A 57,671-nucleotide genomic window follows, 5' to 3' on the forward strand; every position below is an offset into this window, starting at 1 on the left:
ATCGCTGAGGATCAGCTCGACCTTGGACCGTCCACGACCCGCCATCACCGCATCCTACAATTAGATAGCGGACTTCAGGCGCAGGACACTAGGCGCTGGCGCGCACCCGTTTCTCCAGTTCGTCGGCGAAGTCCTGCCAGGTGTCCGCGCAGCGCAGCGCGAGCCGCCGCACCGCTTCCATGCCGTGGTCGGGAACCGCGTCCGTCAGGCGGTTCAGTTCGTCCGACTGGATGGCCTGGAAACTGAGCCACCGCAACAGGGCCCGGCCGGTTTCGCTGAGCCGCAGCGACGGGTCCTTGGCCAGTTTCTGCCAGTGCAGCAACGCCTCCGGCTCGGCCGCGACGTCGACGGGTTTCCGCGCCGGCGATTCGTTCCGCTGCGCGGGAACCGACACGTTCGGCGTCTCGGCGGGCCGCAGCCCGGCCGGGATCGGGTTTTCGCCCCGGTTGAGCCGCAACCGCACGTCCCGCGCCGTGGCCACCGAGATCCCGGATTCCCTCGCGACCGCCCGCAGCGAAGCGTTCGGCTGCGCCGCGATCACTTCGCTCGCGCGCAGCCTGCCCGCGACGCTGTTGAGCGGTCGGACGCGGCCGTCGAGTCCGACCCGGGCGTTCGACTGCTCATGCCCGGCAGTTGAACTCGACCGGATCACGCTGACCGTCCGCGCCGAAAGCCCGGTCCGCGCCGCGATCGCCCGGTCCGACCACTGTGGATACGACGCGACGACCCGCGCGGCCGCGGCTTCCCGGTCGGCGAGCGAAAGCGGAAGGCCGCGGCCGATGTTCGACTCGACCGCGAGCAGAAACGCCTCCTCCGGCGTACCGTCGAAGAACTTCACCTCGATCGTGTCGAGGTTGCACCGCTTCGCCGCGCACACCCGGTGCATCCCGTCGATCACCCGCATCGTGGGGCGGTGCACCAGGATGGGCGGCAGGATCGCGTTGATCTCGGCGAGCGTGCGGGTGTGCGCGATGTCCTCTCCGGACAGCCGCGGCGAATCCGCGGGCAGCAACGCGTCGATCGGCACCAGCACCGTGCCGTTCCTTCGCCCGGCGTCGTCGCCGTCGTCCGGACCGGCGGCCCGAATCCTTCCCGGAGAAGGAAAATTCGACTGGTCAAGCACTGGAACCCAGCCCCTTTCCCCGCCGTCCGGCGGACCGGGCCCGCCCCGTCCCCGCAACTTCCTGTTTCTTCTGGACATCGAAAGATAAGGTCATTTCACCGCGCCCCCAGTGACTTCAGTGTGGTTCAACGCCCCAGGTCAACCCGTTATCAGCCGCTATTCGCGGACGCTCGGGCTCCATTGCCGGAAGCGCCGCATGCCGGGCCGCGCCGGGTACGAGTCCAAAGCTAGCAGCAGCCAATTACAGCCCACTAACAGCTCTGGACAGGCAGTTTGGCCGCCGAAGAAGCTCGGTCACGACAGTCTCCGGCCGCGATTCGGTCCATTTTTCCCTCGATCGCATCTAGATAACGGGCACGAAACAGGATATTTTCCGATACCTGCCGCACTGGCGCGGACGAACCGAATCCCTCGCGAAGAAGACGATTTCGCCCGCAGCCGGGCGGGCGAAGAGCGCAGATCCCAGGTGCGGTGCGCCGCATTACACGGCGACCCGGAAGACCGTGCCCCGTCACCGGGACATCGCGCCGAGCCTGCCGTTCACGCGACGGCTGCCGCACTCCCCCAGATCTCTCGCCGCCATGCGGGCGGCCTCGGTCACCCAGGCCAGCTCCGGATGCTTGTTCACGGCCAGATGGACGCGCACCCGTTCGACGAACTGCCAGAAGCCCAGCTGCGGCGGCGCGGACCCGGCCCACCGGACCGCCACCGCGACGAGCGTCGGCCGTTCGGTTTCCAGCCAGGCGAAGGCCGTCGTGCGATCGACCACCTCGGGCGTGGGCCCGGTCTCGGCCGGGGGCACTGCTCGCGGCAGCTCCGGGTACAGCAGTCCGGTCGCCCGGTCCGCGACCCGCGAGTACCAGTCGAACAGCCGCTGCCGGTCGCGGCGCAGTTCCCCTCCGCGCACCTGTGGAAGCAGCGCGACGTAGTCCGCGAGCAGGCGTTGCGCCCGGTACCGGTCGTGTCCCTGGCGCTGTACGAGGCTGACCCCGGCGAGTTCTTCCAGCGCGCGGCCGGCTTGGAACAGTTTCCAGCCCGTGGCCGCGGCGACCGCGGCCACGGTGACGTCCGACTCGGGGAGCAAGGCGAGCAGGTGGAGCACTCGCTTCGCCTCCGGGCCGAGGGGGCGGTAGCTGTGCTCGAAGGCGGTGTGCACGGCGGCCTTGTCGTCGTCGCCGACCGACAGCACGCGTACGCGGTTGCCTGCGCGCAGCTCGGCCGCGTACGCCTCGAGGTGCGACCGCGATTTGCCGACCAGGTTGCTCGCCGCGATCCGCAGCGCCAGCGGGAGACAGCCGCAGAGGTCGGCCAGCTCGCCGATGGTTTCCGCCGGATACCCGGGGTCGTCGCCGAGCGCCGCGCTCAGCAGGCCCGCCGCCTCGCCGGGCGAGGGCACGTCGACCCGGACCCGGACGCCGCCGTTCAGCACGGTGAGCCCGCGCAGTTCGTCCCGGCTCGTGACCACGACCGCGCAGCCGGAGCCGCCGGGAAGCAGCGGGGTGACCTGCTCGGTGTCGGCCGCGTTGTCCAGCACGACCAGCACCCGCCGCCCGGCCAGCGCCGACCGGTACGCGGCGACGAGTTCGTCCGGGTCCTCCGGGAGCCCGGCGGCCGGCACGGAGAGGCTGCGAAGGAACCCGGTCAGCACCGCGGTCGTGCTCAGCGGAGGTTTGCCGTCGTGACCGCGCAGGTCCACCCACAGCTGGCCGTCGGGGTAGTCCGCGCGCAGCTCGTGCGCGACCTGGGTGGCGAGCGCGGTCTTGCCCACGCCGGGCGGGCCGCACACGGTGACGATCGGCACCGAGATCCGGTCCGGCTCCGGTCGCAGCAGCTCGCGCAGCCGCCCCGCCTCGGCTTCCCGGCCGAAGAACGACGACGCCACGGGCGGAAGCTGGCACGGGACGGCCGGCGACGCCGGTTCCGCGATGCGCGGGCCGTCCCCGACCACCGCGCGGTAGACCGAGCGCAGCACCGGGCCGGGGTCGATCCCGACCTCGTCGGCCAGCCGGCGGCGCACCTCGCGGTACGCGACCAGCGCCTCGTCCCGCCGGTCCGAGAGGTGCAGGGCGAGCATGAGCTGGGCCCAGAACTGCTCGCGCAGCGGATACTCCCGCGTGAGCCGCCGGAGTTCCCCGATGACCTCGTGGTGGCGGCCGCGCTGCAGGTTGACGTCCACCCGCTCGGCGGCGGCGCGCAACCGGTCCTCGTGCAGCAGCGGAACCTCGGCCTGGTGCAGCGAATCGGACGGCACGTCGGACAGGGCGGGGCCGCGCCATTCGGCGAGCGCGCGGTCCAGCAGGTGCGCCGCCCGGTCCAGTTCGCCGGCGGTGCGCGCCGCCTTGGCGCGTTCGGTCAGCCCGCGAAAGCGCAGCAGGTCGAGGCCGTCGTTGTCCACGTCGATCACGTAGCCGCTCGAACTGGTCCGGATCAGGCCCGGCTCCCCGAACGAACGCCGGACCCGCATGATCAGCACGCGCAACGCCGCGACCGCGCTGCCCGAGGGCCGCTCGCCCCACACGTGCCGGATGAGGGTTTCGACCGAAACCTCACGGTTCGCATACAGCAGCAGCGACGCCAGCACCGCCCGGTGTTTCGCCGAGCGGACGTCCACCACCTCATCACCCACACGCACCTCAAGCGTCCCCAGGACGCCAAAGCGCAGCCGCGAAGTTCGCAAGATCCGGCCCCCAGCCAGGTCGTGACAGCCCCCCTCGCAAGATCACGCTACCCAAGACCGCGCGGGCCCAGCACCTCCATAAGCGTGGCCGCGGCGGGACGGGGGTGCACTCCCGGTGATCATCCGGCGGGCAGACCCGGGTTATTCGGAGCGCGCGGAGGTCGGGGTGCCGCGGACCCGGAGGCCGGCTTTCCGGTAAATCTCGTCGATCACGTGCATGACCGGGACGAAATGCTCCGGACCGGTTCGCAGGGGTTCGCCGCGCAGGACGGCGCCGGCGAATGCGTTCAGCTCGCAGGTGTAGGTGCCGGGCAGTTTGGAAACCTGCTCGCTGGTTTTTTTCCCGGCCGCTTCGAGCACGATCCGGTTGAACGCCTGCGGCGCGATCGGGTTGCGCACTGTCAGCTTTCCCCGGGTGCCCTCGACGCGGCCGTTGAACGAGAAGACCGGCCAGCCCCACATCACCGTCCGGACCCGTCCCGTCGCACCGCCGGGGAAGCGCAGCCGGGCATCGGTCCACCGGTCGACGCCCGGCACGCGGGTCTTCGCCGTGGCGCCGGTCACCTCCAACGGATCCGTTCCGGCCAGCGCACGCAGCACCGACACCGCGTACACCCCGAGGTCCATCAGCGCGCCGCCGCCGAGCTCGTACTGCCAGCGGATGTCCTTGCCGTTGGGGACCGGAAAGCACACTTGCGCCGATACGTGCCGAATCTCGCCGAGCACGCCTTCCGCCAGAATCTCCGCGATCCGGTCGAACAGCCCGTGGTAGAGCGGATGCATCGCCTCGCAGAGCACCCGGCCGGTCTTGGCGGCGACGGCGGCGAGCCGCCGGGCCTCCTCCTCGTTGCTGGCGATCGGTTTCTCGCACAGCACGTGCTTCCCGGCCTCCATCGCGCGGATGCTCCACTCCGCGTGCAGCGAGTTGGGAAGCGGGACGTAGACCGCGTCGAGGTCCGGATCCGCGAGCAACGCCTCGTAGCTCTCGTGCACGGTGGGGATGCCCAGCCGCGCGGCGCGTTCGCGCGCCCGCGCCGGATCCCTGGCCGCGATCGCCGCGACCGTGATCTCCGGCGCGCTCTCGGCCGGATCGGTCAGCGCCTGTTTGACGACCCTGGCCGCGCCAAGAACCCCGATTCGCACCCGATCGGTCACGTGCGTTCCTTTCGTCTCCGGCTACAGCGAACCGTGCACTGCCTGCGCGACCCGGAGCCCGTTGGCGGCGATGGTGAGGCTGGGGTTGATTCCCGAACTGGACGGCAGCATCGAAGCGTCGACCACGTACAGGTTGTCCAGCCCCCACGCCCGGTTGTCCGGGTTGAGCACGCTGGTTTTGGGGTCGTCGCCGAAGCGGCAGGTGCCGCATTGGTGGCCGAGCGCGCTGGTGTCGCGCGCGCCCGACAGGTGGACCGGGAAGATCCGCGAACCCGGGTACTTTCCCAGCGTCGTCTTGAGGGTACGCATGAATCGCTGATACCGCTTCACGTCCGCCTCGCCGGGACGGTACCGCAGTTCGGCCAGCGGACCGGGGCCTTCCGGGTTGTTGGCTGTCGGAAGGACCCGGTTGCGGTGGTAGGGCAGGTCTTCGGCGATCGAGGCCATGACGACGATGCGGTCCTGCAGCGAGTTCTTCCAGCGTTCCTCCGCCAGCCCGCGGAAGGCGCCGAAGAACTTCCGTCCTTGGCGGGTGGTGTTCATCAGCGTTTCATAGGAGAACACCTTGCCCAGCGACTGCAGCGCGCCGAACTTCTCGCCGTTGTGCAGGTAGAAATCGTTGACCCCGATCTCCTTGACCTGCCCGGCGACCGGTTCCTCGGTGCGGACCCGGAAGAGATGCATGTCGAGGAAATGCCGCATCAGGTTGCGGCCGACGAGATCGTTGTCGTTGGCGAGACCGTTCGGCCATTCCTTGGAGCTGGAGTTCAGCAGGAGCACCGGCGTCGCGAGCGCGCTGGCCGCGACGATGACGGTCTTGGCCCGGAAACGGAGCGTCTCGCCGTACCGCCGCGCGACGACGCGGTTCACCTTCGTCCGGCTCGCCTCCAGGCGCACGACCCGGGTCCGGTCGAGGAGCACGGCGCCGTGGTCTCGCACCGCGGGGACGACACAGACGTTGCCGGCGTGGTTCTTGCATTCCGAGGCGCAGAGAAACGCTTGGCAGGCTTGGCATTTCGTCCGGTATTCGCAGGCGACGTGCACGTTGTAGGGATGCAGGCCGCGCTCGCTGAAGAACCCGGAAAGCTCCGCGTTGGCGGCGGTCATCGGGCCCGGCGCGAGCAGCGAATCGGTTACGTCGTCCGGCCGGAGCGGATCGGCGGCGCCGCGCACCCGGTAGAGCTGCTCCGCTTTCGCGTACCAGGGAGCCATTTCGTCGTACTTCACCGGCCAGTACTCCGGCACCGTGGAGTCGCCGACCTCGGCGAAGTTGCCGCGCGGCTGGAAATCCTCGCGGAAGAACCGTTCGGTGACCATGCCGTAGAGCGCCGAGGACCCGCCGACGCCGGAGCCGACGTACGGGCGGAACGTCTTCGGTTTGTCCGGGCGCGTGGCGTCGAGGTACCAGTCGGTGTTGCGCCCGCTGTGGGCGAGCCGGTCCTCGTACTCGGCGTCGGTCAATTCGGCGAGGTCGAAGGTTTCTTCGGGATAGCTGCCGGAAATCATCCGCGACGAATCGGCGATTCCCTTTTCGAGGAAAAGCACGCGCCTGCCGAGCCGGGCCAGCTCGTAACCGATCGTGCCGCCGCCCATGCCCGTCCCGACGACGATGACGTCCCACAAGACCGTCTCTTCTTCGGTCGGACTGCTCATGCGGACCCCCGTCGATCTGATTCTTCCCGGCTGCCCGGACGATATCCTCGCCGGGATCCGCTGTCCACGAGGTTCGCCGCCGGTGCCCGAACATGCTAATAAGTCAGGGTATCCGCCGCGCGCGTCCGCGCGTCCGGAGAAGGGAATCCGAAATGGACGAGATGGACAGCTGGCTGGGCGCCACCGAGCGGGAAACCGGAGAAGGGAAAATCGGCGAGCTGGACGGCTGCAGCGTCCGGATCCGGCGGCGTTTTCCCGCGCCGGTCAAGGAAGTCTGGGCCGCGTGCACCACGAAACCCCGGATCGACACGTGGTTCCTCCCGGTCACCGGCGAACTGCGGGTCGGCGGGAGGTATCAGCTGGAGAGTTACGCCGAGGGCGAGATCACTCGGTGCGAGGCGCCTGAATTTCTTTCGGTGACGATGGCGATTCAGGGTGCGCCCGGTGAGGCGCGGCTGCGTCTTCGGGAGAGTTCAGCGGAGGAAACTGTTCTCGAGTTCGAGCACACGATGGTCGCGGACGCCGCGATGTGGAGCGCTATCGCGCCGGAGATCGGATCTGCTTGGGAGGTGGGGTTGCGGTATCTGGAACGGCATTTGCGGGGCGAGGAGATCGACAAGTCCACCTTTCCCACTCCGGAGGACGATGAGCTGGGGAGCCGCTGCAAGAAGGAGTGGACGGCTGTCGTCTCCGCTTAAGTCGCGGAGCCAAGGTCCGTGAGGGGAACCCTGAGGGAATCAGATTCCCTCAGGGTTCCCCTCACGTACTTCTGCCTCGCGCGGCGATCAACTGCGGGCTGGGCGGCAGTCGAACACCCCGCGGTCAGGCTTCCGGAGTGAGCAGCAGCGGAAGTTTCTGCGCACCGGTCAGGTTCGGGATCGTCAGGTACGTCGGCGCCTCGTCCGGGTCGCAGCGCAGGTCCGGGAAGCGGTCCAGCAGCAGGTTCATCGCGATCCGTCCCTCCAGCCGCGCCAGCGGTGCGCCGATGCAGAAGTGGATGCCCCGGCCGAAGGCGAGGTGCGGGTTCGGGTCGCGGCGGATGTCGTAGGCGTGCGGGTCCGCGAACTGGCGTTCGTCGCGGTTGGCGGCGCCCAGGACGAGCGCGACCAGCTGGTCGGCCGGGATCTTCGTGCCCGCCACGTCCGCCTCGGTCTGGGTGACCCGGGAGATCGACGCGAACGGGCTGTACATCCGCAGCGCCTCCTCGATCGCCGACGGCACGAGCGAGCGGTCGTCCCGCACCTCTTTCCGCTGCTCCGGATACTGGTCGAGGCACAGGATCATGTTGCCGAGCAGTGCCGACGTGGTGACGTGCCCGGCGAGCAGGAACAGCGCGGCGAAGTTCGTGACCTCCTGATCAGTCAGCCGTTCGCCGTCCACCTCCGCTTCGACGAGGCGGGTCAGCAGGTCGTCGCGCGGCGCGGTCCGGCGGGACTTCGCGTGTTCGGCGATGAAGGAATTGAGGTTCTGGATGTTCTCGATCGCCCGCGCGAACTCCTTGTCGTATTCCTCGCTGCGCTCGTTCAGCGACATGTCCATGGTGCCGCTGAGCATCGCGTCGACCCAGCCGCGGAAGGTGTCCCGTTCGTCGGCGGGGATTCCGAGCAGGTCCGCGATCACGATGACCGGAAGCGGATAGGCGAAATCGGCGACCAGGTCCATCCGGCCGCCCTCGACCTGGTCCAGCAATTCCTCGGAGATCCGCTGAATCGCCGATTCCATGTCGCTGACCACGCGCGGCGTGAAGGCCTTGCTGACGATCTTCCGCAGTTTGGTGTGCCGCGGCGGGTCGAGCGTGGTGAGGCCGCCTTCGGTGAACTCCGCCAGTTCCGGCACGACCCGCGAGATCCCGGAGGAGAAGGTGTCCGTGTCGGCCATGATCCGCAGCGTCTCTTCGTAGCCGTAGACGCTCCAGATGCCGGTCCGCTCGTCGAAGGCGACCCGCTCCTCGGGGGCTTCGCCACGCATCCAAAAGTGTCGCAGAGGCGTGGTTCCGTATTCAGCTTCAGTGCTCACGCAGGACTCCTCTCAACGTTTTTCAAAACCTTACGCCGCGTCGGGTGAATGCTCTCCGTTGTTCGACAGCACTTCGGAACACAGCCATTCTTCGACCGCCCGGGCGGTGGAACCGGCGAATTCGTCCATCATCGACCAATGGTCGCCGGGTGCGTCGACAGCGGTGTGTTCGAGTTCCCACGAGGTGCGCAACGCCTCGGTTTCCGCCTCCGTCCCACCGGGCACCGGCGGGGTCAGCGCGCGGACGAACAACGTGGGCGCGGAGATCTTCTCCGGCCGCCATTCCAGGAAGAGATCGGTGTAGGCGGCCATCGAGGTCAGCTGCACGTGGTCGTACTGCCCGGCTTGCTGTTCCCGCTCGAGCTGGTTGTCCGCCCAGACCGAGCGGATCGACCGCACCACCTCGTGCCGGGGCAGGATCGTGTCCACGAGCACGACCGCGGCCGGTGCGGCTCCGATGCTTTCCAGCCGGCTCGCGACGGCCTGGGCGAACCAGCCCCCCGAGGAATGCCCGACGAGCACGACCGGAGCGCCCGCCGCGGACCGCAGCACCGCGTCCGCCTGCACCGCGACCACGTCGTCGAGGGTGGCGGGCAACAGTTCGTCGGCGACGAAACCGGGCGAGAGCAGGACGGACACGTCGCGCAGCTGCCGAAGCGCGCCCGCGAACCGGGTGTACTGATACGGGCTCTGCTCGGCCATCGGGGAGGCGAAGCAGACCACGCTCGCCCCGGAGTCCTCTTTGGACAGACGGACCAGCCTCGGCTCCTCCGCTTCCGGGGATCCGGCGCGGAACACCGGACGCAGCGTCGCGGCCGCCCGCAGCAGGGCGAAACCCTCGTCGTACCGGCCGAGTTCGTTGGCCCGCCGGTACAGGGTGGCGATGGCGTCCTCCGCGCCCTCCGCGGCGCCGTCCCCCGGCCGGTCCGGCGAACCCGCCGCGGCCACCTGCGTCCGCAGATGCCGGGCGAGCGCGCTGGGGTTGGGGTGGTTGAAGATCAGGCTGGCCGGCAGGGAAACCCCGGTGGCCCAGTTGAGCCGGTTCCGCAGTTCGACGGCGGTCAGCGAATCCAGTCCCAGCTCAGTGAACGCCCGTTCCGGCTCGACCGCCTCCATCCCGTGGTGTCCCAGCACTGCCGCGGTGTGGGCGCGCACCACTTCCAGCAGCAGACTGTGCTGTTCGTCCGGAGACAGCCCGGCCAGCCGGGGCAGCAAAGTTTCCGCGCCATCGGCGGCGGCCGGTTCCGTCGTGCGTTTGGCCGGTGCGCGGACCAGACCGCGGAGCAGCGCGGGAACCCGGCCCGCAGCCACACGCAGGGCCGCGGTGTCGATCCGGGCCGGCACCACCAGCGCCCGGTCGCCGGCCAGTCCGGCGTCGAACAACGCCAGTGCTTCCCCAGCGGTGAGCGGGTGGATTCCCTGTGCGGCCATCCGGGCCGCGTCGACCTCCGCGGTGAGTTCGCTGGTCTGTTCCCACAGTCCCCACGCCAGCGAGACCGCCCGGTGCCCCTGCGCCCGGCGGCGCTGAGCCAGTGCGTCCAAGAAAGCGTTGGCAGCGGCGTAGTTTCCCTGTCCCGGCCCGCCCAGCACCCCCGCCATGGAGGAGAACAGGGCGAACACGCTCAGGTCCTCGTCCCGGGTCAGTTCGTGCAGGTTGACGGCCGCGTCCACCTTCGGCCGGAGCACCGCGTCGATCCGCTCCGGCGTCAACGACTCGACCACGCCGTCGTCGAGCACACCCGCCGCGTGCACCACGCCGGTCAGCGGATGCTCCGCCGGGATCTCGCCGAGCACTCCCGCCAGCGCGTCCCGATCTGCCGCGTCGCATTCGGCGACCGTCACCTCCGCGCCCAGTTCGCCGAGTTCGGCGACCAGTTCCGCCGCCCCGGACGCTGCCGCGCCACGGCGGCTGAGCAGCACCAGATGCCGCACCCCGTGCCCGGACACCAGATGCCGGGCCACCACCGCGCCCAACGTGCCCGTGCCACCGGTGATCAGCACCGTGCCCTCCGGCGCGAAGCCCGGCACCCCGCCTTGCCCGAGCACCCGGTCCGGGTCGGCCGGAGCCCGCTGCAGCCGCGGCACCCGCACCACGCCGTCCCGGACCGCCAGTTGCGGTTCGTCCAGTTCCAGCGCGGCGGGAAGCTGGCCGAACGACGCCGCTTCGCCGTCGACATCCACCAGCACCAGCCGTCCCGGATGCTCCGACTGCGCCGACCGCACCAGCCCCCACACCGCCGCGCCGGCCAGATCGCTGACGCCCTCACCCGCCCTCGCGGCGACCGCGTTCGTCGTGACCACCGCCAGCCGCATCCCGTCGAAGCGCGGGTCCGACACCCAGGTCTGCACCAGCTTAAGCACGTCCGCGGCGGTGGCATGGGTCGCCGCGACGAGGTCGCCGCTGAGCAGGTCGGCCGGGACGATCCCGACCAGCGCCAGCTCGGGCACATCCATGCCCTCGGCGAGCGCGGCCAGGTCCCGGCAGCGGGTCAGCTCCACATCGTCCACTTCGGACAGTGGCCGGAGCAGACCGGTGCTGTCGCCCACCACAGCCCACCGGAGGAAGCCGGTCTCCGCCTCGGGGACCGGAGACTCGACCCAGTCGACCCGGAACAACGCGTCGTCCTCGGCTCCTCGCGCGGCCCGCAGCTGGTCCGTCGACACCGAACGCGTCACCAGCTCCCCGACCGCGCCGATCGCGACCCCGGCGCCGTCGGCGAGTTCGATCGACACGCCGCCGGAATCTGTGGGAGACAACCGCGCACGCAGCACCGAAGCGCCGGGCGAGGGCAGCGACACCCCGGTCCAGGAGAACGGCAACCGGGCCTGCGGGGCGCTGCCCGGGTCGTCGACGAAATCGCCCACGACAATCCCGTGCAGGGCCGCGTCCAGCAGCGCCGGATGCGCGCGGAAGCCCTCGGCACTGGTTCCGGCGGGCAGGCGTACTTCGGCGAAGACATCGCCGTCGCGCCGCCAGACTCCGGCGAGCCCCTGGAAAACCGGGCCGTAGTCGAGTCCGAGCCCGCTCAGCCGGTCGTACACCTCGGTCACCGGCACCGCTTCGGCTCCCTCCGGCGGCCAGACGGCGAGGTCGGCCTCGGGAGCGGGCGCGCCCTGGGCGAGCACTCCCGTGGCGTGCCGGGTCCAGGCTTTCGCAGTCCCTTCGTCGGGCCGCGTGTGGATGCTCAGCCGCCGCTTCCCGGATTCGTCCGCACTGCCGACCAGCACCTGGACCTGAACGCCGCCCTGTTCCGGCAGCACCAGCGGGGCTTCCAGGGTCAGTTCCTCCAGCAGGTCGCAGCCGACCTGCTCGCCGGACTGAAGAGCGAGTTCGACAAAACCGGTGCCGGGGAACAGCACCGAGCCCAGAACCGCGTGGTCGGCGAGCCACGGCTGGACTTCCGTCGAGAGCTGACCGGTGAACAGCGTCCCGTCCAGCTCCGGCAACCCGGTGGCCGCGCCGAGCAACGGATGCCCGGCCGCGCTCAGGCCCAGGCTCCGCACGTCCCCGCGCGCCGCGACCGGCTCCAGCCAGTAGCGCTGCCGCTGGAACGGATAAGTCGGCAAATCCACCTTGCGGGCCCCGGTCCCGGCGAAGAAGACGTCCCAATCGACCGTCCCGCCCCGCGCGAAGACCTCGCCCAGCGAAACAACGAACCGGTCCAGGCCGCCCTCGTCGCGGCGCAGCGTGCCCACCGCCGCCGCGGCCGTGCCCGCGTCGTCGATCGTGTCCTGCAGCCCCGGCACCAGCACCGGATGCGGGCTGACCTCCACGAACACCCGGTGCCCGTCGGCCAGCAACCGCCGGGTCGCCCGCTCGAACTCGACCGTCTGGCGGAGGTTCCGGTACCAGTACTCCGCGTCCAGGGTCGCGGTGTCGACCAGTTCGCCGGTCACCGCCGAGCAGAACGGAATCCGCCCCGACCCGGGCGAAACCGGAGCGAGCACCTCGCGCAGCTCGTCGTGGATCTGCTCCACGTGCGCCGAATGCGAGGCGTAATCCACCGGGATCTTTCGCGCCCGGGCCCCGTCTCGCTCGCAACCGGCGATCAGCTCGTCCAGAGCGTCCGGGTCTCCGGAAACCACCACCGAACCCGGACCGTTCACCGCCGCGACAGAGAGCCCCGGGCCAAGCCGGTCCCGCAGCTTCTCCACCGGCTCGGCGACCGAAACCATCCCGCCCTTGCCGGACAGCACCGTCAAAGCCTTACTGCGCAACGCAACAACCCGGGCACCGTCCTGCAACGACAACCCGCCAGCCACCACCGCAGCGGCGATCTCACCCTGACTGTGGCCGACAACCGCAGCCGGGCGGACGCCATTCGCCTGCCACATCTCCGCCAGCGAAACCATCACGGCCCACAGGACCGGCTGCACCACGTCAAGCCGCTCCAACGATTCGGCGTCGCGAAGAACATCCAGCAGCGACCAGTCCACAAAGGACTCCAACGCCGCCGCACACTCCGCAAGCCGCGCCGCGAACACCGGGCTCGACTCCAGCAGTCCGAGAGCCATCCCAGCCCACTGCGAACCCTGGCCTGGGAAGACAAAAACAACATCCCCGGAACCCACCGCAGAAGCCGGTGGCAACTCACCGTCGGCCACCGCGTCCACGCCGCGCAGCAACTCGTCCCGATCCCGGCCCGCCACCGCGACCCGGCGCGTCAGCCCAGCCCGCGCGGTCGCCAGCGAATACGCCACGTCCTTCGCGGCCAGACTTTCGTCGGCCCGCACCCGCGCACCCAGCAGCCGAGCCTGGTCGCGCAGCGCCTCCGTGCTCTCCGCCGAGAACACCCACGGCAGAACGTCCAGCGCGCGGCCCGGTTCCTCCTCGGCGACCGGCTCGTCGGACGCTTGCTCCACGATCACGTGCGCGTTGGTCCCGCTGATCCCGAACGACGACACCCCGGCCCGGCGCGGCCGTTCGGTCTCCGGCCAGTCCCGCGCATCCGCCAGCAACTCGACCGCACCCGCCGACCAGTCCACATGCGACGACGGCTCGTCAATATGCAGGCTCTTCGGCAAAACCCCGTGCCGCATCGCCAAAACCATCTTCATCACCCCGGCGACACCAGCCGCCGCCTGAGTGTGCCCGATGTTCGACTTCACCGACCCCAGCCACAACGGCCGCTCCCGGTCCTGCCCGTAGGTCGCCAGAAGAGCCTGCGCTTCAATCGGATCGCCCAAAGTCGTGCCCGTGCCGTGTGCTTCCACCGCGTCCACATCGGACGGTTCCAGCCCGGCATTCGCCAACGCCGCCCGAATCACCCGCTGCTGCGAAGGACCATTCGGCGCCGTCAACCCATTCGACGCGCCATCCTGATTCACTGCGGAACCCCGCACCACGGCCAGCACCGGATGCCCATTACGCCGCGCATCCGACAACCGCTCCAGCAGCAGCACACCCAGCCCCTCGGAGAAGCCGGACCCGTCAGCCGCCTCGGCGAACGGCTTGCACCGGCCGTTCGGAGCGAGTCCGCCCTGCCGGGAAAAGTCGACGAAGATCGCCGGGGTGGCCATCATCGTCACCCCGCCGGCCAAGGCCAGCGAACACTCCCCCGACCGCAGCGACTGCACCGCGAGATGCAATGCCACCAGCGACGACGAACACGCCGTATCCACCGTCACCGCAGGACCCTCGAAGCCGAACACATACGACACCCGGCCCGAGACCACGCTCCCGGCGCTGCCGTTGCCAAGGTAGACCTCGACGCCTTCCGGAACGGCCGTCGACCGCGAGCCGTACTCGTGGTACATCACGCCCGCGAACACCCCGGTCGCGCTGCCCCGCAACGACCGCGGGTCGATCCCGGCTCGCTCGATCGCCTCCCACGACGACTCCAGCAGCAACCGCTGCTGCGGGTCCATCGCGAGCGCCTCGCGCGGGGAGATCCCGAAGAACCCGGCGTCGAACTCGAGCCCGTCGTGGAGAAACCCGCCCACGTTCTCGTATCCGGGATCCGATTCGGGCCGCTCCACGTTCCAGCCGCGGTCGTCCGGGTACGCGGAGATCGCGTCGACGCCGTTGCCGACGAGCGCCCAGAACTCCTCCGGGGACGCGACCCCGCCCGGGAACCGGCAGCCCATCGAGACGATCGCGACCGGCTCCGGCTCCTCGGCCTCCTGAAGCCGCTTGCGCGTCTGCCGCAGTTCGGTCGTCACCAGCTTCAGGTATTCCCGGAGCTTGCCCTCGTCCGCCATGCCCATCATCCCGTCGAAGTCGTGGTCGAGCGCGGGGCGCTCAAGCCTCAAGGAGTGCGGTGGCCCGGATCATCCGGCCAGCGCGACGATTTTCGGGACCACCTCGGTGGCCGCGGGCAGTGCGCGCACCTCGTCCGCGACCTCCCGCGCGGCGGCCCGCATCGCGGTGTCGGCCAGCAGTTCCCGCACCTGCCCGGCGTCGAGTTCTCCCGGGCGCACGACGGTGCCGAGACCGCGCTTGTTCACCGCGCCCGCGTTGAGGAACTGGTCGTCGCTCTGCGGCAGCACGATCTGCGGCAGCCCGGCGTCGATCACCGTCAGGGTGGTGCCCGCGCCGCCGTGGTGGATCACCGCGTCCGAGGTGGCCAGCAGCGCGTTCAGCGGCACCCACTTGACGAGCCGGATGTTCTTGGGCAGCCCGCGCAGTTCGCTCGGGTTCACGCTGCCGATCGTGAGGACGAACTCGGCGTCGATCTCCCCCGCTCCCTCGACGAACTGGCGCAGCGCGCCGCTGCCGAGCATCTGCGGGATGACCGAGCCGAGGGTGACCGTGACCCGCGGCTTTTTCGGCGGCGTGTACAGCCATTCCGGCATCAGCGCGCCGCCGTTGTAGGGCAGGAACCGCATCGGCCAGCCGTGCGAATAGCTCGAGCGCATGCTCGGCGGCGCCACGTCGATCGAGGCCGACGGAGAGCCGGGGACCACGCCGAAGCGCTCGAATTCCTGGCCCATCCGCTCGTACACCGACCGGCTCATGTCGATCGGCATGCCGAAGTTGATTCCGTGCAGCACCGAGGGAATGCCGAGCTTCGCGGCCACGAGCGGGCCCGCGCCGTCCATCGGCGTGTGCACGACCAGGTCCGGCCGCCAGCGCTGCGCCAGGTTCATCGTTCCGTACACCAGGGCCTTGCTGCACTCGGCGAACAGCCGGATCGAGAACTCCGCGGCCACCGAAGGGTCCTGGAGGTTGGGCACCAGGTCGGCGGAATCGCGCAGCACCTTGCCGAACACGCCGGTGAAATCGAGGTCGGGCGCGGCGTCGACGACCCGCAACCCTGCCTTGGCCGGTGTCTCGTCGTACCCCTGGTAGTGCCCGGTCGCCAGCAGGACCTCGTGCCCGGCCAGCTGGAACGCCCACGCGGTCGGCACGGTGGGGAACGTGTGTCCCACGCCGGGCGACGTCACGAACAGAACGCGCATGATGAAGTCCTCCCTTGCGGATACGCCGCTGATTCGTCCATTCAGGACAGTCCGAGTTCCTCGTCGATGAGGCCGAAGATCTCCTCGTCGGTCGCCTGGTCGAGCTCCCGGTCCACGACCGGGGCCCGGCTGCCCGTCGCCAGCAGCGCTTCCAGCCGTTTCACGACGGCCGGGTCCGGGCTGGTCCCGGCCAGCGCCTGCTCCAGCCGGGCCAGTTCGGCCAGTCCGGCGACCTGGCCCGCCTCCGCGTCCTCGAACTCGGCGCGCAGGTGCTTGGCCAGCACCGCCGGGGTCGGGTAGTCGAAGACCAGCGTCGCGGAAAACCGCAGTCCGGTGGCGGTGTTCAACCGATTGCGGAGTTCGAGTGCGGTCAGCGAATCGAAGCCGAGTTCGGTGAACGCCCGCGTGGGCCCGACGGCATCCGGCGTGGCGAAGCCGAGCACCCCGGCGACGTGCTTGCGCACCAGTTCCACCAGCATCCGCTCCCGATCGGCCTCCGCAGCCTCGGCCAGCCGTTTGCGCAGCGCGGCAACGGAATCAGCGGACTTCGCCGTGTCCCGGCCACGCGTGCGCACGAGGCCGCGGAACAGGACCGGCACCTCGCTCAGTGAACCCAGGTCGAGGCGCATCGGAGCCAGCACCGCGTCGTCCCCGGCGAGTGCCGCGTCGAACAACGCCAGACCGTCTTCCGCGGACATGCCGACGACCCCGGCCCGCGTCATCCGGCTGCGGTCGGACTTGTCGATGCCCGCGGTCAGCTCGCTCGTGTCCGCCCAAAGTCCCCATTGCAAGGACACCGCGGGGAGCCCCTGCGCGCGCCGGTTCCGGGCCAGCGCGTCGACGTAAGCGTTCGCCGCCGCGTAGTTCGCTTGGCCGGGACCGCCGAGCAGACCGGCCGCCGACGAGAACAGGACGAACGCGTCGAGGTCGAGGTGCCGGGTGAGGTCGTGCAGGTTCTGCGCCGCGTCGGCCTTGGGGCGAAGCACGGTGTCGATCCGTTGCGGGGACAGGGATTCGACTACGCCGTCGTCGAGCACGCCCGCGGTGTGCACCACGGCGGTCAGCGGATGCTCCGCCGGGATCTCGCCGAGCACTTCCGCCAGCGCGTCCCGGTCGGCCGCGTCGCACGCGGCGACGGTGACCTCGGCGCCCAGCTCGCCCAGTTCGGCGACCAGCTCTGCCGCTCCCGGCGCGCTGAGACCTCGACGGCTGACCAGCACCAGACGCCGGACGGCGTGCGCGGTGACCAGATGCCGCGCGACGAACCCGCCGAGCAGCCCGGTGCCGCCGGTGATCAAGACCGTGCCGTCCAGGACTGGGGATTGCGCGGCAGCCGGTGCCCGCCTCTCCAGCCTGGGCACCCGGACCACGCCGTCGCTGATCGCGAGCTGCGGCTCGTCCAGTGCCAGCGCGCCCGGCAAGCGTTCGTAAGACGCCGGGCTGCCATCGAGGTCGACCAGCACGAACCGTCCCGGATGCTCTGACTGCGCAGACCGCACCAGACCCCAGACCGCGGCGGCGGCCAAGTCCTCGCCGTCGATCGCTCCTTGAGTGACCAGGACCAGCCGGGAGTCCGCGAACCGTTCCTCGGCGAGCCAGGTCTGGACGAGGCGCAGCGCGGAGTTCGTCGTGTCCCGCGCCGCCCCACCGGACGCGCACTCCGCGAACACCAGCTCCGGCACGTCGTCCTTGGCCAGCTCGGTCAGGTCGGCGTAGCCGCGGACCTCGACGTCGGCCAGTCCGGACAGCGCGGGCTGCTCGTCGAGCACCGCCCACCGCGCAGGCTTGGCACTGGCGACCGGCTGCTGGACCCAGGCGAGACGGAACAGCGAATCGCCGGCGGGCCGCTCGGCGGCGAGCTGTCCGGCCGAGACCGGCCGGGTCACCAGCGACTCGACCACCGCGACCAAGGCCCCGTCTGCGTCGGCCAGGGACACCGCCACGCCGCCCGACTTTGTCGGCGACAACCGGGCCCGCAGCGCGGAGACGCCGGTGGCGTGCAACGAAACCCCGGACCAGGAGAACGGCAGCCGGGGCTGACCCGCCGTTTCGTCGTCGGGCACGAAGTCGCCGACCACGACGCCGTGCAGCGCCGAGTCCAGCAACGCCGGGTGCACACCGAACGATCCCGCGGCCACTCCCTCGGGCAGCGATGCTTCGGCCCAGATCTCGTCGCCGCGCCGCCAGACCGCGGAAAGCCCTTGGAACGCCGGGCCGTAGTGCAGTCCGAGCGCCGTCATCCGGTCGTAGACCTCGTCGACCGGCACGGCTTCGGCATCCGCTGGCGGCCACGAACCCAGTTCGACAGACGGCAATTCGGCCGCGACAGACAGCACGCCGGTCGCGCGCCGGACCCATCCGCCGGACAGTTCTTCGGACTCCGGCCGCGAGTAGATGCTCAGTGTCCGGTGCCCGGAGGTGTCCGCGCCGCCGACCACGACCTGAACGTGCACCCCGCCGCGTTCCGGCAGCAGCAGCGGAGTCTCCAGAACAAGCTCGGCCAGGACGTCGGAGCCAACCTGCCGGCCTGCTTCCAGCGCGAGTTCCACCAAACCGACACCGGGGAACAGCACCGAACCCAGTGCGGTGTGGTCGGCCAACCATGGCTGGGTTTCCAGCGAAAGCCTTCCGGTGAACAGCACCCCGTCCGAGTCCGGCAGCCCGACCGCGGCGCCCAGCAGCGGATGTTCGGTCGCGGTCAGGCCGAGGCCGCGAGCGTCGCCTGCCGGGGCGATCGCGTCCAGCCAGTAGCGCTGCCGCTGGAAGGCGTAAGTCGGCAGCTCCGTCCGGCGGGCTCCGGTCCCGGCGAAGAAGGACGTCCAGTCCACGGCGACCCCGTGGGTGTGGGCCTCGGCCAGCGAGAGCAGGAACCGGTCGAACCCGCCTTCGTCGCGGCGCAGCGTCCCGACGGCCGCCGCGTCGTCGCCGGTGTCCTCGATGGTCTCCTGCAGCCCGGTCAGCAGCACCGGGTGTGCGCTGACCTCGACGAACACGCGGTGGCCGTCGGCGAGCAGCCGTCGGGTCGTGTCCTCGAAGCGCACCGTGTGGCGCAGGTTCCGGTACCAGTAATCGGCGTCGAGAGCGGCGGTTTCGATCGGCTCGCCGGTCAGCGTCGAGTAGAACGGGATCTTCGCCGGCTGCGGGCTGATCGGGGCAAGCACCTTCCGGAGTTCGTCCTCGATCTGCTCGACGTGCGGCGAATGCGAGGCGTAGTCCACCGGAACCCGGCGCGCCCGCACGCCCTCGGCTTCGCAGGTCGTGATCAGCTCCGCCAAGGCCGCCGGTTCCCCGGAAACCACGACCGTGCCCGGACCGTTCACCGCGGCGATCGAGGCCCGGTCACCGATCCTTTCCCGCACCCAGTCCGCCGACGCGCCAACGGACACCATCTCGCCGTGCCCGGCCAGCGCCAGCAGCGCTCGACTGCGCAACGCGGAAACCCGCGCACCGTCCTCCAGCGACAACGCCCCCGCCACGCACGCCGCGGCGATCTCGCCCTGCGAGTGACCGACCACGGCGGCCGGTTGAACGCCATGCGTCCGCCAAACCTCAGCCAGCGACACCATCACCGCCCACAACGCGGGTTGGACGACGTCGACCCGTTCCAGCGACGGTGCTCCCGCCGCGCCGCGAAGCACGTCCAGCAATGACCAGTCCACAAAGGACTCCAACGCCGCCGCGCACTCCGCCAGCCGCGTCGCGAACACCGGAGACGACTCCAGCAACCCCAGCGCCATTCCCGCCCACTGCGAACCCTGGCCAGGGAAAACGAACACTGCGTTCCCGGACTCCGCAGCAGCGTTCGTCACCACGCCCGCGGGCTGCTCGCCGTCGGCCACCGCGGCCAGTCCGCGCAAGAGTTCGTCACGGCTCCCGGCCACCACCGCTGCCCGGCATTCCAGCGCAGCCCTCGCGGTGGCAAGGGAATACGCCACATCCGTCGCCGTCCGGCGTTCGTCGGCCCGTACCCACTCGCCCAACGCGCGGGCCTGGTGTCGCAGCGCTTCCTCGTTCTTCGCGGACAACACCCACGGCAGCAACGCAGGTTCTTCGCGAACCGGTTCCGCCTCGACGGCCGCTTCGGGAGCCTGTTCGAGAATCACGTGGGCGTTCGTGCCGCTGGCGCCGAACGAGGACACCCCGGCCCGGCGCGGATGCTCGGTTTCCGGCCATGGCCGCGCTTCGGACAACAGCTCGACCGCGCCGGCAGACCAGTCGACGTGCGGCGACGGCTCGTCGAGGTGGAGGCTCTTCGGCAACTGGCCGTACTTCATCGCCTGCACCATCTTGATCACGCCCGCCACCCCGGCGGCGGCCTGCGTGTGCCCGATGTTGGACTTGACCGAGCCGATCCACAATGGACGGCCGGCGGGCCGGTCCTGTCCGTATGCCGTCAGCAGGGCCTGTGCTTCGATCGGGTCGCCGAGAGACGTTCCGGTTCCGTGCGCCTCCACCGCGTCGACCTCGCCCGCCGCCAGCCCGGCACCGGCCAGCGCCTGCCGGATGACGCGTTGCTGCGACGGGCCGTTCGGCGCGGTCAGGCCGTTGGAAGCGCCGTCCTGGTTCACCGCGGAGCCCCGCAGCAGCGCCAGCACCTGATGGCCGTTGCGCTGGGCGTCCGACAGCCGTTCCACGAGGACCAACCCGACGCCCTCGCCCCAGCCGGTGCCGTCGGCGGCCGCCGAGAACGGCTTGCACCGCCCGTCCCCGGCCAGCCCGCGCTGCCGGGAGAACTCGGTGAAGATGCCGGGATTGGACAGCACGGTCACGCCGCCCGCCAGCGCCAGCGAACACTCCCCCGACCGCAGCGATTGCGCGGCGAGGTGCAGCGCGACCAGCGAGGACGAACAGGCGGTGTCCACAGTCACCGCCGGGCCCTCGAAGCCGAACACGTACGACACCCGGCCGGACGCGACGCTCCCGGCGTTGCCGTTCCCCAGATAAGCCTCGACTCCGTCCGGAACCGAGCTGGAACGCATGCCGTAGTCGTGATACATCACGCCCGCGAACACCCCGGTCGCGCTGCCGCGCAAGGCGTGCGGATCGATTCCCGCGCGCTCCAAGGCTTCCCACGCCGTCTCCAGGAGCAGCCGCTGCTGCGGATCCATCGCGAGCGCCTCGCGCGGGGAGATGGCGAAGAAGTCGGCGTCGAAATCCGCTGCTTCGTAAAGGAAACCGCCCTCGCGGGCCCGGCTGACGCCCTCGTTTCCGGGTGCGGACGCGAAGTCGTACAACCCGTCCAGGTCCCAGTTCCGGTCGTCCGGGAGCGCGGAGATCGCGTCGGTTCCGCCCGCGACCAGCCGCCACAGGTCCTCCGGCGACGAGACACCGCCGGGGAAACGGCACGCCATGCCCACGATCGCGATGGGTTCGTCGGCGGGCTTCGCCACCGGTGCGGCCGTGACGGGGGCAGTGGACCCGACGAGCAGGGTCTGCAGCTGCCGGGCGAGAGCGGTGGGCGTCGGATGGTCGAAGACCAGCGTGGCGGGCAACCGAAGCCCAGTGGCGGTGTTCAGCCGGTTGCGCAGTTCCAGCGCGGTCAGTGAGTCGAAGCCCAGATCGGAGAACGCTCGGGCCGCCCCGATGGCACCCGGCGCGGCGAAGCCCAGGACTCCCGCGACGTGCGTGCGAACCACTTCGAGCAGCATTCGCTCCCGTTCGGCCTCGCCGACGCCAGCCAGCCGCTGCCGCAACCCGTCCGCGGAACCCCGCTTGCCCGCGCGCCGGGCGGGTGCCCGGACCAGCCCGCGGAACAGCGGCGGAACCGCCTCGGCCGACCGCAGCGCGGCCAGGTCCAGCCGAACCGGGGCCAGCACGCTCGCTTCCGCGCCGATGGCCGCGTCGAACAACGCCAGCCCGGCCTCGGCGGACAGCGCCGTCATCCCGGAGCGGCTCATCCGGCCGACATCGGATTTGTCGAGGCTGCCGGTGAGTTCGCTGGACTGTTCCCAGAGCCCCCAGGCTAGTGACACGGCCGGGAGACCCTCCGCGCGGCGGCGCTGGGCGAGTGCGTCGAGGAACGCGTTGGCCGCGGCGTAGTTGCCCTGTCCCGCGCTGCCCAGGAGACCGGCGGCGGAGGAGAACAGGACGAAGATGCGCAGGTCGTGGTCCCGGGTCAGCTCATCGAGATTCCGTGCCGCGATTGCCTTCGGGCGCAGCACGGGGTCGAGTCGCTCTGGGGTCAGCGACGCGACCACGCCGTCGTCGAGCACGCCCGCGGTGTGTACGACGCCGGTCACTGGATGCTGTGCGAGGACAGCCGCCAGCGCTTCTCGGTCGGCCGCGTCGCACGCGACGACGGTGACTTCGGCCCCCAGGTCGCGCAGCTGCTCGACCAGCTCCGAGGCTCCCGGCGCGGCTGGGCCTCGACGGCTGAGCAGCACCAGACGCCGGACGGCGTGCGCAGTCACCAGATGCCGAGCGACCAACCCGCCCAGCGTTCCGGTGCCGCCGGTGATCAACACTGTGTCACCGGTGGCTGCTTGCTCCACAGTGGACGGTGCCCGTTCCAGCCGGGGCACCCGCACCACGCCGTCGCTGATCGCCAGCTGCGGCTCGTCCAGCGCGAGCGCGGCGGGCAGCTGGTCGTACGCGGCCGGATCGTCGAGATCCGCCAGCACCAGCCGTCCCGGATGCTCCGACTGCGCCGACCGCACCAGCCCCCACACCGCGGCTGCGGCCAGGTCAGTGCCGTTCAACGCACCTCGGGTGACCACCGCGAGGCGGGTGTCCGCGAGCCGTTCCTCGGACAGCCACGACTGGATCGCGGCCAGCGCGGCACCGACCGCCGCCCGGACGTCATCCCGCTCGGACGCGCACTCGACGAGCACGACGTCCGGCAATTCGTCCTGCTTGGCCAAGGCCGCGAAGTCCTCGTATCGCGGGAAGTCCGCCCCGGCCGTGCCAATGGCAGCTACCGCGCACGTGGAGTCGGGGGCCGGGATTTCGGTCCAGGCCAGCTGCAACAGCGAACCACCGGCGTCCTTGGTCCGCAGCTGATCCGCCGACACCGGACGCGTGACCAGCTCGCCGACCACGCCGACCGGCACTCCGGCGGCGTCGGCGAATTCCACCGAGACCCCGCCGGAACCGGCCGGGGCAAGCCGCACCCGCAGCGTCGAAGCACCAGATGCGAACAGCGAGACGCCCGTCCAGCTGAACGGCAGCCTGCTTTCGCCCGGTCCGGCCGAGGCGTCCATCGCGATCGCGTGCAGGGCGGCGTCGAGCAGGGCCGGATGGATGCCGAACTCGTCGGCCGCCGTGTCGTCGCTCAGCGCGACCTCGGCGAAGATCTCGGCTCCGCGCCGCCAGGCACCGGTCAGGCCTTGGAAGACCGGGCCGTAGTCGAGGCCGAAACCGGACAACCGCTCGTAGGCGTCGCCAGTCTCCAGCGGCACGGCTTCCGGCGGCGGCCAGGCGGCGAGGTCGAACGACGGCGCCTGGCGCCGGTGGCCGAGCACGCCGCTCGCGTGCCGGGTCCACGGCTGATCCGGCGTTTCGGGCCGCGTGTAGATGGCCAGCGGCCGGGTGCCGGAGTCGTCCGGGCTTCCGGCCACGACCTGGACCTGGACGCCGCCGGACGCCGGGAGCACCAGCGGCGCTTCCAGCGTCAGCTCCTCCAGCAGGTCGCAGCCGACCTGCTCGCCGGCGTGCAGTGCGAGTTCGACGAAACCGGTGCCGGGGAACAGCACCGAGCCGAGGACGAGGTGATCGGCGAGCCACGGCTGAGCCTCCAGGGAGAGCCTGCCGGTGAAGAGGGCACCGTCGGAATCGGCCAGTCCGACCGTCGCGGCCAGCAAGGGGTGGCCGGTGGCGACGAGGCCGAGGCTTCGCACGTCTCCGCGCGGGGCGACCGGGTCCAGCCAGTAACGCTGGCGTTGGAAGGCGTAGGTGGGCAGCTCCGTGCGGCGGGCTCCGGTCCCGGCGAAGAAGACATCCCAGTCGACGGTGCCACCGTGGGCGAAGACCTCGCCGAGGGAAGCCGTGAACCGGTCCAGGCCGCCTTCGTCGCGGCGCAGGGTCCCGATCGCCGCCGCAGCGGTGTCGTCGAGGGTCTCCTGCAACCCAGGGACCAGCACCGGATGCGGGCTGACCTCCACGAACACCTGATAGCCGTCGGCCAGCAGCTTGCGCGTGGCTTTCTCGAACTCGACGGTGTTGCGCAGGTTCCGGTACCAGTACTCGGCGTCCATCGCCGCGGTGTCGAGCAGTTCGCCGGTCACCGCCGAGTAGAACGGCACCTCTCCGGACACCGGCGAAACCGGGGCCAGCACGTTGAGCAACTCCGCCTCGATCTGCTCGACATGCGCGGAGTGCGACGCGTAGTCCACCGGGACCTTCCGGGCCCGGACGCCGTCCTGCTCGCAACCGGCGATCAGTTCGTCCAGCGCGTCGGGGTCACCGGAGACGACCACGGAGCCCGGGCCGTTCACTGCCGCGACAGAGACCCGCGAGCCAAGCCGCTCCCGTACCTTCTCCACCGGTTCGGCGACCGAGACCATCCCGCCCTTGCCGGACAACACCTTCAGCGCCTTACTGCGCAACGCCACCACCCGGGCACCGTCCTGCAGCGACAATCCACCGGCGACTACCGCGGCCGCGATCTCGCCTTGGCTGTGCCCGACTACCGCCGCCGGGCGCACGCCGTGGGACTTCCATACCTCGGCGAGCGACACCATGACGGCCCACAGGACCGGCTGCACGACGTCTAGCTGTTCCAAGGAAGACGCGTCGCGCAGCACATCTAGCAACGACCAGTCCACAAAGGACTCCAACGCCGCCGCGCACTCCGCCAGCCGCGCCGCGAACACTTCAGAGGCTTCCAGCAGCCCCAGCGCCATTCCCGCCCACTGCGAACCCTGACCGGGGAAAACGAAGACCACGTCACCCGCGCCGCCGGAGGTCGCGACCGGCGACTCACCGTCCGCCACCGCGTCCAGTCCGCGCAACAACTCGGCCCGGTCACGTCCCACTACCGCGGCCCGGCAATCCAGCGCAGCTCTCGTGGCGGCAAGGGAATACGCGACGTCAGTCAGGCTCGATCCGTCCTGCAATTGAGCCGCCAGCCGTCGGGCCTGATCCCGTACGGCCGCCTCGCTCTTGCCCGACAGCACCCACGGCACCACGTCCAGCTCGCGGCCGGGTTCCGCAGCGGGCTCGTCCGGAGCCTGCTCGACGATCACGTGCGCGTTCGTCCCGCTGATGCCGAAGGAGGAGATCCCCGCCCGGCGCGGTCGCCCCTGGTCTGGCCACGGCCGTGCTTCAGCCAGCAACTCGACCGCGCCAGCAGACCAGTCCACATGCGACGAAGGCGCGTCAATATGCAAAGTCTTCGGCAGAACCCCGTGCCGCATCGCCAAAACCATCTTCATTACCCCGGCGACACCGGCGGCGGCTTGGCTGTGCCCGATGTTCGATTTGATCGAACCCAGCCACAACGGCTGCTTGCGGTCCTGGCCGTAAGTCGCGAGCAACGCTTGCGCCTCGATCGGATCGCCCAGCGTCGTCCCGGTGCCGTGCGCCTCGACAGCGTCCACATCGGACGATCCGAGACCGGCGTTCGCCAGCGCCGCCCGGATCACCCGCTGCTGCGACGGACCGTTCGGCGCAGTCAACCCATTCGACGCGCCATCCTGATTCACCGCGGAACCGCGCACCACCGCCAGCACCCGGTGACCATTGCGCTGGGCATCCGACAACCGCTCCACCAAAAGAAGCCCGACGCCTTCGGAGAAACCCGCCCCGTCCGCCGTCTCGGCGAACGATTTGCACCGTCCGTCCGGCGAGATCGCGCGCTGCCGGGAAAACTCGACGAAAATGCCCGGCGTGGACATCACCATCACACCACCGGCCAGCGCCAGCGAACACTCCCCGGACCGCAGCGACTGCACCGCGAGATGCAATGCCACCAACGACGACGAACACGCCGTATCCACCGTCACCGCAGGACCTTCAAAACCGAACACATACGACACCCGGCCCGACAACACGCTCGACACGTTTCCGGTGCCAGCGTGCCCTTCCGCGCCTTCCGTTGTGTTCGCCAGCAAGCCGAGATAATCCTGCCCGCTGCTGCCCGCGAAGACGCCGGTAGCGCTGCCGCGCAACGACTCCGGGTCGATTCCGGCCTGTTCGAACGTCTCCCAGGCGGTCTCCAGCAACAGTCGCTGCTGCGGGTCCATCGCCTGTGCTTCGCGCGGCGAGATACCGAAGAAAACCGGGTCGAACTCGGTCGCCCCGGCGATGAAGCCGCCTGCGCGCACATGGCTCGTGCCCGGGTGGTCGGGATCGGGGTCGTACAGCTCCGCCAGGTTCCAGCCGCGGTCGGCGGGGAAGTCCGAAATCGCGTCGGTGCCCGAGGAAACCAGGTCCCACAGCTCGTCCGGCGAGTTCACGCCGCCGGGGAACCGGCCGGACATCCCGACGATGGCGATCGGTTCCTGCGCCTTCTGCTCGGCCTCGCGCAGCCGTTCGCTCGTCTCCTGCAGTTCGGCGGTCACGAACTTGAGGTACTCCCGAAGCTTTTCCTCGTTCGACATCAGAACACCTCCCGTTCGCTGATCACGACTTTCCGAACTGCTTGTCGATGAAGCTGAAGATCTCGTCGTCGCTCGCGGACTCGACTGGAGCGGCCACGAGTTCGTTCTTCCCCGGATTCCATTTGGCGAGCAGACCCTTCAGCCGCGCCGCGACGTCCGCCCGCGTCCCGTCCTCGAACTCGCTCGCCGCGAACAGGCCGTCCAGCCGGTCGAGTTCGCGCAGCATCCGGTCGCCGGCGATGCCGTCGCCGCCGCCGAAGAGCTCCGTCAGGATGTGCTTGGCGAGCGCGGACGGCGTCGGATAGTCGAAGACCAGGGTGGTCGGCAGTTTCGCGCCGACCGCGGCCGTCAGCCGGTTCCGCAGCGCCACCGCGGTGAGCGAGTCGAAACCGAGGTCCTGGAACGCACGCCGGGGCTCGACATCGGCAGCGGAGGCATACCCGAGTACCCCGGACACCGCCGACCGCACCAGGTCGAGCACCACCCGCTCGCGGTCGCCCTCCGGCACGTCCGCGAGCCGCGCGTCCGGCTTCGCGGTCTCCTGCGACTGCCGAAGCTCCGGGAGGTCGCGAAGCATCGGGCTGAGCGGAGTCCCGGCCGCTGCCGTCACGACGCGGTCCCAGGCGATGTCCGCGACCGCAAGGAAAGTCTCGTCATCATCGAGTGCCTGCTGGAGCGCCTTGATCGCCAGGCCGGGTGCCATGGAGAGCACCCCGGTGCGGCGCAGGCCTTCCTCCACCGCGCCTTCGCCGATGCCTCCGCCCGCCCAATGCCCCCAGGCCACCGAGGTCGCGGGGAGTCCGTTGGCACGCCGGTGCTGGGCGAGCGCGTCCAGGAAGGAGTTGCCGGGCGCGTAGTTGCCCTGGCCCGCGCTGCCCATCAGGCCGGCCGCCGAGGAGAACAGCACGAACGCGGACAGGTCGAGCCCCTTGGTGAGTTCGTGCAGGCTCAGCGCGGTGTCCGCCTTGATCCGCTGGACCCGGTCCATCTGGCCGACGGTGAGCGCGTCGAGGACGCTGTCGTCCAGCACCGCGGCCGCGTGCATGACCGCCGTGAGCGGGTGTTCGGCCGGGATCCGCGCCAGCAGCTCCGCGAGTGCTTCGCGGTCCGCGAGGTCGCAGGCGACGACGGTCACCTTCGTCCCCGTCGCGGTCAGCTCGTCCACCAATTCGGCCGCTCCTGGCGCGGCCATGCCCCGGCGGCTGGTCAGCAGCAGGTGCTCGGCCCGTTTTCCGGCGAGCCACCTGGCGACGTGCGCACCCAGCGCTCCGGTGCCGCCGGTCACCAGCACAGTTCCGGTGGGCGTCCAGCCCTCTCCGGTGGTGGGCACGACGCGCTCAGCACGCACCAACCGCCGGACGAAGGCCCCGTCGGAGCGCAGCGCCACCTCGGCCTCCGCCTCGGTACCAGCCAGCACCCCGCACAGCTGGGTCAGGATCTGGTCGTCGACGGAGTCGGGCAGGTCCACCACGCCAGCCCAGCGGTCCGGATGTTCCTGCCGCGCCACCGGTCCCAGGCCCCAGACCTGCGCCTGCGCCGGGTTGGCAAGGACGTCCGACCCGGTCGCCACGGCGCCGTTGGTCACCGACCACACCCGCGCGCCGAGTCCGGCGTCGCCCAGCGCCTGGACGAGCGCCACCGTCGCGGCCAAGCCGCTGGGCACCGATGCCGCGTCCGGATGCGGTCGTTCATCCAAGGCCAGCAACGAAAGCACCCCGGCTACCGGCTCTTCAGCCGCCGCGCGCAGCCGCGCCGTAATCGCGGCACGGTCCTGTTCGGAATGAGGCACCACGACCTGCCGGAGCTGCACGCCCTGTGCGGCAAGACCCCGCAGCAGAGTCTCGGTCCATTCGCCGTGGTGGTCGGGGAGGACCGCCAGCCAGGTACCGGTCATGGCTCGTGGTGCGCTGTCGGCGAGGGACTTCCAGGTCACTCGGTAGCGCCAGTTGTCCACAACGGACTTCTGCTTGCGGTTCTGGCGCCAGGACGACAGCACCGGCAGCACCGCGCCCAGGGAGGATTGAGTCTCCGCGTCGGCCGCGAGCGCGGTGGTGAGGGCGTCGAGGTCTTGGCGTTCGACGGCCTGCCAGAACTGGGCGTCTTCCGGATCCGTCGTGATGGCGGGCGTGGATTCCAGCCAATAGCGCTGATGCTGGAAGGCGTAGGTGGGCAGATCGACCTTCCGCGCGCCCGTTCCGGCGAAGAAAACGTCCCAGTTGACGGTGCCACCGTGGGCGAAGACCTCGCCGAGGGAAGCCGTGAACCGGTCCAGGCCGCCTTCGTCCCGGCGCAGAGTTCCCAGGGCCGCGGCGGTCGTGTCGGTGTCGTCGATCGTTTCCTGCAGACCCACGGTCACCACGGGATGCGGGCTGACTTCCACGAAGACGCGGTATCCGTCGGCCAGCAATCGCCGGGTGGCCTGCTCGAACTCCACCGTGTTGCGGAGGTTGCGGTACCAGTACTCCGCGGTCAGGGACGCGGTGTCGAGCGGGGCGCCGGTGACTGTGGAGCAGAACGGAATCTCGGCCAAGGTCGGCGTGACCGGGGCCAGCAGCTCGAGAAGTTCGGCCTCGATCTGTTCGACGTGGACGGAATGCGAGGCGTAGTCCACCGGGACTTTCCTCGCCCGGACCCCGTCCCGCTCGCACGCCGCGATCAGCTCGTCCAGGGCGTCCGGATCTCCCGAGACCACTACCGAACTCGGGCCGTTCACCGCTGCGACCGAGATCCCCGGGCTAAGCCGGTCCCGCAGCTTCTCCACTGGCTCGGCGACCGAGACCATCCCGCCCTTGCCGGAGAGCACCTTGAGCGCCTTACTCCGCAACGCCACCACCCGGGCACCGTCCTGCAGCGACAAACCGCCAGCCACCACCGCGGCTGCGATCTCGCCCTGGCTGTGGCCGACCACTGCCGCAGGCCGGACACCGTGGGATTTCCAGACATCGGCCAACGACACCATCACAGCCCACAGGACCGGCTGCACCACATCAAGCCGCTCCAACGAAGCACCGTCGCGAAGAACATCCAGCAACGACCAGTCCACAAAGGACTCCAACGCCGCCGCACACTCCGCCAGCCTGGCCGCGAACACCGGGCTCGACTCCAGCAGTCCCAGCGCCATCCCAACCCACTGCGAACCCTGACCCGGGAAAACAAAAACCACATCCCCGGACTCCGCAGCCAACTCCGCAGGCACCTCACCCGCCGCTACGGCATCCAAGTTTCGAAGCAACTCATCCCGGTCCCGACCCACCACCGCGACCCGACGATCCAACGCGGCACGGGCGGTTGCCAGCGAGAAGGCGACGTCGGTCGGACTCTGCGCATCCGTCAACTGAGCCAGCCGTCGGGCCTGCTCCCGAACCGCCGCTTCACTCTTGCCCGACAACACCCACGGCACGACGTCCAGCCCAGGTCCCGCAGCGGCAGGCTCCTCAATGGACTGTTCCAGGATCACGTGCGCATTGGTCCCACTGATCCCGAACGACGAAACTCCAGCCCGGCGCGGCCGCTCCGACTCCGGCCACTCCCTCGACTCAGCCAGCAACTCCACCGCACCAGCCGACCAGTCCACATGCGACGACGGCGCATCAATATGCAGACTCTTCGGCAAAACCCCGCGCCGCATCGCCAAAACCATCTTCAGGACGCCAGCCACCCCAGCCGCTGCCTGGGTGTGCCCGATGTTCGACTTGATCGATCCCAGCCACAACGGCCGTTCCCGATCCTGACCATAAGTCGCCAACAGCGCCTGTGCCTCAATCGGATCGCCCAGCGTCGTCCCGGTACCGTGCGCCTCCACCGCGTCCACATCGGACGAACCAAGACCGGCATTAGCCAACGCGGCACGAATCACCCGCTGCTGCGAAGGACCATTCGGCGCAGTCAAACCATTCGACGCACCGTCCTGATTCACCGCAGAACCACGCACCACGGCCAGCACCTCGTGCCCATTGCGCCGAGCATCAGACAACCGTTCCACCAACAGGAGCCCAACACCCTCGCCCCAGCCAGTGCCGTCCGCCGCCTCCGCGAACGGCTTGCACCGGCCGTCCGGAGCCAACCCGCGCTGCCGGGAGAACTCGACAAACGTCCCGGGAGTCGACATCACCGTCACCCCGCCGGCCAAAGCCAGCGAACACTCTCCCGACCGCAACGCCTGTGCGGCCAAGTGCAACGCCACCAATGACGACGAACAAGCCGTATCCAGCGTCACCGCAGGACCTTCGAACCCGAACGCGTACGACACTCGCCCGGACGCGACGCTCCCGGCATTGCCGTTGCCAAGGAAGGATTCGGCGCCCTCGGACACTTCGCCGGTCCCGATGCCGTAGTCGTGGTACATCACCCCGGCGTACACACCCGTCGCACTGCCTCGCAGCGAGCGCGGATCGATCCCGGCGCGCTCGATCGCTTCCCAGGACGTCTCGAGGAGCAACCGCTGCTGCGGATCCATCGCGAGCGCTTCGTTCGGGGAGATGCCGAAGAACGCGGGATCGAATTCCCCCGCGTCGTAAAGGAAAGCGCCCTCGTTGGAGTAGCTCGTGCCCCGGTGGCCGGGGTCTGGGTGGTACACGCGCTCGATGTCCCAGCCTCGGTCGGCGGGGAACCCGGAAATCGCGTCGGTGCCCGAGACGACCAGTTCCCACAGGTCCTCCGGCGAGCTGACCCCGCCGGGGAAGCGGCACGCCATGCCCACGATCGCGATCGGCTCGTCGGCGGCCGAAGTCGTCACCGGGGCGGCGCTGTGGTCGGCCGCGCCGAGCAACTGGTCACGCAGGTGCCGCGCGAGCGTGAGCGGCGTCGGGTAGTCGAAGATCAGCGTCGCGGTCAGCCGCAAGCCGGTCGCCTCGGTGAGCCGGTTACGCAGTTCCAGCGCCGTCAGCGAGTCGAAACCCATGTCCTGGAACGCTTTCGCCAGCTCCACGTGCTCCGCCGAGGCGTAGCCGAGAACGCGCGCGACCTGTTCCCGGGCGACCGTCCGCATCACGCGGTCCTGTTCGTCCTCGGACAGTCCCGCCAGCCGCTGGGCGAGAGACGTCCCGGAACCGCTTGTCCGCGCCGCTCGCCGGGCCGGCGTCCGCACCAGGCCGCGGAAAACGGCAGGTACGGTTCCGCCGGACTCCCGGAGTACCGCGCCGAGATCCAGCGCCATCGGTGCCAGCACGGTCCGGCCGCTGCCGAGCGCGGCGTCGAACAGGGCGAGCCCGTTCTCCTCGGTCAAGGGGTGCATCCCGCCGCGAGCCAGCCGCGAACGACCGGCGTCATCGAGTTCCCCCGCCATCCCGGCCTGCGCCCACGCACCCCAGGCCAGCGATACCGCAGGCAGGCCTTGTGCCCGGCGGTGTTGCGCGAGCGCGTCGAGGAAGGTGTTGGCGGCGGCGTAGTTGCCTTGGCCTGGGCTGCCGAGCACCCCGGCCGCCGAGGAGAAGAGAACGAAGGCGTCGAGATCGCGAGTGAGAGTGTGGAGGTTCCACGCTGCGTCGGCCTTGGGCCGGGACACCGCGGCCATCCGTTCCGGATTGAGGGCTTCGAGCACGCCGTCGTCCAGCGCGCCGGCGGCATGCACCACCGCGCCCAGCGGGTGCTCCTCCGGGACAGCCGCCAGCAACCGGGCGACCTCCTCCAGATCGGCCACGTCGCAGGCCTCGACCGCGACCCGGGCACCCAGTCGGCTCAGCTCGGCGACCAGTTCCTCCGCACCGGGTGCCGCCATCCCTCGACGGCTCGCCAGCATCAGATGCCGGACCCCGTGCTCGGTCACCAGGTGCCGGGCGAGCAGCCTGCCGAGCCCGCCGGTGGCACCGGTGATCAGCACCGTGCGGTCCGCGGCGAAGTCCGGCGACGCCACCGGACCTGGCACCCGCGCCAACCGCGGTACCCGCACCTCGCCGTCCCGCACCGCGAGCTGCGGTTCGCCCGAATCCAGCGCGGCGGGCACCGCCTGCTGCGATGCGTCACTGCGGTCCAGGTCCAGCAACACGAACCGACCGGGATGTTCCGCCTGCGCCGACCGGACGAGACCCCACACCGCAGCCGCGGCAAGGTCCGGAACGTCCTCGGCGGGGTCAGTGGCAACCGCGCCACGGGTGACGACGACCAGCTGCGAGTCGGCGAACCGGTCCGACGCCAGCCAGTTCTGGAGGTGCAGCAAGACTTCGCTGGCCAGTTCGGTGTTCGCCGCACCGGAGACGCACTCCAGCAGGACCGTGTCCGGAACCTCATCGGGGAGCGAAGCCAGATCGGGATAGTGATCGCCGATTTCCAGCCCGGCAAGGCCTTCCCGGTCGCCGAGCGTGACCCGGCGTGCGACCGAAGCTGACGGAGCCGGTCGGATCGCCGTCCAGGACAGGTCGAAGAGGGCCCCGGTGGCGGTGTTGAGCTGGTCCGGCGAAATCGGCCGCAGGACCAGCGAGTCGATCGAGGCGACCGGGGCACCGGCGCTGTCGGCGAGCTGGACGGCGACTCCGGTTCCGGCGGGCGCGAGCTTCACGCGGAGCGCGCTCGCGCCCGTGGCGAACAGCGTCATCCCCGTCCAGGAGAACGGCAGATGTGTTCCGTCCCCGGCGGATCCGGCGAAACCGAGCGCGTGCAGTGCGGAATCGAGCAACGCCGGATGCACGCCGAACGCGTCGGCTTCCGTGCCCTCCGGCAAATCGACCTCGGCGAACACTTCCTCGCCACGTCGCCACGCGGCGGTCAGTCCTTGGAACGCCGGGCCGTACTCCAGCCCCGCCGCGGACAACTCGGAGTAGAGGTTCTCCACCGGCAACGCGAGCGCGTCCGGTGGCGGCCACTCCACGAATTCGAACCCCGGTGCCGCAGCACCGGTGGAGACGAAACCGGTGGCGTGCCGCGCCCACGGTTGTTCCGCGTCCTCCAGGCGGGCATAGATCGCGATCGGGCGGGCACCGGTCTCGTCCGGCTCGCCGACCTTGACCTGGAGCTGGACCCCGCCGTGCTCGGGCAGCACCAGCGGAGCTTCGAGGGTCAGCTCGTCCAGCCGGTCGCACCCGACCTGATCCGCGGCCCGCACAGCCAGTTCCGCGAACCCGGTGCCGGGGAACAGCACCGACCCCAGTACGGCGTGCTCGGCGAGCCACGGCTGCGTTGCCACGGACAACCTGCCGGTGAGTACTGCCTCGGCGGAGTCCGGCGCGGTCAGCACGGCACCTAGCAACGGGTGTTCCGTCGAGGCCAGGCCCAGGTGCCGGGCGTCCGCGGTGACGGTGGGTTCGAGCCAGTAACGTTGCCGCTGGAAGGAATAAGTCGGCAGATCAACTCGGCGTGCGTCCGTACCGGCGAAGAAGCGTTGCCAGTCAACGGAAACACCGTGCGCGTGGAGGGCGGCAAGCGCGTCGACCGCTGCGCGGGGTTCGGGCCGGTCCTTCCGCATGGCGGAGACCACCACAGCTTCGCCGACGAGGGATTCGTCGATCATCGCGGTCAAGGTGCTCGACGGGCCGACTTCCAGGAACCTGGTGACACCATTGGCTTCCAGCGCACGGACCCCGGCACAGAACCGCACCGTGTCCCGCACATGCCGAACCCAATAGTCCGCCGAAAACTCGGTGACCAGCTCACCAGTCAAGTTCGACACCACAGGGATGCGCGGCTTACCGAACTCGATTCCTTCGGCCACCGCACGAAACTCGGAGAGCATCCCGTCCATCAGGTGCGAGTGGAAGGCATGGCTGACGCGCAACCGTTTAGTCCGAAGCCCCTTCGACTCCCACTCCGACACCGCCTCCCCATCACCGGAGAGCACCACCGAATTCGGGCCATTCACCGCCGCGACAGACACACCCGGACCAGGCTCCACCTCAGAAGCCTGCACCGCAAGCATCACCCCGCCCGACGGCAGAGCCTGCATCAACCGGCCTCGCGCCGCCACCAACCGCGCCGCATCCTGCAGCGACAACACACCAGCCACATGCGCCGCAGCCAGCTCACCAATCGAATGCCCGCCCACAAAATCCGGGCTCACACCCCACGACTCGAACAACCGAAACAACGCCACCTCAAAGGCAAACAACCCCGGCTGCGCAACCCCGGTCTGATCAACCAGACCTGGATCGTCCAGCGCATCCCGCAACGGCGAGTCCAGGTGCCGATCCAACTCGTTACAAACCTTGGCGAACGCCTCAGCGAAAACCGGGAACTCCACCAACTCCCGACCCATCCCAGCCCGCTGAGAACCCTGACCAGAGAACAGAAACGCCGTCCGCCCCTTAACCGCCACACCGGTCGAACCACGGCCCTCAGCCAACGCCTCCAGCAATTCGGCGCGATCCCGGCCCACCACGACCGCCCGGTGTTCCAGCGCCGATCGCCCAGCCGCCAGCGAAAACGCCACATCCACCGGCCGCACGTCCGGCCTCGCGCGAACGTGCTCCGCCAGCCGCTCAGCCTGTCCCCGCAACGCGTCCCGGCTCTTCGCCGACAACACCCACGGCACCACATCCATCGCGCGGCCCGGCTCCTCGGCCACCGGCTCCGGAGCCTGCTCCACAATCACGTGCGCGTTGGTCCCGCTGATCCCGAACGACGAAATCCCAGCCCGGCGCGGCCGATTCGCCTCCGGCCACTCCCGGGCCTCAGCCAGCAACTCCACCGCACCAGCCGACCAGTCCACATGCGACGACGGCCCATCAATGTGCAAACTCTTCGGCAGCACCCCGTGCCGCATCGCCAAAACCATCTTCATCACGCCAGCCGCACCCGCCGCGGCCTGGGTGTGCCCGATGTTCGACTTCACCGACCCCAGCCACAACGGCTGTTCCCGCTCCTGGCCGTAAGTCGCCAGAAGAGCCTGCGCCTCAATCGGATCGCCCAAAGTCGTCCCGGTACCGTGCGCCTCCACCGCGTCGACCTGATCCGCGGCCACTCGCGCGTTCGCCAGCGCCGCCCGGATCACCCGCTGCTGCGAAGGACCGTTCGGCGCAGTCAATCCATTCGACGCGCCATCCTGATTCACCGCACTCCCGCGAACCACCGCCAGCACCGGATGTCCATTGCGCTGAGCGTCCGACAACCGCTCAACCAGCAAGATTCCGACGCCCTCGGAGAACCCGGCGCCGTCCGCCGCGTCGGCGAAAGACTTGCATCGGCCGTCCGAAGCCAACCCGCCCTGCCGCGCGAACTCCCCGAACACCGACGGCGTCGACAACACCGTCACGCCACCGGCCAACGCTAGCGAACACTCCCCAGCACGCAGCGCCTGCACCGCGAGATGCAGTGCCACCAACGACGACGAACAAGCCGTGTCCACCGTCACCGCAGGGCCTTCGAAACCGAAGAAGTACGACACCCGGCCGGTAGCAACACTTCCCGCGCCGCCGTTGCCGAGATAAGCCGCGACGTCGTCGGGCACCGAACCCAGCCGGCTCGCGTAATCGTGGTACATCAGGCCCGCGAACACACCGGTCGCACTGCCCCGCAACGAATCCGGCGCGATCCCCGCCCGCTCGAACACCTCCCACGACGTCTCCAGCAACAACCTCTGCTGCGGATCCATCGCCAACGCCTCACGCGGGCTGATCCCGAAGAACTCCGGATCGAACGACACCGCGTCGTCCACGAAACCGCCCACCCCGACGGGACCGTCCCAGCCGCGATCGCCGGGGAAGGCGGACATCCCGTCGCCGCCGCGGCTGACCAGTTCCCACAGCGCCTCCGGGGAATTCACCCCTCCGGGGTAGCGGCAGGCCATGGACACGACAGCGATCGGTTCGCGCAGTGCCGCGGAGAGTTTGCGGTTCTGCTCGCGCAGGCGTTCGGTTTCCCGGACCGAGCGGCGAAGAGCCTCGACCGCCTTGTCCTGGAAGTCATTCATCTCCTGATTGCCCTTCTCCCGGATAGTCCTGTCCGCCCGGGCTCTGCAACACCAGGTCGATGAGGCTGCTCGCGTCCATCGATTCGATCGAGTCGCCTTCCTCTTCTCCGGCAACCGGATCCGGCCGGGCTCCGGCGAGTTCCAGCAGGGTGTCCAGCACGCCCGCGTCGCGCAGGCGGGTCAGGGGAACGGTCAGCAGCAGGTGCCGGATCCGGTCCTCGCTCCGGTCGCCGGGCAGGTCCGGAACCAGTTCCGACCGGAGGTGCTTCGCGAGGGCGGCCGGCGTCGGGTAGTCGAATACTAGAGTGGCGGGGAGCCTTAGTCCGGTGACAGCGTTCAACCGGTTGCGCAGTTCGAGCGCCGTCAGCGAGTCGAAGCCGATCTCGCTGAACGCCCGATCGGCGTCCACCGCGTCCGCGTGGTCGAACCCGAGCACACCGGCGACCTGCGTCTGCACGATCTCGACGAGCACGGTTTCCCGTTCGCCGGTCTCGGACAGTCCGGCGAGGCGGTGCCGCAAGGCGTCCGCCGAACCGGCGTCGGTCTTCGTGATCCGGGCCCCGGGCACGCGAACCAGGCTCCGCAGGATCGCCGGAACGCCGCCCGGCCGCGTCCGCAGCGGCGCGACGTCGAGGTGTGCCGCTGCGATCATCGCCTCGTCGGTGCCGAGTGCCGCGTCGAACAACGCGATGCCGTCCGCAGCGGACAGCGGCGTCAGCCCGGCCCGGCGCATCCGGTCGAGCTCGGCCGTTTCGAGGTCGCCGGTCATCTCGCTGGCCTGCTCCCACAGTCCCCAGGCCACGGACAACGCCGGTCGGCCGAGCGCCCGGCGGTGCTGGGCGAGCGCGTCCAGGAAGGCGTTCGCGGCCGCGTAACTGCCCTGCCCCGGAGCACCGAGCACGCCCGCGAGGGAGGAGAACAGCACGAACGCACCGAGGTCGGCGTTCTCGGTCAACTCGTGCAAGTTCACCGCCGCGTCGACCTTCGGCCGCAGTACCGCCGCGATCCGCTCCGGGGTCAGCGATTCGACCACGCCGTCGTCCAGCACGCCCGCGGTGTGCACCACGCCGGTCAACGGGTGCTCCGCCGGAATCTTCGCCAGAAGTTCGGCCAGCGCTTCCCGATCGGCCGCGTCGCAGGCCGCGACGGTGACCTCGGCGCCGAGCGAACTGAGTTCCGCGACCAGGTCCTCCGCACCCGGAGCCGCGATGCCACGACGGCTGGCGAGCACGAGGTGCCGAACTTCGTGCGCGGTGACGAGATGCCGCGCCACCAACCCGCCTAGAGTGCCGGTGCCACCGGTGATCAGCACCGTTCCCGCCGGAGCGAATACCGGTTCCTGGGCCGCGGGCTTCGGGAGACGCCCGAGCCGCGGCACCTGGATGGTGCCGCCGCGCAGCGCCAATTGCGGTTCGTCGAGCGCGAGCGCGGCCGGGAGTTTCCGCAGCGAGGCGTCGTCGTCATCGAGGTCCAGCAGGACGAACCGGCCCGGGTGCTCCGATTGCGCTGACCGGACCAGCCCTCGCACCGCCGCGCCCGCCAGCTCGTCGGCCTCGCCACGCGTGACGAACACGAGCTGGGCGGCCGACAACCGCTCGTCCGCCAGCCACGACTGTGCCAGTGCGAGCGCTTCGCTCACGGCGGTGTGCGCGGACGTCGCCCCGCATTCGACCAGTACGAGATCCGGTATCTCGGTGAGCTCAGTCAATTCGGCGCACTGGACGACCTCGACGCCGCCGAGCCCGAAGAGGCCCTTCAACCGGCCGATCTGCTCGCCGAGCACCGCCAGCCGCGGCTTCCCGTCCACGGCGGCTCCGGACAGCTCCGTCCAGTTCAGCCGGAACAGCGAATCGGTGCCGTCCGGACGGGCGGCACGGACCTGACCGGCCGACACCGGGCGCAGCACCAGCGAGTCCGCCGACAGCACCGGTGCGCCGGCCCCGTCCGCGATCTCCAGCGCCACCCCGTCCGCACCGGCCGGAGTGATCTTGACCCGGAGTTCGGCGGCACCCGCCGCGAACAGCCGGAGACCGGTCCACGCGAACGGCAGCCGGGTCTCGCCCGGGCGCGGCTCGCCGGAAAGCCCCAGTGCGTGGAGTGCCGAGTCGAGCAGCGCCGGGTGGATTCCGAACGCACCGGTGTCCGCGGCCGCGTCGAGCCGGACCTCGCCGAAGATCTCGTCGCCGCGCTGCCACGCCGCCGTCAGGCCCTGGAAGACCGGACCGTAGTCGAGCCCGAATCCCGCCAGTCGGTCGTAGAGCCCGGTGACATCGACCGAAGCGGAATCCGGCGGCGGCCACGCGGCCAGATCGAACGACGGTGCCTCGGCCTCGGCGCGCACGACTCCAGTGGCGTGCCGGACCCACGCCTCGCCGAGATCGGCGTGCCCCTCGGTCCGGGAGTAGATGCTCAGCGAGCGGGCACCGTCCTCGTCGGCGCCGCCGAGCACGACCTGGAGCTGGACGCCGCCGGTTTCCGGGAGCACCAGCGGCGCTTCCAGGGTCAGCTCCTCCAGCCCGTCGCAGCCGACCTGGTCGCCCGCCTGAAGAGCGAGTTCGACGAATCCGGTGCCGGGGAACAGCACCGAGCCCAGCACGGCGTGATCGGCGAGCCACGGCTGGGTTTCCAGCGAAATCCGGCCGGTGAACAGCGTTCCGTCCGACTCCGGGAGACCGGTCGCCGCACCCAGCAACGGATGCCCGGCCACGGTCAGGCCGAGGCTGCGCACGTCCCCGCGCGCCGCGACTGTCTCCAGCCAGTAACGCTGTCGCTGGAAGGCATAGGTAGGCAAGTCGACTTTGCGCGCGCCGGTCTCCGCGAAGAAGACCTCCCAGTCGACAGTGCCGCCGTGGGCGAAAACCTCGCCAAGAGACGCGGTGAACCGGTCCAGACCGCCCTCGTCGCGGCGCAGCGTTCCCACCGCCGCCGCGGCGGTGTCGGTGGAATCGATCGTCTCCTGCAGCCCCGGCACCAGCACCGGATGCGGGCTGATCTCTACGAAGACGCGGTATCCGTCGGCCAGCAATCGCCGCGTCGCCTGCTCGAACTCCACGGTGTTGCGAAGGTTCCGGTACCAGTACCCGGCGTCCATCGCGGCGGTGTCGAGCGGTGCGCCAGTGACCGTGGAGCAGAACGGAATCTCCGCCGAGGTCGGTGAAACCGGGGCCAGCAGGTCCAGCAACTCCGCCTCGATCTGCTCGACGTGCGCCGAATGCGAGGCGTAGTCCACCGGAACCCGCCGGGCCCGGACACCGTCCCGCTCGCAGCCCGCGATCAGCTCGTCCAGCGCATCGGGGTCGCCGGAGACCACTGCCGAACCCGGACCGTTCACCGCCGCGACGGAGAGTCTCGGGTCAAGCCGTTCCCGCAGTTTCTCCACCGGCTCGGCGACCGAGACCATCCCGCCCTTGCCGGATAGCACCGTCAACGCCTTGCTCCGCAACGCAACGACCCGGGCACCGTCTTGCAGGGACAAACCTCCGGCCACCACTGCGGCCGCGATCTCACCCTGGCTGTGGCCGACCACTGCCGCAGGCCGGACACCGTGGGATTTCCAGACCTCGGCCAGTGAAACCATCACAGCCCACAGGACCGGCTGCACCACATCCAACCGCTCCAACGAAGCACCGTCACGAAGAAAATCAAGCAACGACCAGTCCACAAAGGACTCCAACGCCGCCGCGCACTCCGCCAACCGCTCCGCGAACACCGGACTCGACTCCAACAGACCCAGCGCCATTCCAACCCACTGCGAACCCTGACCCGGGAACACGAAGACCACGTCACCGGATCCCGCAGCCAAAGCCGCTGGCAACTCACCGTCGGCCACCGCGTCCACGCCGCGCAGCAACTCGTCCCGGTCCCGTCCCGCCACCGAGACCCGGCGCGCCAGCGCCGACCGGGTCGTAGCCAGCGAGAACGCCACATCCACCGTCGAGAAGTCCTCGTCCGCCCGAACCGACGCGGCCAGCTTCCGGGCTTGCTCCCGCACTGCCTCCGGCGTCGCCGCCGAGAGCACCCAGGGCACGACGCTCAGCTCGCGCCCCGGCTCGACCGCCGCGGAATCGTCCGGAACCTGTTCCAGGACAACGTGTGCGTTGGTCCCGCTGATCCCGAACGACGACACGCCCGCCCGGCGCGGCCGGTCCGTCCCCGGCCACTCCCGGGACTCGGCCAGCAGTTCCACCGCGCCCGCCGCCCAGTCCACTTGCGACGACGGTTCGTCAATGTGCAAGCTCTTCGGCAAAAGCCCTTGCCGCATCGCCAAAACCATCTTCATCACCCCGGCGACACCAGCCGCCGCCTGCGTATGCCCGATGTTCGATTTGATCGATCCCAGCCACAACGGCTGTTCGCGGTCTTGCCCGTAAGTCGCCAGCAGTGCCTGGGCCTCAATCGGATCCCCGAGCCGGGTCCCCGTCCCGTGCGCCTCGACAGCGTCCACATCGGACGTTCCCAGCCCGGCATTCGCCAGCGCCGCCCGAATCACCCGCTGCTGCGACGGACCATTCGGAGCCGTCAACCCATTCGACGCACCATCCTGATTAACCGCACTGCCACGCACCACGGCCAGCACCTGATGCCCGTTGCGTTGTGCGTCCGACAGCCGCTCCACCAGCAGCAGCCCAACACCCTCACCCCAGCCAGTGCCGTCCGCCGCCTCCGCGAACGGCTTGCACCGGCCATCCGAAGAAAGGCCACGCTGCCGAGAAAACTCCTTGAACAAGTCCGGCGAAGACATCACCGTCGCCCCGCCAGCCAACGCCAGCGAACATTCCCCCGACCGCAACGACTGCACCGCCAAGTGCAACGCCACCAACGACGACGAACACGCCGTATCCACCGTCACCGCCGGACCTTCAAAGCCGAACACATACGACAGCCGACCCGACAGCACACTGGACGCGTTCCCGGTCAGCAGGTAGCCGTCGACCTCGTCCGGGCTCTGGTCGAAGTCCCCGTACCCGGAGTAGCCCGCGCCGACGAACACGCCCGTTTTGCTGCTGCGCAACGACTCTGGCCTGATCCCCGCCCGCTCGAACACCTCCCACGACGTCTCCAGCAACAACCGCTGCTGCGGATCCATCGCCAGCGCCTCACGCGGCGAGACGCCGAAGAACAGCGGGTCGAAGTCGGCCGCGGCCTCGATGAATCCGCCTTCGCGGGTGTAGCTGGTGCCACGGTGGTCCGGGTCCGGGTCATACAGCGCTTCGACGTCCCAGCCACGGCCCTGCGGGAACCCGGAGATCGCGTCCGAGCCCGTAATGACCAGCTCCCACAGTTCCTCCGGCGAGCTGACCCCTCCGGGGAACCGGCAGCCCATGGCGACGATCGCGATCGGCTCGTCCGCGGCCGCCCCCGTCGAGGCGGCGACAACGACGTCGTCCTCCGCGCCGAAAAGCTCGGTCCGCAGATGCCCGGCGACGGCGAGCGGCGTCGGGTAGTCGAACACCGTGGTCGCGGGGAGCCGGATGCCGGTCGTGTTCTTGAGCCGGTTGCGGAATTCCACCGCGGTCAGGGAATCGAAGCCCATCTCGCGGAAGGCGCGGGTCACCTCGATCGACTCGGGCGATGGGTGGCCGAGGACGCGGGCGGTTTCTTCCCGCACGATCGCCACGAGCGCCCGTTCTCGCTCGTCCCGGGACAACCCGAGCAGCCGTTCGCGCAGCGCGGATTCGCCGACCCGGGAGCTGCCGGCGGCAGCCTTCCGGCGGGCAGGCCCCCGCACGAGCCCGCGGAACGCGGCAGGCACCTTCCCCGCCGACTGGTCCGTGATTGTCGCGAGGTCGACGGTCATCGGAGCGAGCAGTGCGCGATCGCTGCGCAAGGCCTGGTCGAACAACGCCAGCCCGTCCGCGTCGGAGAGCGGGAACATCCCTCCGCGAGCCATCCGGGCGACGTCCGCTTCGGACAGTTCGCCGACCATGCCGCGCGACCACGGACCCCACGTCACCGACACCGCCGGGAGCCCCTGTGCGCGACGCTGCTGGGCGAGAGCGTCCAGGAACGCGTTCGCGGCGGCGTAGTTGCCTTGTCCGGTGCCGCCGAGCAATCCGGCGACGGAGGAGAACAAGACAAAGGCGCGCAGGTCGTGCTCGCGGGTGAGCTCGTGCAGGATCAGTGCCGCGTCGGCCTTTGGGCGTGCGACGGTGTCGATCCGTTGGGGCGTAAGCGATTCGATGACCCCGTCGTCAAGAACACCAGCGGTGTGGACGACCCCGGTCAAGGGATGCTCAGCCGGAATCGCGTCCAGCAGCTCCGCCAACGCGGCACGATCCGCCGCGTCGCAAGCCGCCACCGTCACCACTGCACCGAGAGAGGCCAGCTCGTCGGTCAGCTCCGCCGCTCCAGGAGCGTCCTGGCCGCGACGGCTGGTCAGCACCAGATGCCGAATCCCGTGCGCAGTGACCAAATGCCGGGCCACCAGAGCACCCAGCGCGCCCGTACCGCCGGTGATCAGCACTGTCCCGTCGGGAGCCAGCTCGGCCGGAACAGTCAGCACCACCTTGCCCACGTGCCGGGCCTGGCTGACGAACCGGAAGGCGTCCTCGGCCCGCCGCACGTCCCAGGTCGTGACCGGCAACGGCCGCACCGCCCCGGACTCGAACAGCCCGACCAGTTCGGCCAGCATCTGCTGAATCCGTTCCGGTCCCGCCTCCACCAGGTCGAACGCCCGGTAGGCCACGCCCGGGTACCGGTCGGCGACCTGACCGGGCTCCCGGACGTCGGTCTTGCCCATCTCGAGGAACCGGCCGCCGCGCGGCAGCAGCCGCAAGCCCGCGTCCACGAATTCGCCGGCCAGCGAATCCAGGACCACGTCCATCCCGGCGCCGCCGGTCGCCTCCCGGAACTTCGCCTCGAACTCCACCGAACGCGACGACGCGAAGCGCTCGTCGGCGAACCCGTTGGCGCGCAACACCTCCCACTTGCCGGGGCTCGCGGTGCCGAACACCTCGGCGCCCCAGTGGCGCGCCAGCTGTGCCGCGGCCATGCCGACCCCGCCCGCGGCGGCCTGCACCAGCACCGATTCGCCGGGACGGAGGTCAGCCAGATCGCGCAGCGCGTAGTAGGCGGTCAGGAACACCAGCGGCGTCGCGGCCGCTTCCGCGAACGACCAGCCCGCCGGAATCCGCGTCACCAGCCGTTCGTCGGCCACCGCGACCGGGCCGAACGATCCGGCGAGCAAACCCATCACCCGGTCGCCGACCGCGAACGCGGAATCCGGACCCGCCTCGGTCACGACGCCCGCGCCTTCGATGCCCGGCAGACCGGCGTCTCCCGGGTACATGCCCAGCGCGTTGAGCACGTCGCGGAAGTTCACGCCCGCCGCTCGCACCGAGATCCGCACCTGCCCGGTTTCCAGCGGCGCCAGCACCTCCGGACACGCGACCAGCCGCAGGCTCTCCAGGGTCCGGTCCTCCGACACAGCGAGCCGCCACGGCTGCGCGGACGGCGGCACCAGGCCGTCTCCGGCAGGCACCCGAGTCAACCTCGGCGCCCGCACCACCCCGTCGCGCAACGCGAGCTGCGGTTCGTCAAGAGCCAGCGCCGCGGGCAGCCGATCGAGCGAAACCGCGCTGCCGTCCAGGTCGAGCAAGACGAACCGGCCCGGGTGTTCCGCCTGCGCCGAACGCACCAAACCCCACACCGCGGCCGCTGCCCGGTCCGGTACGTCCGCGTGCGGTTCAACGGCGACCGCACCACGCGTCACCACTGCCAGCCGTGAACCCTCCAGCTTTTCCTCGTTCAGCCACTCCTGGACCAGCGCCAGTACCTGCGCGGGCGAAGCACCGCTGGCGAACACCACCTCCGGTGCCGCCTCGCCCAGCGCCGCCACATCCGGATACCGGTCCGCCTCGATCTCTAGAGCCAGTCCGCCCAGCACTGCCCAGTCAACGGTCGCCTCAGCCGTGCCGCCGGGCGTTTCAGCCCACTCCACCCCGAAAAGCGAGTCCACGAACCCGGTCGAGCCGCCGAGCTGATCCGTCGAGACCGGCCGCAGCACCAGGGATTCGACCGATGCGACCGGTGCGCCGGTGCCATCGGCGAGGCGCAGGGCGACCGCGTCCGAACCGGTCGGCGTCAGCGACACCCGCAGCGCCGAGGCGCCCGAGGCGAGGAAGGCCACGCCGGTCCAGCTGAACGGGAGCCCCGCCGGACCTGCCTCCGGACCGGCCGGTGCCGCGCCCAGTGCGTGCAGGGCCGCGTCCAGCAAGGCCGGGTGCAGGCCGTAAGCACCCGCGTCGACGTCCTCGGGCAGAGCGACCTCGGCGAAGATCTCGTCGCCGCGCTTCCACGCCGAGGTCAGGCCCTGGAACACCGGGCCATACGCCAGGCCCACTCCGGCCAGTCGAGGGTAAAGATCCTCGACCGGCAAGGCTTCCGCATCCGCGGGCGGCCACGCCGTCAGTTCGAACGACGGCTCCGAGCCGCCCGGCGAAACCACGCCAGTGGCGTGCCGGGTCCACGGCTCACCCATGGCATCGGCGGTGTCCGGACGGGAGTGGACGGTCAGCGCCCGGCCGCCGGATTCGTCCGCCTCGCCCAGCGCGAGCTGAATCTGGACGCCGCCCCGCTCCGGCAGGACCAGCGGGGACTCCAGGACCAGCTCGTCCAGGACCGCACATCCGACCTGGTCGGCCGCGCGCACGGCCAGCTCCACGAAGCCGGTGCCCGGGAACAGCACCGAACCCAGCACCGCGTGCCCGGCGAGCCACGGCTGCGTTTCCAGCGACAGCCGTCCGGTGAACACGACCCCGTCCGAATCCGGCAGCACCAGCGCCGCGCCCAGCAACGGGTGGTCCGCGGACGCCAGCCCCAGCTGACGGGCCTCTCCGGTGCCCGGCGAGCCGCCGAGCCAGTAACGCCGTCGCTGGAAGGCATACGTCGGCAACGGCACCCGGCGCGCGCCGGTGCCCGCGAAGAACGCCGCCCAATCCACCGGACAGCCCACCGCGAAAAGTCCCGCGACCGCTTCGGTGAGCGCTCGCTCTTCGGTCCGGTCCTTCCGGGACAACGGGATCAGGACCGCGTCGCTCTCCGCCAGGGAGTCCTGGACCATCGCGGACAGCACGCTGCTCGGGCCGACCTCGACGAACCGAGTCACCCCGGCGGATTCGAGAGCCCGCACCCCGTCGCTGAACCGCACGGCGGCGCGTACGTGCCGAACCCAGTACTCCGCCGAGAACTCGGAGACGAGCTCACCGGACACATTGGACACCACCGGGATCCGCGGCGCGCGGTACTCGACAGTTTCGGCGACGCGACGGAACTCCGCCAGCATCCCGTCCATCAGCGGCGAGTGGAACGCATGGCTCACGCGCAACCGTTTCGCCTGCCGGCCCTGGGCCCGCCAATGCTCCACGACCTCCTGGACCGCGTCCTCGTCCCCGGAAACCACGACCGATCCGGGAGCGTTGACCGCGGCGATCGCGATCCGGGCTTCCCGCCCGGCCAGCAGCGGAAGCACCTCGGACTCGGCGGCCTCGACGGCGGCCATCGCGCCACCGGGCAGTTCCTGCATCAACCGGCCCCGCGCCGCCACCAGCCGCGCAGCGTCGTCCAGCGACAGCACCCCGGCGACGTGCGCCGCGGCCACCTCGCCGATCGAATGCCCGCCGACGAAATCCGGGGTCACGCCCCAGGATTCGAGCAACTGGGACAACGCGACCTCGACCGCGAACAGCGCCGGCTGGGTGTATTCGGTCTGGTCCAGCAACCTGGCCTCAGCCGAGCCGTCCTCGGCGAACACGATCTCGCGCAGCGGCCGTCCGAGGTGCCGGTCGAGCCGGGCGCAGACGTCGTCGAAGGCTTCGGCGTAGTCCGGATAGACCCGGTACAGCTCCCGGCCCATCCCCAGCCGCTGCGCACCCTGGCCCGCGAACAGGAACGCTGTCTTGCCCGCGGCCGCGATCCCTTCCACCAGAACGGGTTCGCCCGCGGCGAGGGTGTCCACTTCGGACAAGTGGTCGTCACCGAGGATGACCGCCCGGTGCTCCAGACCCGCCCGGCCGGTCGCCAGCGAGTAAGCGACGTCGGCGGGATGCAAGGCCGGTTTGGCACGGAGGTGCGCGGCGAGCCGTCCGGCCTGCTCGCGCAACGCCGCCCGGTCCTTGCCGGACAGCACCCACGGCAGGTCGCGCGGGACACGCTCCGTCTCGCCGGTTTCCTCGCCCTGTTCCAGGATCACGTGCGCGTTGGTGCCGCTGATCCCGAAGGACGACACCGCTGCCCGCCGCGGCCGGTTCTCTTCCGGCCAGTCCTGGGACTCGGCCAGCAGTTCCACCGCACCGACCGACCAGTCCACGTGCGGCGAGGGTTCGTCGATGTGCAGGCTCTTCGGCAGGACTCCGTGCCGCATCGCCAAAATCATCTTCATCACCCCGGCGACGCCCGCCGCCGCTTGGGTGTGCCCGATGTTGGACTTGATCGAGCCCAGCCACAACGGCTGTTCCCGGTCCTTCCCGTAGGTCGCCAGGAGAGCCTGCGCCTCAATAGGATCGCCGAGTTTCGTGCCCGTGCCGTGCGCTTCGACGGCGTCCACATCGGACGGTTCCAAACCGGCATTCGCCAACGCCGCCCGGATCACCCGCTGCTGCGAAGGACCATTCGGAGCCGTCAAACCATTCGACGCGCCGTCCTGGTTCACCGCACTGCCGCGCACCACCGCGAGCACCTCGTGCCCGTTGCGCCGCGCATCAGAAAGCCGCTCCACCAAAAGAAGCCCGACGCCCTCGCTCCACCCGGTGCCGTCCGCGGCTGCCGCGAACGGCTTGCACCGGCCGTCCGGAGCCAGCCCGCGCTGCCGGGAGAACTCGACGAACGTCCCCGGGGTCGACATCACCGTGACCCCGCCCGCGAGCGCGAGCGTGCATTCGCCGGACCGCAGCGATTGCGCGGCCATGTGCAGTGCGTACAGCGACGATGAGCACGCGGTGTCCACCGTGACCGCCGGGCCCTCGAGACCGAAGACGTACGAAAGCCGTCCGGACAGCACGCTGGTCGCGATCCCGGTCAGCAGGTGGCCGGCCACCTCGTCGGCCGTCTGGCCGGCCGCGTGCCCGTAACCCGAGTACCCGGAGCCGACGAAGACCCCGGCCCGGGTGCCCCGCAGGGACCGCGGGTCGATCCCGGCCTGTTCGAACGTTTCCCACGCCGTTTCGAGGAGCAGCCGTTGCTGGGGGTCCATCGCGAGGGCTTCGCGCGGCGAAATGGCGAACAGGCCCGGATCGAATTCGGCGGCGTCGCGGAGGAACCCGCCGGCGCGCGTGTAGCTCGTGCCCTGGTGGTCCGGGGCCGGGTGGTAGAGCGCGTCGAGGTCCCAGCCGCGGTCGGTGGGGAACTCGGTGATGGCGTCGACGCCGTCGGCGACCAGCCGCCACAGGTCGTCCGGCGTGGCCACCCCGCCGGGCAACCGGCAGGCCATGCCGACGATCGCGATCGGCTCGTCCTGTGCGACGACCGTCGGCACCGGTGCCGTGACCTGCTCTTGCCCGCCGAGGACCTCCTCGCGCAGGCAAGCCGCGACCGCGGTGGGGGTCGGGTGGTCGAACACCACAGTGGAGGGCAGCCGGACGCCGGTCGCTTCGGCGAGCCCGTTGCGGAACTCGACCGCCATCAGGGAGTCGAAGCCGAGTTCGCGGAACGGCCGCCCGGGGTCGACGCTGCCGGGACCGGGATGTCCGAGCACCTTCGCGGTCTCGGTGCGGACCAGCTCCAGCAGCGCGCTGTCCTGCTCGCCCGCGGTCAACCCGGCGAGCCGTCCGGCGAGCTGCGAGGCGCCGGAACCAGCGGACGGTTCGGCCAGTACCTGCCGCGCTTCCGGCAGGTCGGCCAGCAGCGGGCTGGGACGGCCGGAGGTGAACGCCGGGGCGAACAACTCCCAGTCCACGTCGGCGATGGCCACGGACGCCTCAGCCGACTGTTGCAGCGCCTCGATCGTGCGGCCGGGCGCCATCGGGGTCAGCCCGCGGCGGCGGAGCTGAACAGCCCCCTCCGCGTTGACCATGCCGCCGCCCGCCCACGGGCCCCAGGCCACCGAAGTACCGGCGAGGCCACGGTCGCGGCGCTGCTCGACCAGCGCGTCCAGGAACGCGTTAGCCGCCGCGTAGGCCGCCTGGTTGCCGCTGCCCCACACCGCGGCGATCGAGGAGAACACCACGAAGGCGTCCAGCCGCCGGTCGCCGAGGAGTTCGTCGAGGTTCGCCGCGCCGCGCATCTTGGCGGCCAGCACGTCGTGGAGGGTCGCCGGCGTACTCGCGGAGAACGGCGTCGCGTCCGGCGCGCCTGCCGCGTGCACGACGGCCGTCACCGGGAATCGGGCGAGCAGGTCTTCCACCGCGTCGCGGGAAGCCACGTCGCACGCGGCGATCGTCACCCGGGCACCCAACGCGGTCAGCTCGGCTTCGAGTTCGGCGGCACCGGGAGCCTCGCGGCCCCGGCGACTGGTCAGCACCAGATGCTCGACGCCCTCGCCAGCCAGCCATCGCGCCACGCGCGCGCCCAGCGCACCCGTGCCGCCGGTCACCAGCACCGTGCCCCTCGGAGCCCAGCCGTCGCCGTTGGCTGGCGCTTCGGCGCGCTCCAGCCGTCGCCCGAACACCCCGTCCGCGCGGATCGCCACCTGGTCCTCGTCGCCGGACAGCACCGCGTTCAACTGGGCGAGCACCGGCTCGTCCACTCGCTCGGGAAGATCGACCAGGCCACCCCACACCTGCGGGTGTTCCAGCGCCACCACGCGACCGAGGCCCCACATCGCCGCTTGCGCGGTGCTGGAGAGGGTGTCTCCGCGACCGGTCGACACCGCGCCCTGGGTCACGGCCCATAGCCGCGCGTCGCTTCCGAGGGTGGTCAGGGCCTGCGCGAGAGCGACCGTCGCCGCCAGTCCCGCCGGAACCTCCGGGTAGTCCGGCAGCGGTTGTTCGTCGAGCGCCAGCAGGGACAGCACGCCGGTGACCGGTCCCTCTTCCAGCGCCTGCCGCAGTTGGTCGGCGAGCCCTTCGGGAGTGTCGACCGTCAGACGGCGCGCGGGGAGTCCTGCGGTCCAGGCGGCTTGCCCCTCGGGGACGACGACCAGCCACTCCTCCGAGATGGTCTCGGCCATGGTGAGGGTGAGCGGCTTCCAGGTGATCCGGTAGCGCCACTGATCCACAGTGGACATATCGTCGTGGTGCCGCTTGGCCGGTTCCAGCCAATAGCTCTGCCGTTGGAACGCGTAGGTGGGCAGGTCGATTCGGCGTGCGTTGGCGCCTTCGAAGAACTGGGGCCAGTCCACCGGGGTGCCGTGGACATGAAGGGCTGCGAGAGCGTCGACCGCGGCTTTCGGTTCGGTCCGGTCTTTCCGCATGGCGGGGACCACGACGGCCTCGCCGACGAGGGATTCGTCGATCATCGCGCTTAAGGTGCTCGACGGACCGACTTCCAAGAATCTCCTGACACCGTTGGCTTCCAGGGCACGGACTCCATCACAGAACCGCACCGTGTCCCGCACATGCCGCACCCAGTAATCCGCGGAAAACTCGGTGACCAGCTCACCGGTCAGGTTCGAGACGACCGGGATCCGTGGTTGGCTGAACTCGATGCTTTCGGCCACTGCGCGGAATTCCTCCAGCATCCCGTCCATGAGATGCGAGTGGAACGCGTGACTCACCCGCAACCGTTTAGTCCGGAAGCCCTTGGTCTCCCAGCGCGACACCGCTTCCTCATCGCCGGAGAGCACCACCGAATTCGGCCCGTTCACCGCCGCGACAGACACGCCCGGGCCAGGCTCGATCTCATCCTCGGCAGCCTGCACCGCGAGCATCACCCCGCCCGAAGGCAGGGCCTGCATCAACCGACCCCGCGCCGCGACCAACCGCGCCGCGTCTGCCAACGACAACACCCCGGCAACATGCGCCGCAGCGAGTTCACCAATCGAATGCCCGCCGACGAAATCCGGAGTCACACCCCACGACCCGAAGAGCCGGAACAACGCCACCTCAAAAGCGAACAACCCCGGCTGCGCAAACCCAGTCTGATCAACCAGAGCCGGATCACTCACCGCATCCCGTAACGGCGAATCGAGATGCCGATCCAGCTCATCGCACACCTCGGTGAAAGCCTGAGCGAAAACAGGGAACTCCGACAGCTCCCGGCCCATCCCCGCCCGCTGAGAACCCTGACCAGAGAAAACGAAGGCCGTCCGTCCCTTGGCCGCCGTCCCGACGGAACCCCGGCCCTCGGCCAACGCCGCGACACCAGCCAGCAACTCGTCCCGACTGCCGCCCACCACCGCCGCACGACACTCCAGTGCCGCCCGGGTCACCGCCAGCGACCAGCCCACATCCACCGGCACCGCACTGTCCACACTGGACATCAGCCGACGAGCCTGCTCCCGCAACGCCTCCGGGCTCCGCGCCGACAACACCCACGGCACCACAGCCAATTCGCGACCAGGCTCCGCGACCGGCCCGTCCGGAGCCTGCTCCACGATCACATGCGCATTAGTCCCGCTGATCCCAAACGCCGACACCCCAGCGCGGCGCGGCTGCCCCGCCTCCGGCCACGGCCGCGACTCGGTCAGCAACTCGACCGCACCGTCCGACCAGTCCACATGCGACGACGGCGCGTCAATATGCAAGCTCTGCGGCAAAACCCCGTGCCGCATCGCGAGGACCATCTTCATCACCCCGGCGACACCAGCCGCCGCCTGGGTGTGCCCGATGTTCGACTTCACCGACCCCAGCCACAACGGCCGTTCGCGCCCCTGGCCGTAGGTCGCCAGCAACGCCTGCGCCTCAATCGGGTCACCCAGCGTTGTCCCGGTGCCATGCGCCTCAACGGCGTCCACATCGGACAGACCAAGACCGGCATTAGCCAACGCGGCACGAATCACCCGCTGCTGCGAAGGACCATTCGGAGCCGTCAACCCATTCGACGCACCATCCTGATTCACCGCACTGCCACGCACCACCGCGAGCACCGGATGCCCATTGCGCTGAGCGTCCGACAACCGCTCCACCAACAGGATCCCGACACCCTCGGAGAACCCCGCACCGTCCGCCGCGTCCGAGAACGACTTGCACCGGCCGTCCGAAGCAAGACCGCCCTGCCGCGCGAACTCCTCGAAAATCGACGGCGTCGACAACACCGTCACGCCACCGGCCAACGCCAGCGAACATTCCCCGGACCGCAACGATTGCACCGCGAGATGCAACGCCACCAGTGACGACGAACACGCGGTATCCACTGTCACCGCAGGGCCTTCAAAACCGAAGAAGTACGAAACCCGGCCGGACAGCACGCTCGCCGCGTTGCCGGTTCCCAAATGGGCTTGGCTTTCCGGTGGAGCCTCGCCGCCCACCCGGTACAGGTAGTCCTGGCCGTTCGTGCCCGCGAACACCCCGGTCGCACTGCCCCGCAACGAATCCGGCGCGATCCCGGCCCGCTCGAAAACCTCCCACGACGTTTCCAGCAACAACCGCTGCTGCGGATCCATCGCCAACGCCTCACGCGGGGAGATCCCGAAGAACCCGGGATCGAACTCGCCCGCGCCGGACAGGAAACCGCCCTCGCGGGAATACGGCTCGTCGAACGAATCGTCCCAGCCGCGGTCGGCCGGAAAACCGGAAATCCCGTCGGCGCCGGCGGCGAGCAGCCGCCACAGTTCGTCCGGCGAGGCGACCCCGCCCGGGAAACGACAGGCCATCCCGACGATCGCGATCGGCTCCCGCGCTTTGTCCTCGACCTCGCGCAGCTGTTCCCGAGACTGCCTGAGCTCGCCCATCACCCACTTCAGGTGATCGAGCAACTCCTGGTCATTCCCCATCGGTCAAACTCCTCGTCGAAGTCAAGGAAGGTTCGCGGGTCGCCTTGCTCAAGCGCGGCCGAACTCTTTCTGCAGAATCTCGTAGAGCTCGTCCTTGGTGGCCGAGGCGATGTCTTCCCCGGCGGCGGCCTGGTCGTGGCTTTCCTTCCAGCGCGCGAGCAGGCTCTGCAGCCGGGTGGTGATCTCAGCGCTCTCCGGTTCGCTGACGGCGGCGGCGAACAAGGCGGATTCGAGCCGGTCCAGTTCGGTGCCGAGCCGGTTCCCGGCGGAGTCGTCGCCGACCAGTTCGCCGTGCAGGTACTCGGAGACCGCGACCGGCGTGGGGTAGTCGAACACCACCGTCGCCGGCACCCGGATCCCAGTCGCCGTGCCGAGCGCGTTGCGGAACTCCACCGCGGTCAGCGAGTCGAAGCCGAGGTCGCCGAACGCGCGCTCCGGCTCGACGCGATCCGCCGACGGGTAGCCGAGCACCTTCGCGGTCTTTTCCCGCACCAGGGCGAGCAGAACGTCGAGCCGGTCGCCGACGGGCATGCCGGCGAGCCGGTCCCGCAGCGAGGACTCGTCGGCGACCTCGGTCCGGGTCTCGTCCGCCGCCCGGCGGAACTCGGGCAGATCGCTGAACTGCGGATTCGGCCCGGCCGCGATCAACGCGGGAGTCAGGAGTTCCCAGTCGATGTCCGCGACCGTCACCGAGGCCGTGCCACCCGCCACCGCGCGCTCCAGCGCCGTGATCGCCAGCTCCGGCGCCATCGGCGGCACCCCGCCACGCCGCAACCGGTCGGTGACGGCGTCGCTGCCCGCGGCCATGCCGCTGTCCGCCCAGGGTCCCCAAGCGACCGCGGTCGCGGCCAGCCCGGCCGCCCGCCGCTGCTCGGCGAGGGCGTCCAGGAAAGCGTTCGCCGCCGCGTAGTTGGCCTGCCCGGCACTGCCGACCACGCCGACGATCGAGGAGAACAGCACGAACATGCTCAGCTCGCGGTCCCGGGTGAGCTCGTGCAGATTCAGCGCGGCGTCCGCCTTCGGGCGCAGGACCGTGCCGAGTCGTTCCGGCGCAAGGGATTCCAGCACCCCGTCGTCGAGGACACCCGCTGCGTGCACGACGCCGGTAAGCGGGAACTCAGCCGGAAGCTCGGCCAGCAACCCCTCCAGGGACGCCCGGTCGGCGGCATCGCACGCCGCCACCGTCACCCGCGCGCCCAGCTCGCTCAACTCGGCTTCCAGCTCAGCGATCCCGGCAGCCTCACGACCCCGGCGGCTGGCGAGCACCAGGTGTTCGGCACCCCGCTCGGCCAGCCATCGGGCGATGCGAGCCCCGAGAGCACCAGTACCACCAGTGATCAGCACCGTGCCCGGACCCGGGACCCACTCGCCCGGGGCGGTGTCCGGTCGCGCGCGCCGCAGCCTGCGCACGAACACCCCGGATTCCCGCACCGCCAGCTGGTCCTCGTCCCCGGCCCCGGCCACGACGTCGACGAGGCGGCCGATCGCGCGGGCGTCCACCGCCTCGGGCAGGTCCACGAGGCCTCCCCAGCGTTCCGCGTGTTCCAGCGCGACCACACGGCCGAGTCCCCAGGTCTGCGCCTGGATCGGGTGGCTCAGCCGGTCCGGCCTGCCGACGGACACCGCGTCCGTGGTGACACACCAGATCCGGGGCTCCCCGGCGATCTTCCCGGCAGCCTGCGCCAGCCCCAGCGTCGCGGCGAGACCGTCCGGCACCGACGGCGACCCGGCCAGCGGAGTTTCGTCAAGGGCCAGCAAGGAAACGATGCCGCTCACCGGAGCCTCGGCCGCAGATTCGGTCAGCCGGGCGGCGATCGTCTCGCGGTCCTCGCCACCGGAGAGCGTCAGCGTGCGCACCCGCGCGCCGCGGCCGGTCAGTTCCTCGACCAGAGTGTCCGGCCAGCCGTCGGCGGGGAGCCTCGGCGGCAGCACCACGAGCCAGGTCCCGGTCAGCGGCTGTGCCTGCAGTTCGCTGGCCGGTTTCCAGGTCACCTCGTAGCGCCACTGGTCGAGCGTGGATTGCGTGCGATGCCGCTGGTGCCAGGACGACAGGGCAGGCAGCAACGCGGTCAGCGACGACTGTTCCGGCGTGCCGTCGAGCGCCAGTACCTCGGACACCGCGTCAGCGTCCTGCCGCTCGACCGCCGTCCAGAAGCTGCTTTCCGCTGTGTCGGCGGCGTCGGTTGTCTGGTCGGGGGATTCCAGCCAGTAGCGTTGGCGCTGGAAGGCATAAGTCGGCAAGTCAATCCGCCGCGCGCCGGTGCCTTCGAAGAACTGCTTCCAATCCACTGTGGAGCCGGTGGTGTACAGCGTGGCGGCGGCCTCGACCACTGCCTGTGCTTCAGAACGGTCCTTCCGCACCGCCGGGACCACCGTGGCGTCGGCGAGGAGGGATTCGTCGATCATCGCGGTCAGCGCGGGTGAGGGGCCGACTTCCAGGAATCTGGTGACACCATTGGCTTCCAGCGCACGGACCCCGGCACAGAACCGCACCGTGTCCCGCACATGCCGCACCCAATAGTCCGCCGAAAACTCGGTGACCAGCTCGCCAGTCAAGTTCGAGACGACCGGGATCCGCGGTTGGCTGAACTCGATGCCTTCGGCCACCGCACGGAACTCTTCGAGCATCCCGTCCATAAGATGCGAGTGGAACGCGTGACTCACCCGCAACCGCTTAGTCCGAAGCCCCTTCGACTCCCACTCCGACACCGCCTCCTCATCACCGGAGAGCACCACCGAATTCGGCCCGTTCACCGCCGCGACAGACACACCCGGACCAGGCTCCACCTCGGAAGCCTGCACCGCAAGCATCACCCCGCCCGACGGCAGAGCCTGCATCAACCGGCCTCGTACCGCGACCAACCGCGCCGCATCCTGCAGCGACAACACACCAGCCACATGCGCCGCCGCCAACTCACCAATCGAATGCCCGCCCACAAAATCCGGGCTCACACCCCACGACTCGAACAACCGAAACAACGCCACCTCAAAAGCGAACAACCCAGGCTGCGCAAACCCAGTCTGATCAACCAAACCCGGATCACCCAGCGCATCCCGCAACGGCGAATCCAGGTGCCGATCCAGCTCGTTACAAACCTCGGCGAACGCCTCAGCGAAAACCCGGAACTCCGACAGCTCCCGCCCCATCCCCGCCCGCTGAGAACCCTGACCAGAGAACAGAAACGCCGTCCGCCCCTTAACCGCCACACCGGTCGAACCACGGCCCTCAGCCAACGCCGCGATACCCGCCAGCAACTCGTCCGGCCCGGAACCCACCACGACCGCACGACACTCCAACGCCGCGCGTGCGGCCAGCGACCAGCCCACATCCACCGGGGCCGCACCGTCCACACCGGACGTCAAACGCCGAGCCTGCTCCCGCAACGCCTCCGGGCTCCGCGCCGACAACACCCACGGCACCACAGCCAACTCACGCCCACGCTCCGTCGCGGGCTCCTCGGCAACCTGCTCCACGATCACGTGCGCATTGGTCCCGCTGATCCCGAACGAAGAAACCCCAGCCCGACGCGGCCGATCCGCCTCTGGCCACGGCACGGCCTCGGACAGCAACTCCACCGCGCCAGCCGACCAGTCCACATTGGATGAAGGCGCGTCAATGTGCAGACTTTTCGGCAACACCCCGTGCCGCATCGCCAGCACCATCTTCATCACCCCGGCGACACCAGCCGCCGCCTGGGTGTGCCCGATATTCGACTTGATCGACCCCAACCGCAACGGCTGTGCCCGGTCCTGCCCGTAGGTCGCCAGAATCGCCTGTGCCTCAATCGGATCCCCGAGCCGAGTCCCCGTCCCGTGCGCCTCCACCGCGTCCACATCGGACGATCCAAGCCCAGCACTGGCCAACGCGGCACGAATCACCCGCTGCTGCGACGGACCATTCGGCGCCGTCAACCCATTCGACGCACCATCCTGATTCACCGCCGAACCACGCACCACCGCCAGCACCGGATGGCCGTTACGACGGGCATCAGACAGCCGTTCCACCAAAAGAAGCCCGACACCCTCGCCCCAGCCAGTGCCATCCGCCGCCTCCGCGAACGACTTGCACCGGCCGTCCGAAGAAAGACCGCCCTGCCGCGCGAACTCGACAAAGGTGTAGGGCGTCGACATCACCGTGACCCCACCGGCCAACGCCAGCGAACACTCCCCGCGCCGCAACGACTGCGCCGCCAGATGCAACGCCACCAACGACGACGAACACGCCGTATCCACCGTCACCGCGGGACCCTCGAAGCCGAACGCATACGCGACGCGCCCGGAGATGACGCTCGGGGAATTGCCGGTCAGCAAATGTCCCGCGACATCGCCCTGGTGCAGCTGCCCCGTCGTCTCGTAGCCCTGGTAGGTAGCACCGACGAACACCCCGGTGTCGCTGCCCGCGAGCGAGGTCGGGTCGAACCCGCCTCGTTCGAGCGCCTCCCACCCGGTCTCCAGGAGAAGCCGCTGCTGCGGGTCGGTCGCCAGCGCCTCGCGTGGGGAGATGCCGAAGAACGCCGGGTCGAACTGGCCCGCTTCGTGCAGGAAGCCGCCCTGGTCGGTGTAGCTGGTTCCGGGGCGGATCCCGTCCGGGTCGTACAGTCCGGCCACGTCCCAGCCGCGGTCGAGCGGGAAGCCGGACACCGCGTCGCCGCCCGAGGCGACGAGTTCCCACAGTTCTTCCGGCGAGCGGACGCCGCCCGCGTAGCGGCAGCTCATCCCGACGATCGCGATGGGCTCGCGATCCCGCTCCTCGACCTCGCGCAGCTGATCGCGAGCCTCGTGCAGTTCGGCGATGGACCGCTTCAGATACTCGCGGAGCTTGTCTTCGGCCGACATGAGGCCGTCACCTCCCTTTGCCAGGAAACGAAAAGGTCCGCCGACGACTCATCGGCCGGCACCGCCGTCGACCAGTGCGAAGAGCTCGTCGTCCGTCGCCTCGTCCAGCCGTTCCGCCAGCGAGCCGGCGTCCGGATCCGCTTGCGCGCCGGACAGTTTCGCCAGCAGCGCGGTCAATCGCGTCGCCACCTGGGACCGGCGGGCGCCGTCGTCCCCAGCGACCGCCAGGAGGGTGTTTTCCAGCCGGTCCAGGTCTTCGAGGGCGGCGCCGAGTGCGCCGCGCTCCTGCGCCTCAGTCAACTCGGTACGCAGGTATCGGGCCAGAACGGACGGTTTCGGATAGTCGAACACCAGCGTCACCGGCAACCGCAGCCCGCTGGCGGCGCTCAACCGGTTGCGGAGTTCGACGGCGGTCAGCGAATCCAGGCCCAGCTCCTGGAAGGCCCGGGTGTCGTCGATCGGGTCCGCGGGGTCGTAGCCGAGCACCGCGGCGGTGTGCGCTGCCACCAGTGCGATCAGCAGCGACTCTTGTTCTTCCGCGGACCGGCCGGTCAGGCGTTCCCGCAGATCGGCCTCGGAGACTCCCGACGCGGTTCGCACCGGGCCGCGGACCAGCCCGCGCAGCACCGCGG

General features: G+C 70.0%; 13 protein-coding genes (1 of these 13 running past the window's edge). 1 reads left to right on the plus strand and 12 read right to left on the minus strand.

Going from position 1 to position 57,671, the window contains the following annotated elements; translation table 11 throughout:
• Positions 1 to 88 precede the first annotated feature (88 nt).
• From ACZ7SW_RS38820 to ACZ7SW_RS38835, 4 genes are all read right to left on the minus strand, one after another.
• Positions 89 to 1,033: a ParB/RepB/Spo0J family partition protein gene (locus tag ACZ7SW_RS38820; RefSeq protein WP_470235353.1), complete on the minus strand. Its 945-nt coding sequence runs from the start codon at positions 1,031 to 1,033 to the stop codon at positions 89 to 91.
• Between the two features lie 601 nt (positions 1,034 to 1,634).
• Complete coding sequence (locus ACZ7SW_RS38825; RefSeq protein ID WP_470235354.1) at positions 1,635 to 3,755, minus strand: AfsR/SARP family transcriptional regulator; 2,121 nt, start codon at positions 3,753 to 3,755, stop codon at positions 1,635 to 1,637.
• Between the two features lie 186 nt (positions 3,756 to 3,941).
• Positions 3,942 to 4,955, minus strand: coding sequence for a Gfo/Idh/MocA family protein (locus ACZ7SW_RS38830; protein WP_470235355.1), 1,014 nt, complete (start codon positions 4,953 to 4,955; stop codon positions 3,942 to 3,944).
• 21 nt (positions 4,956 to 4,976) lie between these two features.
• Positions 4,977 to 6,608: a GMC oxidoreductase gene (locus ACZ7SW_RS38835; RefSeq protein ID WP_470235356.1), complete on the minus strand. Its 1,632-nt coding sequence runs from the start codon at positions 6,606 to 6,608 to the stop codon at positions 4,977 to 4,979.
• A 152-nt stretch (positions 6,609 to 6,760) separates the two neighbouring features.
• On the opposite strand from ACZ7SW_RS38835, the gene ACZ7SW_RS38840 reads away from it, so the two are divergent.
• Positions 6,761 to 7,306 carry an SRPBCC domain-containing protein gene (locus tag ACZ7SW_RS38840; protein ID WP_470235357.1) on the plus strand — a complete coding sequence of 182 codons (546 nt, stop codon included), beginning with the start codon at positions 6,761 to 6,763 and terminating at the stop codon, positions 7,304 to 7,306.
• A gap of 124 nt (positions 7,307 to 7,430) precedes the next feature.
• Here ACZ7SW_RS38840 and ACZ7SW_RS38845 read toward each other — a convergent pair whose 3' ends face one another.
• The 8 genes in view from ACZ7SW_RS38845 to ACZ7SW_RS38880 are tightly spaced (at most 48 nt apart) and all read right to left on the minus strand, a layout consistent with a single transcriptional unit that may run on beyond the window.
• The gene (locus ACZ7SW_RS38845; RefSeq protein ID WP_470235358.1) at positions 7,431 to 8,624 is read right to left on the minus strand and encodes a cytochrome P450; all 1,194 of its coding nucleotides are present in this window, start codon (positions 8,622 to 8,624) and stop codon (positions 7,431 to 7,433) included.
• Between the two features lie 30 nt (positions 8,625 to 8,654).
• Positions 8,655 to 14,876, minus strand: coding sequence for a type I polyketide synthase (locus ACZ7SW_RS38850; RefSeq protein WP_470235359.1), 6,222 nt, complete (start codon positions 14,874 to 14,876; stop codon positions 8,655 to 8,657).
• Between the two features lie 18 nt (positions 14,877 to 14,894).
• Complete coding sequence (locus ACZ7SW_RS38855; RefSeq protein ID WP_470235360.1) at positions 14,895 to 16,025, minus strand: nucleotide disphospho-sugar-binding domain-containing protein; 1,131 nt, start codon at positions 16,023 to 16,025, stop codon at positions 14,895 to 14,897.
• 41 nt (positions 16,026 to 16,066) lie between these two features.
• Positions 16,067 to 26,680, minus strand: a complete 10,614-nt coding sequence (locus tag ACZ7SW_RS38860; RefSeq protein WP_470235387.1) for a type I polyketide synthase — start codon at positions 26,678 to 26,680, stop codon at positions 16,067 to 16,069.
• The gene (locus ACZ7SW_RS38865) at positions 26,586 to 36,398 is read right to left on the minus strand and encodes a type I polyketide synthase (RefSeq protein WP_470235361.1); all 9,813 of its coding nucleotides are present in this window, start codon (positions 36,396 to 36,398) and stop codon (positions 26,586 to 26,588) included. The genes ACZ7SW_RS38860 and ACZ7SW_RS38865 overlap by 95 nt, the downstream gene beginning before the upstream one ends.
• Positions 36,391 to 52,203 (minus strand): SDR family NAD(P)-dependent oxidoreductase, encoded by a 15,813-nt coding sequence (locus tag ACZ7SW_RS38870; RefSeq protein WP_470235362.1) that lies wholly within the window; start codon positions 52,201 to 52,203, stop codon positions 36,391 to 36,393. Before ACZ7SW_RS38870 ends, ACZ7SW_RS38865 begins: the two co-directional genes overlap by 8 nt.
• 48 nt (positions 52,204 to 52,251) lie before the next feature.
• Positions 52,252 to 57,039, minus strand: coding sequence for a type I polyketide synthase (locus tag ACZ7SW_RS38875; protein WP_470235363.1), 4,788 nt, complete (start codon positions 57,037 to 57,039; stop codon positions 52,252 to 52,254).
• Positions 57,040 to 57,087: 48 nt separating this feature from the next.
• On the minus strand, positions 57,088 to 57,671 hold the end of the coding sequence (locus ACZ7SW_RS38880; RefSeq protein ID WP_470235364.1) for an SDR family NAD(P)-dependent oxidoreductase. 4,762 nt of this gene lie beyond the right edge of the window; the window shows 584 of its 5,346 coding nt (coding positions 4,763–5,346); its start codon lies beyond the right edge, outside the window; the stop codon is at positions 57,088 to 57,090.

It is taken from the genome of Amycolatopsis sp. NPDC114484 (assembly GCF_055633755.1).

Excerpts from the sequence above, each read along its gene's own strand:
- ACZ7SW_RS38840 (WP_470235357.1), top strand. The coding sequence starts at position 6,761 with ATGGACGAGATGGACAGCTGGCTGGGCGCCACCGAGCGGGAAACCGGA.
- ACZ7SW_RS38865 (WP_470235361.1), bottom strand. The coding sequence starts at position 36,398 with ATGAATGACTTCCAGGACAAGGCGGTCGAGGCTCTTCGCCGCTCGGTC.
- ACZ7SW_RS38835 (WP_470235356.1), bottom strand. The coding sequence starts at position 6,608 with ATGAGCAGTCCGACCGAAGAAGAGACGGTCTTGTGGGACGTCATCGTC.
- ACZ7SW_RS38855 (WP_470235360.1), bottom strand. The coding sequence starts at position 16,025 with ATGCGCGTTCTGTTCGTGACGTCGCCCGGCGTGGGACACACGTTCCCC.
- ACZ7SW_RS38875 (WP_470235363.1), bottom strand. The coding sequence starts at position 57,039 with ATGTCGGCCGAAGACAAGCTCCGCGAGTATCTGAAGCGGTCCATCGCC.
- ACZ7SW_RS38870 (WP_470235362.1), bottom strand. The coding sequence starts at position 52,203 with ATGGGGAATGACCAGGAGTTGCTCGATCACCTGAAGTGGGTGATGGGC.